A 57,671-nucleotide genomic window follows, 5' to 3' on the forward strand; every position below is an offset into this window, starting at 1 on the left:
TCCTGCCGCGGGAACAGCTTCCCGCCGCCAACGCCCTGTCCTCCCTGACGACCAACCTCGGTCTCATGGGCGGCCCCATGCTCGGCGGCGCCGTCGTCGGCCTCTGGGGCTTCCAGGCCGCCTACCTGATCGACGTGGCCGCCTTCTCCGCCTCGCTGTACGCGATGTGGCGCCTGCCCTCGATGCGCCCCGAGCCCGTGGGCGGGACCGGGCCGGCCTGTGCAGCCGGCGCGTCCGGGGACCGGCGGCCGCAGCAGCGCGCCTCCGTACGGGGCGGCCTGCGCTTCCTCGTCACCCGCCCCAACCTGCGCGTCACCTTCCTCGCCGACCTGGCCGCCATGGTGCTGGCCCAGCCCCGGGCGCTCTTCCCGGCCATAGCGGGACTCTGGTACGGCGGCGACACGAAGACGGTCGGCCTGCTCGTCGCCGCACCCGCCGTGGGGGCGGTGCTGGGCGGGCTGTTCTCCGGCTGGCTCGGGCGCATACACCGGCACGGGCTCGCCGTGCTGCTCTCCGTCGCCGGCTGGGGAACGGCCGTCACCGTCTTCGGCCTGACCCGCAACCTCTGGCTCGGCCTGCTCTTCCTCGCCCTGGCCGGATGCGCCGACAGCATATCGGCGGTCTTCCGGACCACCATGCTCCAGGCGGCCACCCCGGACGACATGCGCGGCCGCCTCCAGGGCGTCTTCATCGTCGTGGTCGCGGGCGGTCCCCGGCTGGGCGACTTCCTCGCCGGGTCCGCCGCGGACCTCGCCTCACCCTCCTGGGCCGTCGTCGGCGGCGGCCTCGGCTGCGTCGTGGCGATCGCGCTCATCGCCGTGCAGTGGCGCAACTTCGCACGCTACGACGCGCGTTCCCCTCAGCCGTAGGGCCGGCATCAGCTGTACGAACCGATGTCAGCCGTAGGACCCCAACCGTCCGGCTGACCCCCACCGTACGGCCCGCCTCAGCCCGACGACCGGCCGGCCAGCAGGCTCCCGAGCGCCGTGCGCCGGTGCAGGACCGCCCGCCCGGAGCGGACCGTCGTGATCAGACCCGCGCCGCGCAGCGCGGCGGCGTGGGCGGAGGCGGTGGCGTTGCTGACGCCCAGGCGCCGGGCGAGGTCGCTGGTGGTGTGCTCCTGCGCGAGCACGAGCAGGGCGTCGGTGCGGGTCCGCCCGAGCACCCCGGCCAAGGCGTCGGCCGCGCTTCCCGTACCGCCCGCTCCCGCCGCTCCGTCCGGCGTGAGAGGCAGGCCGGGGCCCGCCGGATAGGTCAGGCCCAGGGGCCCGTCGGGCAGGTCGGCGAGGAGCGGACGGCCGTTCCAGTGGAACGTGGGCAGGAGCAGCACGCCGCGGCCGTGCAGCCGGACCTCCCACTCACCGGGAGCGTCGATCTCCCACACGTCGCCGCGCAGCCGGGTCCCGGGGACGAGGCCGGTGAGCGCAGCGGCGATGCCGTGCTCGGCCACGGCCAGGGCATGCCGGGTGAACTCCGCCCGGTGCAGGTCCTGCACCAAGGGCCAGACGGGGCGCAGGACCGACTCGAACGCCGTGTGCTGGGCGCGGCGGATCAGCTGCCGGGCACCGGCGTCACCCCGGTGCAGCTCGCGGACCCACGGCGGAGCGGGGGCGGCGTGCCCGGCGTACACGCGCTCGATCTCGGAGCGGACCAGCTCCGGGCGTACGGCGAGCACACTGTCCAGCGCGTCGTCGAGCGTGTCACCGAACACGTCGAGGAAGGCCGGGGCGGCCCCCGCGGGGACCAGGTCCCCCAGCGGCTCGACGGCGGACGGCAGGTGACGGAGCAGCCGCTGTCTCCAGCGGCCGAAGAGCAGCTGGTCGTCGCGGCGGAAGGCCATCATGAACGCCGCGTTGAGCTCCTGCAGGGGAGCAGGCCGGGGCGCGAACCGGACCCGCGCGAAGTCGGCGGCCGTGAAGTGGATCCGGATCACTGCTCTCCCCGGCGGCGCAGCGCCATCGTTTCGGGCAGGGCCTGAACGATCGACCGCGATCCCCGCCGGGCGCCAGCATGCAGGCGTCCCCCCGCCATTCACGCAGGGGGCCGCCGGACGGCACAAGGACCGGCGTCACAGAGGGCACAAGGGGAGAGCCGTGCAGCGTCGAGGAGTTCGAGAACGAGCCGGAGTGAGCCGGCGGACCGTCACCAGGTCGGCCGTACTGGCCACCGCCGCCCTGCTGCTCCCGGGCGGCCCCGGCGGGATCGGCGGGGCCGGGGCGCAGGCGCGGGCCGCCGCCGGCGTCACCCTGCGGCTGCCGGCGCCGACCGGCCCCCACCGCACCGGGGTCACCACGCTGTACCTCGTGGACCGCTCGCGGCCCGACCCGTGGGAGCCGGCGATTCCCGTCCGGGAGGTGATGGCCACTGTCTTCTACCCGGCGCGCACCGTCCGTGGCTTCCCGGTGGCCCGGCAGATGAGCGCAGGCGCCGCCGAGTCCTTCGGGCAGTCCGGACCCGCAATCCACCCGGAGCTGCCGGGAGCCGGGGTGGACTGGCGGGCCACCGCGACCCACTCGCACACGGGCGCCCCCGCGCAGGCCGCGCGCCGGTGGCCGGTGCTGCTGTACAGCCCCGGCGGCGGCGACCCGCGCACCATGGGCACCGCGCTCGCCGAGGAACTGGCCAGCCACGGCCACGTGGTGGTGACCGTCGACCATCCCGGCGACGCCGGCGAGGTGGAGTTCCCGTGCGCCATGGCCGGACGGGAGACGGTCCGCCCGACGGTGCTGCGCGACGACCCCAGGAAGCGCCCGGAGCTCTTCCGCGCCCTGATCGGCACCCGTATCGCGGACACCCGCTTCGTCCTGGACCGGCTGGAGGCGCTGGCGGCCGGGCGGAACCCGGACGCTGCGGGGCGCGCCCTCCCGGAGCACCTCGGCCGTGCCCTGGACCTGCGGCGGGTCGGCGTCTACGGACACTCGGCGGGCGGTACCACCGTGGCGGAGGCGATGTACGAGGACCGGCGCATCGCCGCCGCCGTCAACCTGGAGGGCTATCTGGACCGGGCGCCGGAGACACCCGGCCGGGCCGGGGAGCTCTACCCGGTCGCCCGGCACGGGTCGGACCGGCCGCTGCTCCTGCTGGGCACGGACGGCTTCCCCGACCGCAAGGCGCTGGAGCCCTCCTGGCAGGCGGTGCTCGCCCGCTCGGGAGGGCGCGCCGAGCGTCGGCAGCTGGGCGGCGCCGCGCACGGGGTGTTCACCGACTACGCGGCGCTGGCGCCCCAGTTGCAGGCCGCCGGGCTGATGACGGCGGCCGCCCGGGCCTCGCTGGTCGGCCCGGCCGACCCGGCGCGGTCGGTGCCTGCGGTGCGCTGCCACGTGCGCGCGTTCTTCGCCCGGCACCTGCCGGTGCGCTGAGCGGGAGGGCCCGGCTGGTCACGGCATCCCGTGCCGCACGGCCGGCGGCGGCCCGCCGGCGAACGAGGCCAGGGCGTGGACCAGTTCCACCCGGGAGCGGATCCCGAGCGCCGCGAAGACGTTGCGCAGGTGGTGGTCGACGGTCCGGTGGCTCAGCGCGAGGAGGACGGCCACCTCGCGGTTGGTGCGGCCTTCGGCCACGTGCCGCGCCACCCGCAGCTGCTGCGGGGTGAGGCAGGCCGGGTGGCGGGGCCGCGGCCGGCCGCCCGGCTCCGCCTGGCCGGCCGCCCGCATCTCCTCGCGGGCCCGCTCCGCCCACACGTCCGCTCCGCACGCCTCGAACAGCAGCATGGCGCCGCGCAGGTGCCCGCGGGCGTCGGCCGGCCGGCGCAGGCGCCGCAGCGCCATGCCGAACACCAGCTTCGTACGGGCCTGGGAGAACGCGGAGCCGACTCTCTCCACCAGCGCCAGCGCCCGGTCGAAGCACGGGTCCGCGGTGGCGGGGTCCGCCGTGGCCGACAGCACGGCCCGGCAGTGCAGGGCCGCGGCCCGGGCCCGCTGGTCGCCGTTGGCCGCCGCCCACTCCTCCAGGGTCCGCAGGATCAGCCGGGCCTGGCGGCAGGCCCGCTTCCGGGCCGGGGCCGGGAGTTCGGCGACGGCCAGGGCGACGGCCTCCACGAAGGAGGGGATCACCCGCAGGCGCCAGGCGAAGTGGTGCACCCCCGAATCGCCCAGGACGAGCGGGCGCAGCCGCTCGACGGCCTCGCGCGGCTGCTGGTGCGCGAGGTCCAGCCAGCCCAGGCTCCACGTCGCGATCAGGGCGGGGACCATCAGGCCGTGGGCCTGGGCCGTGCCGAGCGCCCACCGCGCGTGGTCGCGGCAGGCGGCGGCGTCCCCGCGGATCGCCGCGGTCATGGCGAGCGTGCTGCGCAGCTGCGCCGCGGCGTTGGGCCGCCCGGCGGCGAGGGCGGCTTCCAGACCCCGCCCGGCGTGGGATGCGGCACGCGGGTAGTTGTCGGCGACGAGTTCCACCAGCGCGAGGAGGCCGAGGAGTTCCGGCCTCGCCCGCTGCGGTGCGGCGGCGCGGGCCAGGGCACGGGTGGCGAGGTCCCGGGCGTGCGAGACCTCGCCCAGCATCAGGGCGGCGCGGCAGGCGTGGACGAGCGTGTCCGTACGGCCCTCCGCCGCGGGCACGACACCGGCGGACGCCGCGCGGAGCAGCGGGACGGACAGCGCGTGATCGCCGCGCAGGGCCGTGGCGATGCCGCGGTAGTAGGCGCGCACCGCCGGGGGAGCTGCGGTGTGGCCGCCGATGTGCTCGGCGGCCCGCGCGTACCCGGTGCGGTCGCCCGCCGTCCAGCTCGCCTCCGCGGAGTGCAGGAGGGCGGCGAGCTCCTCGTCCGTACGGTTGGCGTGCCGGAAGAGGGCGGCGGCGAGACGCAGGGCCTCGCGCGCGTTGATCACTTCGCCGGTGCGCAAGGACTGCAGGCCGCGGGCGAGTTCCTGCTGTCCGCGGGTGGCGGAGACGGCCTTCTGGCGGACGGAGAGCGTGTGCAGGGCCGTGGCGCGCCGGGAGAGCCCGGCCAGCCGGGCGTGGTCCGCGGCCGAAGCGAGGCGCCGGTCCCGCGCGCCGTCCTCCTCCGTGCGCCCGGCGGCCCGCAGGAGGGCGGACGAGCACCGCAGGTGCAGGCGCCGGGTGGTGCCCGCCCTGCCGGCGCGCGGGCGAGGGCGGGAGCGAGGAGGACGTACGGCCTGGGAGTCGCGCACGGTTGCTCCTCCTCGTTACGGGGCGATGACGGGCAAGTGCGGTGCGTTGCCAGCAAGTTACCCACAAGTAAAACCGCTGGGCAGGTGATTTCGCCGATGCGCGGTCCCCGGATGCGGACGCATGCTCTCCGCAGCCGCTCGGCAGCCCGTTCCCCCGCCGGGCAGGCCCCTTCCCCTGGAGGACCGTATGCGAAAGATCAGCCGTGCCCTGGCCCTGACGGCGGCCGTGGCCGCCCTCCTGACGACCGGACCGGTCGGCACCGGCACCGCCCAGGCCGCCCCCGCGCGCACCCCTGTCGTGTTCGTCCACGGCTATCTCAGCGACGCCGTGATCTGGGACTCGGCGCGCACCGCCTTCCGCAGCGCCGGATACCAGGACAGCGAACTCTTCTCGTACACCTACGACTTCCTCGCCTCGAACGAGGACAGTGCCCGCGGGCTCGCCTCCTTCGTCGCGAAGGTGAAGAACGACACCGGAGCGCAGAAGGTCGACATCGTGAACCACTCCATGGGCGGCCTGGTCTCCCTCTGGTACGCCAAGGAGCTGGGCGGCACCGCGGACATCAAGCACATGGCGTCACTGGCGGGGAGCAATCACGGCACGTACACGGCCGGGCTCTGCAGCCTGGCCTCCGCCTCCTGCCGCGAGATGACGCCCGGCTCGGACTTCCTCCGCAGACTCGCCTCCGGCGACGAGACACCCGGAGACGTCGGCTACCGCACCTGGTACTCGCCGTGCGACGGCGTGATCAACCCGTTCACGAGCACCGTGCTCGACGGCGCGGTCAACACCCTGCTCCCGTGCGTGACGCACGTGGGGTTCCTGACCGACAACGGGCTGCTGTCCCAGGTGGCCTCCTACCTCAAGGCGTGATCCCGTCGGGCTCGAAGTTGGTCAGGGTGCAGCCGTCCGCCACCGCCTTCTCGGAGCGGTAGCCCTCCGGGGTGGTGAAGCCCGGCCGGCACTCGAGGCGGAAGAACTGCTGCTGGTACAGCCCGAACCGGGCGGCGGCATTGTTGGTCTCGATCGCCACGTTCCCGCCGAGGAGCAGCACGCTCTTCGTCGCCTTCGGCCGGCCGCCGTTCTCCTGGATCTCCTTGAGCTGGACGGCCCTGGCGCGCGTCTGCAGGGCGGCCATGTCGTCGACCTTGTCGAGCCAGATCAGCCCGTGGGCGCGCTGTGCGCCCCCGGGCTGACCGCACAGGCCGCGCTCGCCGACTCCCCACCCGGCCGGATCGCCCTCGATGAAGGGCTGGTAGTCGATGGACCGGACGGCGACGGTCTCCGGATCCGTGGAGAAGCGCTTGCAGTCGACGCTGGACGCGATCAGCTTCCTCAGTTCGGAGACGCTGCCGGCGCTCGGCAGGCCGGGGTTCGCCGGCTGTGCCGGCTGCCCGCCCTGCGAGCTGCCGGGCTCCGGGCTCCCGGCGTCCGCGCCGTCCTTCGTGTGGACGAAGTCGCTCAGCACGCAGGAGTCGGCGAGGGCCTTCTCCTTCTTGTGGCCCTCCGGCACGCCGAACGCCGGGTTGCAGGTCAGGACGCGCATGCCGGACTTCGCAAGAGCCCGGGCCGTCGTCGCCGAGGTCGGCTCGGCCACGAAGTCCTTGCCGACGAAGACGCGGCTGTACAGACCGTACGCCGGCTCGCCGGCCGCGATCTTGTCCATGACCTGCCGGTGGTACGCCTCCTGGAACTCCTTCATGTCCGGCGTGAGGAAGATGCCGATCGCACCGTTCTCGCGCAGGTCGCTGCACACTCCGACCTCGCGCACGGGACCGCCCACGGTCTTGACGCTGCTCGACCGCAGGCGCACGTCCTCCCGGCCGCCTGTCGCCAGGTTCTCGCAGGAGGCGTACCGGCGGAGGTACTTCTGCGCGTCGGCCGTCGACCCGGCCGACGGCGGGCCCGGCTGCGGGGCCGGGGCGCCCGGCTGGGCGGGGGTGGCGGCGCCGTCCCGGCCGGGCTTGCGTCCGGTGTCCTCGCACGCCGTGACCGAGGCGAGGGAGAGGAGGGCCGCGGCCGCGGCGAGTGCCGGCTTGATGCGCATGCTTACGCCGCGCCCTGCGCCGCCGGCGCACCGGCCGTCGCCTGAGGCGCGGCCTGCGCGGCCCGTGCCGCCTCCGCCGCCGCCGAGCGGGCGCGGCCCTTCTTGGCGACGGTCATGGTCCACGTGACCAGCGCCACCACCACGGCGATCGGAAGCGCGTTGTTCACCAGCACCATGGCCTTGGTCGGCAGCGCGTAGGTGAGCGCGACGCGGACCGCCGCCTCCAGCAGGAAGCCCGCTCCCCACACCGACGTCAGCAGGTACTGCGCGCGGCGGAAGCCCGGGAACTCCCACAGGCCGTTCCAGCGGGCCAGGCCCTCGGGCGTGCCGTCCGTGCCGAACTTGCGGCCCAGGTAGAACATCGCGGGCCGGCGCATGGCCAGGCTGCCCAGGAACACCAGGCCCAGCAGGCCGGTGATGGCCGAGTCCTTGATGAAGACCAGCTCGGTGGTGTTGTACGCCAGCGCGCTCAGGGCGCCCAGGAGCGTCATCGCCAGCATCATCACGCCGAACTCGTCCACCCGGCGCCGCAGGGCCAGGTGCAGCAGCGTCTCCGCGGCGGGCCACAGCGAGATCAGCAGCAGCGCCTTCACCTGGCTCACCCCGTGGTCGGTGAGCATCCCGTACGTGACGAACGGCAGGATGACGCCGCACAGGATCGCCGGCCCCCAGTTCATCAGTGCGTTGCCTCTGCCGCCGCGCTCGTTCGTCATTACCGCTCGTCCCCCGGACTCTCTGGCCGATTTATGTGTGTACTGCACATCGTGTATCGCGTAAGCTCACGATCGTGAGCGAGAGAGTAACAGATGAAGATCGACAAGGCGGGGCGAGCGTGTCCCGCGGGGCGAACGTCGCCCTGGTGCCGTTCCTCTACGGCGTCGCGGGCCGCGAGGAGCTCCCGGGCGTCGCACTGGTGAAGCTCCTCACCGACGTGGGCCTGACCCCTGCCGGCGCACGCTCCCTCATCGCCCGGATGCGCAAGGACGGCCTCATCGCGGCCACCCCCCGGGGCCGCGGCGCCGACTACCGCCTCGTCGGCGCCTTCCTGGAGTCCTTCCGGCAGGTCCGCCACGGCCGCCCCGAACCCCCGCCCTGGGACGGCTTCTTCCACGCCGTCTTCTACACCGTGCCGGAGGCCCGGCGGGCCTACCGCGACCGCCTGCGCCGCGCCGCCGCGCTCGCCCGCTACGGCCTCATGCAGCCCGGCGTCCTCATCTCGCCGGCCGACCGCCGCGACCACCTGACGGCCGAACTCGGCGGTCCCCCCGAGGAGGGGACGGTGTACTTCGGGCGCATCGCGCTCTCCACCGCCGACGCCGCACAGGTCGCCTACCGCGCCTGGGAACTGGAGGAACTCGGCCGCCGCTACCGCGAGCACGCAGAGCGCCTGCGCGCCGCCGTCCGGGAGCACCCGGTGCCGCCCGGGCCGAGCGGCCCCTCCCTCGCGGCCTACGTGAAGCTCTTCGGCGGCAGCCTCGTCGACACCCTGCGCACCCCGCCCGCCCTGCCCCCCGAACTGCTCCCCGCCGACTGGTCCCTGCCCGCCCTCCTGGCCGAGGTCGGGCGCACGTACGCACACTTCGGCCCGCCCGTGACCGCGTACGTGGAGCAGGTCATCGCCGGGGACGGCCTCTGAGCCCGGGACGGTCTCTGAGCCCGGGACGGCCCCTGAACAGCGGCCCGGCAGACCCGGCGTGCCCCTGCGCGCGCAGTGGCCGGAAGTCCACCCGCGCGGCCGCCCTGGCCGGATCGCCCCCTGCCGTCGTTCCCGCCCGCGCTGCCAAGGTGTTGCCCTTTCGCCGTCGAGCCGAGAGGAACGACCGTCATGAGCAAGCGCCCCGTACCCGGGCAAGGACCGCAACCGCAACGGCAACCGAAACCGGGCCCGCGCGACACCCCGTTCCCCCGGGAGGTGCCGGACGAACTGCACGTCTGCATGGGCCTCAACTCCTGTGCCGGTCTCGACGCCTCGGGTACCGCCCCCATGGCCGGCACCGGGACCTGCGCCACCGTCTACCACGTGTGTCACGGCGAGGGGTCCTGCCGCGGCCAGGGCGGCTGCGGCTACGCGGGCACGGACTACGAGCAGTTCCACCCGGGCGAGCAGGACTGCCGCTACAACGGCAGCTGCGCCAGCCCGATCAACGAGAGCAGGGTCTTCTCCGCCGGCCCCCTCAAGGGCAAGAGCGTGTGGAAGCAGGCCCGCAGGCTCTTCGAGGCCCGGATGTACGCGGCGGGCAAGGCCTTCGGCCCGTCCCCGGGCGAGGGTGTCAAGGACGACCTGATGCCCCACTACGACTACATGAACCCGCCGCCGGAGACGGTGAAGCGGACGTCGAACCGGCAGGTGATCCAGGGCCGGGGTCAGGGCCGGGGCGAGGGCGGGCGGCCGGAGGGGCGGGGCGCCCGTGGGTGAGGCCCGGCTCGGCACACCCCGCCTGGGCTACGGGGTCGGGCTGCGGACGCCGCACCTCGCCCACATCCGCGAACACCGTCCCCCCGTCGGCTTCTTCGAGATCATCTCGGAGAACTTCCTCGACTGCCGGGGCGGCCGCCGCCGGGCCCTGGAGGAGATCGCCGCGCACTACCCGGTGGTCCTGCACGGCGTGTCGCTGTCCATCGGCAGCACCGACCCGCTCGACTTCGGCTACCTGCGCCGGCTGAAGCGGCTCGCCGACGAGGTGGACGCACCGTGGGTGTCGGACCACGTGTGCTGGACGGGCGTGCTGGGCGTCCACACGCACGACCTGCTGCCCCTGCCGTTCACCGAGGAGACCCTGGCCCATGTCGCGGCCCGGGCCCGGGTCGTCCAGGACGTGCTGGAGAGGCCGCTGGCCCTGGAGAACCCCAGCAGCTACGTCGAGTTCCGGGCGTCCACCCTCACCGAGTGGGAGTTCCTGGCCCGGCTGGCGGAGGAGGCGGACTGCGGTCTGCTGCTCGACGTGAACAACGTCCACGTCTCCGCGTTCAACCACGACTTCGACCCCGAGCGGTACCTGCGGGAGCTGCCGCACGAGCGGGTGGTCCAGATGCACCTGGCCGGCCACACCGACTACGGCACGCACATCATCGACACCCACGACGCACCCGTGGCCGAGCCGGTGTGGGAGCTGTACCGCCTCGCCGTGGAGCTCACCGGTGGCGGCGCGGCGACGCTGCTGGAACGGGACGACAAGCTGCCGCCCTTCCCCGAGCTGCTGGCCGAGCTGGACCGGGCGCGGGCGGCGGCGGGGGCGGTGACGGCCGTGTCTTCCGTGCCTTCTGGGTCTTCTGGGCCTTCCGTGTCGTCCGTGGCGGCGGGGAGCGGCTCCCATGGCTGACGACGCCCCCGGCCCGGCCGGACTGGCCGCCGTCCAGCGCTGGATGCAGGCGGTGATCCTCGATCCGGCCGAGGCGGGTCCCGGCGCCGCCGACCAAGTGGTGACCGCCTCGCGCCGGCTGCCGGCGCGCGAGCGGTTGCGGATCTACCAGCAGGGCTACCGGATGCGGCTGGCGGAGTGCATGCGCAGCCTGCACCCGGGGTCGGTGCACCTTCTCGGCCACGAGATCTTCGATCAGTTCGCGCTGGAGTACGTGGACGCCCACCCCTCCCGCTCGCCCACGCTCGCGGGGCTGAGCGACGGATTCGCCGCGCATCTCGGCCGTACGCGGCCCGACACCGCCCCCGGCGCGCAGCGCGAGGCGTGGATCGACCTGCTCATCGACCTGGTCCGCTTCGAGCGGGTCTTCGCCGAGGTGCTGGACGGGCCCGGGCCGGAGGACGGCAGCGGGGACGCGCCGTCGTCCCTGCGGCTGTTCCGGGCCTGTGCGCCCGTGCACACCTATCTGGCAGCGGTCCACCGGGGTCTCGACCCGGACCCGCCCGGGCAGAGACCGGTCCGCCTCGCCGCCTTCCGCCGCGACTACACGGTCGTGACCCGGGAGCTGAGCCCTGCGGCGTACGGCCGCCTGCTCGCATCCCGCGCGACGGACGACTTGCCGACGTAGCGCCCTCAGACATAGCGCCCTCAGACGTGGCGCCCTCAGACGTAGCCCGTCTCTTTCCGGAGGACTTCTCATGTCCCAGAACGCTCCGCTCTCCGACGAACCCGTTCCCGACATCGCCACCCTGGACGACCTCACCGAGCACCTGAAGGCCGCAGCACAGGTCGAGCTGTCCACGATCCCGCTGTACCTCTACGCCACCTACTCGATCAAGACGCGCGGCTATTCGCAGTGGGCCGCCGGGGAACCGGCGCAACGCACCATGATCGGTATCGCGATCGAGGAGATGCTGCACCTGACGCTGGTGCGCAATCTGCTGGTCGCGATCGGGAGCGGGGACAAGGTCCGGTTCTACTCGGAATCCTTCATCCCGAAATACCCCGCACCCATGCTGATGCGCACTCCCGAGCTGATGCTCGCCCTGCGCCGTATGTCCTCGGAACAGGTGGACACGTTCATCGGGATCGAGAAGCCCGAGCAGGCGGAGCTCATGGCGGAGAGCATCCGGCCGTACCACTCCCTCGGCGAGTTCTACGAGCGCATCGAGAAGGGCATCAAGCTCCTCAGCTCCGAAGACGTCAAGCCGGAGAACCGGATCGACTGGAACGCGGCCAGGGAACGGCTGTGGAAGTTCCAGTACCACCGCGGTTACTGGAACCAGAACGGCGGATCCGACCAACCGCTCCTCATCATGGACGAGGATTCCGCGCTGCAGGCCATGGAGATCATCGTCGACCAGGGCGAGGGCGCCCGGGGTGACCACGGCCTCCTGCCCGACCCGATCGTCCGTACGGATGACTTCCCGCCGCAGGAACTGGGCAAGTGGCAGGCCTCCCACTACACGAAGTTCAGTGACATCAAAAAGGGCCTGAACGGGATCGGCGTCGTCCAGGACGACAACGGAAAGCAGAAGTTCACCATCGACAGCCCGGACGTCATCTGGCCGGTGATGCCGGATCCGGACATCGACAAGCTCGTCGAGGGACGGCCCGTCCGGGATCTGATGGTGCTGTCCAACGCCGCCTACTGTTACGTCCTCGCCCTGCTCGACGCGATTTACCGCGAGCCGATGGAGGCGATCGACCCGAAGGACACCGAGCCGTTCCGCACGAGCCGCCGGTACGGGCTGGAACGGTCCTTCGTCGCGGTGATGCAGGGGGTGCTGTACCCGATCGCCGATCTGCTGGTCCGGACCCCGCTCACGGCCGAGGACCTCAAGGCGGCGCCCACGAAGCCGGTACACGCCGGCCCGCCGTTCCAGTACTACGCATTCACGAAGCAGCCTCAGGCCGAACTGCTGGAGATGTGCAACGCGCTCATCCCGTACTACCCGGCGCTGGGCGGCGACGACGGGGTCCAGCGGCAGATCGCGCTCCTGCCCGAAGTGGACCTTCCGGAGAGCTGAAACACCGGGCAGCACGGAACGGCGCCCTCCCCGGCGGGAGGGCGCCGCTCCTTTGGACCTGTACCCGTGCTTGACCTGTACCCGTACCGCCGGAGCTCAGCCGGTCTTCGGCCTGGCCGTGGCGATCTGCCCGTTCACGAAGACGGGCGCGCCGTTGTCGGCGTTGTCGATGGTGTTGTTCGGCACCGTGAACTCCACCTTGCCCGGCTCGAAGACCATGCACATGCTCGATCCGCCGTAGCTGAAGTAGCCGATCTCGTCGCCCCGGGTGACCCGCTTGCCCTCCTCGGCGGTGATCGTGACCGACGAGATCTCGGTGATGCCGACGGGGATGACGCACACCAGGCCGATGTCGGGCACGGTGCTCTCGATGACGACCAGTCCGCGGGTGTTGACCGACGCCTGATACCCCTGGGAGAGCGTGCCGGCGGACGTGTCCACGTCCTTCATCTGCAGCTCGCTGAACATCAGCCCGGGGATCGTCTCGACGTGCCGGACGATGCCGTCGACCGGCGCGTGCCAGCGGTGGTAGTCCGCGCCGGAAAGGAACGTCTGGAAGACGTCCCCGCCGACGAACCTGTCCGTTTCCGCCCAGCCGTTGAGCATCTGCCGCAGCGAGTAGGGCTGCCCCTTGAGCGTGATGTCGGCGTCCTCCTGGACGCCGGACAGATACCGCACCACCGATCCGTCGTTGGGCGAGAGGACGGCCTGCGGATTGTGATGGGCACCGTTGGGGCGGAACTCCGGCTTGATGTGCCGGTTGAAGAAGTCGTTGAAACAGCCGAACCCCCCGTAGAGGGCCTCGGGGTCGGGGATGACGAACTCGTAGAGCTTGAACTTCTCGGCGGCGGCCTGGCACAGCCAGCCGTTCGGGCCGTCGTTGAGGACGTAACGGCTGTCCGGGTGGACCAGGAAGTCGCACCACGCCTTGAGGATCACCCTGAGGGCGTCGTTGAACTTCTTGTCGCGGAAGGCTTCCCAGCCGGCGGGCATCGCCATCATGTAACAGAACAGGGCCGACATCGGAAAGGCGACGTGACTGGAGGGATCCAGGTCGAACGTCGGCGCGGTGACCGTGATTTCGTCGAGACAGTTCAGCATCTCGTCGATGTCCTTGACGTACTTGTGGTCCGCCGGAACCTGGTCGATGGCCTGGGCGACGAGGTCTTTGAGCTTCTTGTCGCCGTCGAGCAGTTCCTTCAGCGCCTGGACGGAGGGGACGTGCCCCTCCGTCCGTGCTGCGGCCCTGCGGACGAGATCCGCCTGCCAGGCGTCGATGGCCTTCCGGTTACGGGGCAGATAACCGGCGGCCCGCCCGAATGAATTCCGGTACCGCGCCTCGAGAACCGCCGTCGTGATGGCCTTGCCCATGGCTTGCCCTTCGTCGATTTCGTCGATCGGATCGTCGTGCGGAAACGCCTCGTTCACGCGTCGTCGGCGCAACGGGATCCGACCGTACCGGCCTGCCGAGGGGCGTCACAGGAGTGCAATCCGGCCGCCGTTCCGGGCCACTTGGCGTCTCTGCAGCCCTAGGACATCTCGGGCACGGCCTCCCGGGCCGCAGGCTGCGGTCGCTGCTGCTGCGCCGCCGGCTTCGCGGGGCGCCGCACGAGCGCGAGGGCCACCAGACCGCCCAGGATCCCCAGCGCTCCGGAGACGAGGAACGTCTGCCGCAGGCCGGCCGCGAAGGCCTCGTGCACCAGCTGTCCGAGCAGATCCCGCTCGGCGGGGCCCGCGTGGGCGACGACCGCTCCGGCCTGGCCGCCCGCCAGCGCATCGGCGGTCGCCGAGGGGTCGGCCACCGAGCCGGCCCCGTGGTCCCTGACCGCGCTCGTGAGGCCGGACTGGAACACGACGCCCAGGACGGCGATGCCCAGCGCGTTCCCCAGCTGCCGCGCGGTGTTGACGGCGCCGCTGGCCATACCGCCGCGCTCCGGGCCGACGGACGCCATCGCCGCCGAGGCCAGCATGGGCGTGGCGAGCCCGACGCCGATGCCGGTGACCGCGAGGCCCGGGACCAGGACGGTCCAGTCCGACCCCGCGTCCACGGTCGCCTGGAGGAGCGCACCCGCACCGATCAGCAGCATGCCCACGCCGATGGTCCAGCGCGGCGAGACGTCGTGCAGGAAGCGCCCCGACAGCGAGGCGACGAGGAACGCGGCCACGCTCATCGGCAGACAGGTCAGCCCTGCCGCCACCGGCCCCATGCCCCGGACGGACTGCAGCCACAGGGAGGTGTACGCCAGGTAGGAGAACGCGGCGACGGACAGCAGTACCGCGGCGGCCATCAGACCGGAGAAGGACGCCCGGCGAAAGAGGGAGAGGTCCAGCAGCGGCTGCTCGCGACGCGTCTCGATCAGCAGGAACGCGAGCAGCGCCAGCGCGGCCACGCCGAACAGGCCCAGGGTGGCGCCCGACGTCCAGCCGTAGTCGTTGCCCTTGATCAGCGCATAGGTGGCGCTTCCCGCCGCGACGGTGAAGGCCGCCAGGCCCGGCAGGTCCACGCCCCGGCCGCGGCGGGGCGGCGTCGGGGCGACGCAGCGCAGCGTCATCGCGATGGCCAGCACGCTGATGGGCAGGTTCACGAAGAAGATCCAGCGCCAGTCCAGGTGCTCGGTCAGCAGGCCTCCCATGATCGGGCCGGCCGCGGAGGCGGCGCCGCTGACCGCTCCCCAGGCGCCGAACGCCACGCCGCGGTCCCGGCCGTGGTAGATGCTGCTGATCAGGGCCGTGGTCGTCGCGAGCATCGCCGCTCCGCCGACGCCCTGCACGCACCGGAAGGCGATCAGGGCCTCCGGGCCGGTCGCCAGTCCGCAGGCCAGGGAGGCGAGGGCGAACAGCGTCAGCCCCGCCACGTAGACCTGCCGGTGGCCGGCCCGGTCGGCGAGGGAACCGACACCCAGCAGCAGCGCGGCGAGCGCCAGCGCGTAGACGTCCATCACCCACTGCAGGTCCGCGAACGAGGTGCGCAGGCTCTCGGCCATGTCAGGGAGCGCCACGACGACGATGGTCACGTCCACGAGCAGCATGAACGTCCCCAGGCACACCGCCACGAGCGGCAGCCACTTACGCATTTTCCACAACCTCCGAGGGTGTTGTCCGACGAGGACCGAAGGTCGCATCCGTTGGCTGTTTCTCAGAACTCAGGGGAGGTTTCATGACGGATTCCGATGCACAGTGGCCATGGAATGATGGAAAGCATGACCAATGACGGGCAGAAGTTCGACCTCCTCGACCGGCAGCTGGTGCAGGCGCTGATGATCGACGGCCGGGCCGCCTTCAGCCGCATCGCCGCCGTCCTCGGCGTCACGGACCAGACGGTGATCCGCCGCTACCGCAGACTGCGCGGCGCCGGCCTGCTCCGGGTGCTCGGCCTGCCCGAGGGCGAGCGCGTCGGCCTCTACGAATCGCGGCTGCGCATCCAGTGCGTCCCGGGAGCGGCCGTCGACATCGCCGAGGCGCTGGCACGCCGTCCGGACACGGGCTGGGTCAAGATCTTCTCGGGCGGCACCGAGGTGGGCTGCCTCGTCAGCTCGCGCACGCGCGAGGACCACGAGGCACTCCTGCTCCGCAAGCTGCCGCGCACCCGGCAGGTCACCGGCGTCTCGGCGCAGACCATGCTGCACGAGTACACCGGCGGCGCGAACCGCTGCTTCGGGCGGGACGAGCTGACCGGGGAGCAGATCGCGGCGCTGGAGCCCGCACCGGCCGGCGGGGAGGGCGCGGGCGAGGACGTCGTCCGGCTCGACGACGCCGACTACGCGATGCTGGCCGTGCTCGCCCGGGACGGCAGGGCGGGCTACCCGGAGCTCGCCGCGGCGGCCGGCCGGTCGGAGTCCACGGTCCGAAGGCGCATCGAGTACCTGCGGGGGAGCGGCGCGCTCTCCTTCGACGTCGAGGTCCACTCCGTCCACCTCGGCTACGCGATCGAGGCCGGGATCTCCGCCACGGTCGTGCCGAGCGAGCTCGCGGCGGTCGGACGGGCGCTCGCCCGCCACCCTCAGGTGCCGTTCGCCGCGGCGGTGACCGGTGCGGCCAACCTCGCGGCGTCGGTGCTCTGCCGCGATCAGCGCGACCTGTACCGGTACATGACCGAGGGCATCGGGGCCTTGAAGGCCGTGCAGCGGCTGGAGGTTCTCCCGGTGCTCCGGCAGGTGAAGAGGGCGGGCCTGCTGAGCGACGGCAGCAGGCTCTTCGACGCCCCGTGAGACGGGGGTGGGGTGAGGTGGTGCTGCCGACGGCCCCGGTCCAGGGGTAGACCGGGGCCGCCGGGGGTGTCCGAGGGGAGCGGACCACCCAAACGGAACGCGCAGGGCCGATGAGGAGGGTCTCGTCCCTGGTGTTCGCCCACCTTGGCGTCCCGGATGCTCACCGTCGTGAGCGCTGCAGGTCCGGGTGCCACAGGCAGTAAATATATTTACTGCCCAGTAAGCAAGGGTATGAAAATTTTCATTCGCAGTGACGCCCGGGTACGGCGTGAAAGTCCCGATATCGGGTGGGGGCGTGGGCGGGGTGTGGCTGTGGGTGCGCGGGTGTCAGTCGTCGAGGAAGAAGTCGTGCTGCTCCGCCGCCTGCTCGTACTTCTCCAGCCGGGTCTGCGTGCGCTCGGGATCGGCGTCGGCCATGGCCTGGAGGATCGCCGCGGACAGCACCCCCGGCGCCGCGTACGAGTCGAAGACGAGGCGCGAGCCGGTGCCGGCGGTGAACGCCACGTCGGCCTCCTCCGCCAGGGGCCCGAGGCTCGCCTCCGTGATCAGCGCGACGCGCAGGCCCGTGCTGCGGGCGGCCCGCATCGCCGCCAGCATCTCGTTGGAGTGCCGCGGCATCGCGAACGCCAGCACCCACGTGCCGCCCGCCTCGCGCGACTGGAGCAGGGCGTCGTAGGCGACGCTGCCGCCGCGGGAGACCAGGCGGACGTCCGGGTGGATCCGCTTCGCCGCGTACGCGAAGTACTCTGCCAGCGAGACCGAGATCCGCAGGCCGAGGATCGTCAGCGGGACCGACCTGGCGAGCTCGCGGCCGATCTCGACCACCCGGTCGGTGTCGGTGAACGCGCGGCGCAGGCTCTCCAGGTTCTCGATCTCGGCGTCGACCGCCGCCTGCAGCTCGTTGCGGCGGTCCTCCTCCCGCGCGCCGGGGGAAGCGGCGACCGCGCTCAGCGCGATCGGCTGCAGCGCCTCCCGGAGCGCGGGATACCCGCTGAAGCCCACGGAGACCGCGAAGCGGGTCACCGACGGCTGGCTCACGCCGACGCGGTCGGCGAGGTCCGTGATCGACAGGAACGCGGCCTCGGTGAGGTGGTCGGTGATGTACTGCGCGATGCGCCGCTGCCCGGGAGACAGCCGGTGACCGCCGAGGAGCGTCCGGACCCTGTCCGCGGGAAGCGGCTCCGGGCCGGGGGGCCGCTTCCCGGGCCCGCCCGGCTTGCCCGGTGTGATCGCAGACGCCTGAGCGCGTGCCTGCTGCCCTGACGGCGCCGGTGTGCCTCGTTCTCGTCCCACGGCGCTCAACATAGCCCAAGCGCCGTGGGGCCGCGGCCGGCCGTCAGTGCGAGCCGAACCTCACGCTGGCGAAGCGGAGGTTGCGGGGGGAGTTCCCGCCGGGGGAGACGCCGAGCGCCTTCTTCTTGCAGGTCTTGTCGGTGTACAGGGCCACCGGAACCGGCGTGCCGTTGTGTGCACCGCGGGCCTCGTCGCTCATCGTCAGACACCGGCCGTCCGGCGGGTTCTCGATGTAGAACGGGGCGCCCTTGGGCCCCGTCCAGGAGAACCAGCCCTTGGTGGCGACCGCCGCCCCCGCGGGCAGGGCCAGGGCGAGGGCGCATCCGGCGAGGGCGACGAGCGCGGGACGGATGAGGCGCATCACGATCCTTCCAGTCGATTGCTGAGGAATGCACAGGAAATGCATGAAACGTCTTCACGCAGTGAAACGACGTGAAGCAGCAATCGACACGCACGGCGGCAACGCGGCCCGGCCCACGGGGCGGCGGGGTTCCGCGCTGCCGTTGCTCAGCCCGCGCCCCGGACCGCTCCCCGGAGCCGCCCTGGTTCACGTCCAGGAGTCGTCCTGCCGGACGACGCACAGCCCCCAGATGACGAAGGCGCACAGCGCGATGGCCACGATCGACCACAGCGGGTAGTACGGGATGGACAGGAAATTGGCGAGCATGAGCAGAGCCGCGACGGCCACGCCGAGGATCCTGGCCCACAGGCTCACCCGGAACAGGCCGACGCCCACCATGAGCGCCGCAAGTCCGAGCAGCAGGTGGATCCAGCCCCAGCTCGTCAGGTTGAACTTGAAGATGTAGTCCGGCGTGGTGACGAAGACGTGGTCGTGAACGATGGCCATGATCCCGCGGAAGAGATTCACGAGGCCCAGGACCAGCATCATCACGGCGGCGAACACCGTCAGACCACCGGCGGCGGCCTGGGATGTCTCCGAATGCGGATGGAGGGTGGATGACATGGGACTACCTCCCTTGCCTGTACGACAGCCCGTATGACAGTCGGACCCTCACCTCCATCGTTTCCCCTTCCGCCACCGATGTCCACGCGAGGAGGTGTCCCCGGCACCGGATTCCAGCTGGTCAGCACCCCCGCGAAAGTCATGTAATATTCATGTCGCGCGCCGCTAGCTCAGTTGGTTAGAGCAGCTGACTCTTAATCAGCGGGTCCGGGGTTCGAGTCCCTGGCGGCGCACCGCGGGAAAGCCCCGCCGGTTCACCGGCGGGGCTTTTCTTGCCCCTCCATTCGTTACGGAATGCAATTCAGGACACGCTTTCCGTGACATCTCCGCGATTCGACACCCGCCGGACGCCCACCCACGATGGAAGGGTGCCGTCACGAGATGAAGGCGCCACCCTCCGTATCGCCCTGCTCGGCGGATTCCGCCTGGCCGCGGGCGACGGCCCCGTACGGATTCCCGCGGGGTCCGAGCGTCTGCTGGCCTACATAGCACTTCGCCCCGGCAAGGTGGCCCGGAGCGCTGCCGCAGAAGACCTGTGGCCCGGCGCGTCCGAGGCTCACGCACACGCGTCCTTGCGCTCCGCCCTTGTCCGGCTGCGCGGAACGGGCTGCTGCCACGCACTCGACATCAGCCCCGGCGAGCTCGCGCTCGCCGACGTCGTGGCGGTCGACCTCCATGAAGTCCGCGCACTAGCGCACCGCATTCTGGACGCGACGGAGTCCCCGGGCCTGGGGACCGAGGAGATCGAGGGCCTCTCCCAGGAGCTGCTGCCCGGCTGGTGCGACGAGTGGGCGCTGGGCGAGGCGGAGGAGTGGCGGCAGCTGCGGCTGCACGCCCTCGAAGCGCTGGCGAGCCACTTCGCCGGGGCGCGGCGCTACGCCCACGCGGTGTCGGCCGCCGGTGCGGCCGTGCGCGCCGAACCGCTGCGGGAGAGCGCTCACGCGGCCCTGATCAAGGCCCACCTCGCCGAAGGCAACCAGTCCGAGGCGCTCCGCGCCTTCCGGAACTACCGGGTGCTCCTCCGGAGCGAGCTCGGCCTGAGCCCGACGCCCCGCCTGCTCGGCCTCGTGGCCGGCCTCGGCCCGGCCGTATCCCGCGTCGACGGGCATCACGCGGCGGTCACGTCGCGGTGACGGTGCGGCGGCCATGATGGCGGAGAGAGAACGCGCTCACGAGCACGGGTGACGTTCATGGGTTACGTGATCAAGCATCCTGAAGGCAAGCTCGCGCCCCCGAAGGCTCCGCTCCTGGTCCGGCCGCGGCGGTTCGTATCCCACGCGGTCGATGCCGTGGGGCGGCGCGTCCGTTCGGTGCGGGTCCGGCTGGCTGCCCGGAGCAAGGTCGCGCCGGCTCAGCAGTGGTGGACGAGAGGTTCGATCAAGCGGTACGTCCCCTATCTCGGCACGCTGATCCTCCTGGTCTGGGTCGGCTCCGGCGTCTACGCGCTCCTTGCACACGGGGCCTCTCCTGTGGAGACGTGGTGCCAGGGAACCGGCGGGTGCACCGTGGTCTACGGATTCCTCACCCCGTTCCTGAGCCTCAGCCTCGCCACGGTCGCCTTCTTCTACGCGACCTACGGCTCGGTGCGCAGGACCCTCATCCGGGCGGCCAGGAAGGATCCGCGCGGCATGGTGCCGACGGCCGGGCCGGCCATCGCGGACGTCGTCGGGCGCAAGGAGATGTGCCTGGTCATCGCCCGGGCGCTGCGGGACAAGCGCACCAGGCGTCCGTACCTGCTCGTGGGCGGCGTGGGTGCCGGGAAGACGTCGGTCCTCGTACAGCTCACCCGGATGCTCGCCGAGAAGGGCGCCGTACCCGTCCCCATAAGACTGCGGGACGTCGACATGGACGCGGCGCGGCTCGACTTCCGTGAAGTGGCCTTGAAGCGCTTCAGCGAGATGGCGGACCGCAATGTGCTCTCCGACCGGCACAGCGAGAGAGTGTGGCGCCAGCTGTGCATGGACGACAGGGTCGTCGTCCTCGCCGACGGTCTGGAGGAGACCTTCGCCGACGGCAGGAAGCAGAAGCAAAGGGACGTACTCATCCGCCGGGCGATCGAGCGGGCGGAAGAGCAGAAGCTTCCCTTGGTCATCGCCTCCCGCCCCCACGCACCGCTGGAGCACACCCGGGCTGCGGTCGTCGACCTGGAGCCGCTGAGTGAGGAGGCGGCACTGGAGTACCTCCAGAAGGGCTACGGGGACCAGGACTGCCGCGCCATGGACCGTGTCGTCGGGGCGGCGGGTGCGGCCGAGTCCCCGCTGTACTTGCAGATAGCGCGTGAGCTGCGGAAGCACCCTCCGCGAGAGCATTCGGACTGTACCGAGCGCTGGATGGATCCGGACGTGCGCGACGGCGACCGGACGGCATCGCAGCGGCGGCTGCTCGACGCATGGCGGGAGGCGTTGGTCACCGGGCGCATCCATGGCGAAGTGGCGCTGGCCGCGGGCGACCGGGCCAAGGTCGTCGAACTCATCTCCGCACTGGCCGGGATCGGGCTCCTGCACGATCAGCTGGAGGTCCGGCTCGGCGATCTGAGAAGGCAGCCGGACATACTGGACCGCCTCTTGCAGCGTCTCGACGAGGGATGCAGCAGCGAGAAGATCGACAAGCAGAGGCAGCGCGAGCTCCTGGCACTGTGTGCGACGCAGGGAGAGCAGCTGGGCCTGATCGAGACCCGAGGGGAGAAGGTCCGTTTCCAGCACAGCATTCTCCAGGCGTACCTCGGCTCCGGCTACCTGGACGTCAAGGAGTGCGCGCTCCTGGCCGATGCCCTGGCCAGGGAGGCGGGCCCCGGTCGCGAACTCCTCATAGGGCTGGGGCTGAACTCCCGGTCGGGGCACCCCGGCCCGCAGGAGCCGGTCGTCGAGCACCTCCTCGAAGCGGCCGGCGCCCGCAAGGACGCCAAGGCCCTCGACATGTACGCAGTCGTACTCGACATCGACAGAGCTGCGGGAGCCGCCCGCCACCGGCACATCGCCGAGACGCTTCGCGAGCGGTGGACGGACATCACGGCCGGCGACCGCAGGACGATCGAAGGGGCGAAGGAACGCCTGGTGCACCGGTTCGGGGAAGTCCTGCGGGCGGTCGCCTGCCCGGCCTACGAGCAGTTCTTCACCATCGCCACCCTCGAGCCCTCGTACCAGATCAGGCTGGCCGTCGCACAGGAGATGGGTGCCGGTGGGGACAACGCGTTCGACGCCCTGCGCTCCATGTTCCCCCTGCCCAGGAAGGACGAGCGCGGTCAGGACGACCCCTGGGTGCAGTACCAGAAGGAACTCCGCGAGCAGTCGGAAGCGGAGCACTGGACCCGCGAGAACCTCGTCAGACGGGCCGACGTACTGGGGGACGCTTACGAGAGGCTGGCCAAGGAGGCCGCCGAGAAGGGGAAGGAGCAGCGACTCCGGATCTGGCGGAAGTTCGTCATGCGGGCCTGGCTCGTGCCGATGGTGGTCGGATCGGTGAGCAAGAAGCACAGGGAGCAGGCGAAGGAGAGGCTCCAGTTCTGGCTCCGCCACCTGGAGCCGCAGCACGCCCGCCCGCACGGGGCGGATCTCCACCTCTCACTGGAGATCGCCCTGGCCCAGGGGTTCAAGAGCGCGGCCAACCGGCGCCGGCGACACCCGCAGACGAATCAGGAAGCGCGGGAGTTCCTGGTCGAACAGGCCGAGAGCATGCTGGTCCACGCCCGCTACTGGTATTCGCAGATGACGCTCATTCAGGCCCTGTGCCTGTGGGAGCTCCCGGAGAGCACGGAAAGTCCTCCACGCGGCGGTTCCGAAACCGGCCGGCCCGTGCGGAAGACCGATCCGACGAAGGCGGTGAAGGGCTGGCTGGCCCGGGCGGGCAGCAAGCAGGACCCGCGTGCCCTGCAGCCGGGGGACCGGACCCGTAAGGGCGATCGCGTGCACCCCTTCGTCACCGAGGCCGCCAGCCTCGCCGTCTTCGCCCTGGAGAGCGGCCACCCCGAGCGATTCGTCTGGATCGACGAGATCGGCGCGATGAACTCGATCGGATCCTCCCCCGTCGATCCCGGCGTCCACCGCGAGCACCGCCTCTGGATTCCGCCGTCGGTGGGCTGGAGCATCCTGCACCCGCGCGCCCAGCAACTGCTGGCCGACGTCTTCCTGCTGCGCAGCCTCACCGAACGGGACACGCAGCAGCCGGCCGAGCTGGAGGCGTGCCTGGTGCGTGCCGACCGCACCGGTCTGCCCCCGTGTCTCGTCAAGTACCGGCGCACGCTCCGGCCCGGGCGCACCGTGGGCATGACCGGGGATGCATCGCCGGGAAAGGCCTGCCGTGAGGAAAGCACCTGCCGTGACTGCTCCTTCGAACTCTGCCCCTACCCCGCCATGGGCACGCAGCCGCGGGCCGAAGTGCGTGAGGTGTTCTGCCGGCAGCAGCAGGCGCTTCTGCGCCGCTATCGCTGGAGGAGCTACGCCAACCCGCTGTCCTGGACGCGCAAGAAAGCGCCGTGGCAGGACATGACGGCACGTGAACTCCGTAAGTTCTGGGAGGATATGGCCAACCGGTCACGGACCCCCTCCTGCTGACCCCGTCCGTGCTTCAACTCCGCTCCGGCGCCCGCAGCACCAGCAGCGCCAGATCGTCATGCCCATCACTGGGCCGGGCCTCGGCGACGGCCCGGCCGAGGACGTCGAGCGGCGTCCCCGCATGGGCCGCGGCGACCTCGGCGATCGTGCGCAGGCCCTCGTCCAGCCCGTGTCCGGGGTGCTCCACCAGGCCGTCGGTGAACATCAGCACCGTGGCCCCCGCGGGCAGCACGTACCGGTGGTCGTGGCGGGCGAAGCCGGCGTCCACCCCGATCGGCACGTCCGGCTCCGCGTCCAGGAAGCGCGTGCTGCCGTCCGCGGTCACCACCAGGGGCGGGGGGTGCCCGGCGCTGCTCCACACCAGGGACCAGCCGCCTTCGTGGGGCGCGAGGCGCACCAGGCACACCGTCGCCATCGTGGGTTCGGCGACCGCCTCGAGCGTACGGTCCAGGCGGCTGAGCAGATCGCTGGGCAGCGCGTCCGAATCGAAGGCCAGAGCACGCAGCATGTTGCGGATCTGGGCCATGGTGGCGGCGGCGCGCACGTCGTGGCCGAGCACATCGCCGACGATCATCACCCGGGTGTCGTCGGGCAGCACCAGCGCGTCGTACCAGTCGCCGCCGAGCAGGGCGGGGTCCGCGGCCGGCTGGTACGTCGCCCAGGCGTCGAACGGGGAGAGGTCCGGCAGGCTCGGCAGGAGCAGCCGCTGGAACTGCTCCGCGCCGGCCCGGACGCGGCCGTAGAGCCGGGCGTTCTCGATGGCGACGCCGGCGGCGCCCGCCAGCGCGACCACCACGGACTCGTCGTCGGCGTCGAAGGAGCGGCCGCCCTGGCGGTCGGCGAGGTAGAGGTTGCCGTAGACCCTGCCGCGCACGGTGATGGCGACGCCGAGCAGCGAGCGCATCGGAGGGTGCCCCGGCGGGAACTGGGCGGCCTGGGGGTGGTCGGCGATGGCGTCCACGCGCAGGGGGCGGGGGTCGGTGATGAGCAGCCCGAGGAGCCCCTCGCCGTGGGGGAGGGCGACGCCCGTCAGGCGTTCCTCCTCCTCGCTGTGCAGGCCCACGGGGATGAACTCGGCGAGTCTGGTGCCCTCCTCGTCGAGGACGCCGAGGGCCCCGTAGCGCGCCCCGACCAGCTCCATCGCGGTCGCCACGATGCGGCGCAGCACCACGGGGAGCTCCAGCTCCCCGCTGATCGTGAGTATCGCCTCGAGTAAGCCCCGCATCCGCTCCTGGGCGCGGGCGAACTCGGCCAGTTGGTCGCCGAGCCGGTCGAGGTCCGCGTCGAGGCTCAGCCTCCGGCGCGGGAGGCTGTGCGGGGGACGGTCGTCATGATCTGTCTCGCTGGCTGCCACCGGCCACAGGCTAGTGACTCGGCGTCCCCTGCGTGGCTAATACCCGCATGTCAGCCCCGGGCCCGGCGGGTGTGCTCCCGGCGGGCCGGAGGAGGAGCGTCGAACGGGCATTCCGGGGGCGTCCACAGGCGTCCGGGCGCGTCACAGGACCGCGGTGGTCTCCTGGCGGGCGTAGCTGAAGCCGTCCTCGTCGAAGTAGAAGACCGTGACCTTCACGCGCTCGCCCCTGCCGAAGTACGAGCCGGTGGCGGGGCGCAGCGTCACACGGGCGGCGTGGTCGGCGTAGTCACAGACGAGCTTGCCGGCCTTGAGGGTGCCCGCGGCGATGGACTCGTCGTGCCCGGTCCCGCCGATCTTGGCCGCGTTGGCGACGAGCTGGTGGTTCAGGCCGGGGTCGCAGGAGTACGTGACGTTCACCTGGATCCCGGGCTCCTGGAGCGCGACCTTGCCGATCGTCAGGACGTTGGCCTTGGCCGCCGCGGACGGGGCGGTGGCGAGGGCTCCCGCGCCGATCAGGAGCGCGGCGGCCGCGGTGCCGGCGAGGCGGCGCCCGCAACGGGACGACTTCATGAGGCTTCCTTCCCCCGGAACCGTCCCGTGCGCCCCGGCTGCGCCGATCGCTGGGACAGCTGTTCGTGTGAGTGCACGGATCCTACGTGATCATCCTCGCCCACAGGGGTGGAATTCAGGCCAAGTCGTCCGTGGGCAGGGCGGGGTTGGGGGTGAGGATGCGGCGCAGGACGGCCTCGACCTCGGTGCGGGTGGGGGGCCGGGTGCCGGCGAGGCCGCGCAGGGTGATCCCGTTCATGGCCACGGTCGCGGCGTGAGCGGTCACCGGGTCGGTGTAGGGGAGCAGGGCGTCGATGCTCAGCTGCATGTACTGATCGGCCACCTCCCGCAGGGCCGGGCGCCGCAGCGCGGCCATGTACAGCTCGAACTCCATCACCTGGGTGTCGCGCGCCGGGCCGAAGCAGCCCATGAGGGCGTCGGTGAGCAGGACGGTGAGCTGCTCGGGGGTGAGCTCGGGGCGCTGGGCCACCCAGTCCTCGAGGTAGGCGCCGAAGCGGGCGACGGAGCGCTGCAGGGCGGCGGCGATGAGGTCGTCCTTGGTCGCGAAGTGGTACGTCGTCGCCCCGAGGGGGACGCCGGCCTCCTCGGCGACGGCGCGGTGGGTCAGGCCCTCGATGCCGCGCTCGGCGATGACCCGCTCGGTGGCGGCCGCGATCTCGGCGATCCGCCGCTGCGGGTCGCGCCGCCGCCTGGGGGCGTTCTGCTCGGCCATGGCCGCGGTACCTCCTGGACGCTCGGATGTTGAGGGTGAAACCATCTCGGTACAAACGTACCACCACTCCTTGGCGTGCGGAATTCCGCCTCTTCCAGAGTCCTTACCTGCCCATTTATGCACCATTTGTCGACCGTGCTGGATATCGGTACAGTACTTGTGTACTAATGGATCCCCAGGGGTTGACCACAGGCAAGGAGAGACCATGAAGATCGCAGTTCTCGGTACCGGCGGCGGTGGCCGCGCCCACGCCGCCAGGCTCGCCGAGCTCGGCCACGACGTCGTCGTCGGCACGCGCGACCCCGAGGCCACCCTGGCCCGCACCGAGCCCGACATGATGGGCAACCCGCCCTACAAGCAGTGGCTCGCCGACCACCCCGGCATCACCCTGATGACCTTCGGCGATGCCGCCGATGCCGCCGAGCTCGTCATCAACGGCATCGACGGCCACAACGCGGTCGGCGCCCTGTCCGCCATCGCCGGCAAGCTGGAGGGCAAGGTCCTGGTGGACTACGCCGTCCCGTTCGTCTACAACCCCGACGTCGAGCACCCCTGGCCCACGCCCTGGGGCGTCATGCCGAAGCTCGACCCCTGCGACACCGACAGCCTCGGCGAGCAGATCCAGCGCGCCCTGCCGGGCACCAAGGTCGTCAAGAGCTTCGTCACGCAGGAGCAGGAGATCGTCGTGAACCCGAAGGCCGTCGGAGGCGGCGACCACACCATGTTCGTGGCCGGCGACGACGCCGAGGCCAAGAAGGCCGTCACCGGCCTGCTGAAGTCCTACGGCTGGACCGACGTCCTCGACGTCGGCGGGATCGTCGCCTCCCGCGGCATGGAGATGTACGCCCACATGCACAGCGTCATCGGCTTCGCCCTCGGCTTCGGCAACCCCTTCGGCGTCAAGGTCGTCCGCTGAGGGACCTCACGCCCGTACGACGCACCGCGCCCCCGGACCACCGATGCCGTTCGCATCGGCGCCGGGGGCGCGGCACGTCACCGGGGTGCAGTGCGCCTCCGGTCAGCCGCAGTTGCCCGCCGGCCGGGTGCGGGTGACCACGTCGCTGTAGCCGGTCGTGGCATCGATCCACACGACCTGCCTGCCGCCCGTGGCAGCGGCGGAGAGCTGCTCACCGCGGTTGCAGGAGACCCGGCCCTTCTGCTTGCCGTCCGCCGAGAGCTGCCACAGCTTCGTCAGCATCTCGTTGCCGTACGCGCCGGGCCCGGTCACGGGCGCCTGCACGGTGACGGTCACCGCGTCCTCGGAGGCCGACAGCTCGACGGCGTCGAGCGCGTCGGGGCCCTTGGCCGGGCTGAGGTCCGCGACGCCCGTGCCGTCGAGGTTCGCGCGGCGCACCGCCGGGCGCCCGGCCTCCGCGGTGTCCTGGACCAGCCAGTAGACGCTGTTGCCGCTGATGCCGGTCTGGCCGGTGACGCCCGGCGTGCCGATCTGCGGCATCGTCGTCCGCTTGCCGGTGGCGAGGTCGAGCACCTCCGTGTCGTAGGTGCGCACCCCCGGCTTACGGGTGATCTTGGTGTAGGCGATCCGGCCGTGGCTGATCGACGGGAAGCCCGTGGTCACACCGGGCTCGTCCACCACCCGGACCGGGTTCCGGTCGCTCAGCCGCAGGTACCGCACCTGGCGGGCGGTCGGGCGCTGCGCAGTCTCCATGACGACGACGTCACCCTCGACGCTCGCCACGTTCAGCCCGCGCCGCCCGGCCCACAGGCTCTTGACCGGCCCTCCGGCGAGCGGCCGCGCCAGCAGCTCCACCGACCGGCGGCCGTACGCCTGCCACACCACGGTCTTGCCGTCGGTGGCGGGATTGACGTGGTAGCGGCCGTCGTTGGGGCTGATCAGTTTCGGCGAACCGGAGCCGTCGAGACGGCCCGCCCAGACCGAGTACGGCTCGGAGCCGGTCTCGTTCGACTTGGACGCCGCCCACCAGCCGCCGCCCGCTCCCGCCTTCGAGTCCTGCGTGCCGACCCGGGCGAGCAGCTGGTCGGAGTCCACGCCCAGGGCGAGCTCCCAGCCGGGCACGATGCCGTGGGCGTTGAAGGACCGCTCGACGGCCTTGAGCTCCTTGTCCGCGACCTTGAGGTCCCTGGCCGCGGCGAGGACGGCGGCGCGGCCCTCGGTGAAGCCGTCCAGCGGCGTCATGTACTCGGTCAGGGCCTTGTAGACGATGCGGTCGGCCAGGGTCCGGCCGACGTCCTCGCGCATGTCCCACAGCGCGCCGGAGAAGATCGTGGAGTTGAGGTGGACGCCGCCGCCGTCGGTGCCGAGGCCCACGCCCAGGAAGGACTTGGAGGCGGTCCTGCCGTCGTTCAGGTCGCGGACCGCGCACTCGCGCGGGGCCTTCGTCCGGCACAGGGCGTCGCCCAGCAGGCCCGCGTCGGGGCTGTCCATGGCGATGCCGTAGATGTCGGTCTTGACGGCGTTGCCGAAGTAGTCGGCGAGTGCCTCGTTCAGGGCGCCGGACTGGCCCGCGTAGACGAGCTCGGTGCTGTTCTCCACGACCCCGTGCGTCATCTCGTGGCCGACGACGTCCAGGGCCGAGGAGAAGGGACGGTACTCGGCGTCGCCGTTCCCGTACACCATCTTGGTGCCGTCCCAGAAGGCGTTGGCCAGTGTCCCGCCGAACCCGTAGACGCCGACCAGGGAGTTGACGGTCATGCCGCGGCCGTCGAGGCTGTCGCGGCCGTGCACGTTCTTGTAGTAGTCGTAGACCTTGGCCGTGGCCCAGTGCGCGTCGACGGCGCCCGACTCGGTGGCCTCCTTGCCGAAGGAGGGGGTCGGCGAGGCGAACTCCTTGATGCCGTCAGGCCACTGGCCGGTCGCGTCCCAGACGGTCCTGTCGCGCGCGTCCCAGGTGGCGAGCACGTTCTTGGTGGTCTCACGCATACGGGACTGGTCGCGCAGCACGTACGCGCCGCGCGCCTCGTCGCGGGTGATGTCCAGCTCGGTCGTCTTCCCGTCGAGCCTGACGCCGGAACCCTTCTCCGCGGGCTCGCCGGCCGCCCCCTGCGCGCCACGGGCTCCGGGGACGGGCGCGGCGGACGCCCCGCCCGCACCGGCCTTCTGCCCGGGGGCCCCGAACGTCTTGATTCCGCTGTACTGCAGGACCGGATATCCGGCCTTCGCGTCGACGTACACCTCGTGCAGCACCGGGGCGCCCGTGACCGGGTCCGTGCCCCGTACCGTGACATGCCGAGTGAGGACGCCGGTGCCCTTGGGCAGGACGACCAGGCCGCGGGCCGTGCCGGTCAGCGGCTGCGCCGCCGCCGCGCCCTTGCGTTCCCCGCCGTCCCCGCCCTCCTCCGGGCCCTCGTCCTTGCCGAAGCCGAACCGCCGGGAGGTGAGCTGCGCCGTTGTCGCGTCGACCGCCCGCTCGACGGCCAGGGCCTCGTCGACCTCCGGCGTGGTGTCCGCCGTCAGGCCGGTGAAGTACTTGCCGGAGGTTCCGGTGACGACGCGCTTGCCGCCCTTGTTCTCCATCCGTACGACGTACTGGCCGCCCAGCACGTCGACGCCGCGGTGCTTCTGCTGCAGCCGCACGGTCTCCGAGGCGCCCGCGCCGGTGGTGCGCAGGGGCTTCAGATCGCGGCCGGGGTCGGCGATCTTGTAGCGGCTGCGCTTGTCGGCCAGGTGCCCGCGCGCCGCGTCCGCCGCGCTCCCCGTGGCCTTCGCCTGCTCCCGGATCCCCTCCACCAGCGCGGGGGTCTCCGTCCGCTGCCCGGGGACGACCTCACCCGGACTGGGCGGTGGCGCTGCCGCCGCATGGGCGGGCGCCGCCGAAACGACGAGTGCGGCGGCGCTGATCAGCGCCGCCGCACCCGTTATCCCGCTCTGCGCTCTCGATGCTGCGGGTCTTCTCGAACGTTTTCCGGGCTTGCGTGAACCGGGCAAGGTGTCCCCCCTCGCGGCCTTCCCGACACGGATGTGTCAGGGCAGTGCAAGGGAAGCGGTGATGCGGCAGCGCATCAATGGGCCGCGGGAAGCCGTGGACGACTTTCGGCCCCGGCAGACGATCGTCCGGTACCGTCGGCCGCCCGGGTCGCCGCCCGGGCCGGATTACGGGATTCCGTATCGTCTCCCGGCCGGGCCGTGACGTCCGCCGGGCTCCGTCGTTCTTCACGGCGGGTGCACGTAATACCGTCGGGCCGCCAGGGCATCGTCCTGGCGGCCCGACGGTTTTCCGGGTGTCACAGGGCCAGCATCGCCGCGATCGCCGAGCGCCAGTCCTCGCCCGGGCGCTCCACCAGCTCCTCGGCCAGGGCCTCGGCGCGGTAGCGGTGGCGGTGCAGGAGGCCGGGGGCCCGGTCCGGGGACGCGACGATCTCGCTCGGGCTCTCCAGCAGCCGGACGAGCTCGCCCGCGAACTCCCCCCAGCCGACGTGCCCGCCGACGGCGTTCACCGTGCCGTGCGGGGGCCGCTCGGCGCACGTGACCAGCGTCCGGGCCAGGGCCGCGGCGTGGATCCAGGGGACGCCGGACCACGGGTCGCCGGAGGGGGGAACGGCGCCCGCCGCGGGCAGGACCACCGGCTGCCCGGCGCGGGCCGCCTGGAAGAGCGCGCCGGTCGCCCCCCACCGCAGCTGGTCGCGCAGCCTCGGGTGCGGCCCCCAGACGATCGGGGCGCGGACCACTCCGGCCCCGCCCCGCCCGGCCGTGCCCGCGGCCTCCCACAGCATCCGCTCGCAGTCGAGCTTGGCCCGCCCGTACGCGGTGAGCGGCTCCTCCGGCGGCGTGTCCTCGGCGACGTCCGTCACGGACGGGCGCCCGTACGCGTCCACGCTGCTGACGAAGACGAACGAACCGTGCCGCCAGCCGTCCAGCAGGATGCGCATCGCCGCGACGTCCACCTCCGGCGAGGTGAAGGTGCAGGCCGCGTGGATGACCGCGTCCACGCCGCCGGAGACGGCCGCGCGCAGGCTGTCCGCGTCGGCGAGGTCGCCCTCGGCCACCTCCACCCCGTCGGCCGCCACCAGGTGCGCCGACTCGGGCCGGACGAGCGCCCGGACCGGTCGCCCCCGGGCGGCCAGCTCCCGCAGGACGAACGCCCCGACCCCGCCCGTGCCGCCCGTGACCAGGACCGTGCCCGCCCGCGCGGACGGGGTACGGGCTGCCGGGGTACGGGCCGCAGGACGGCGGCGCGCGCGGGCCCGCTCGTCCAGCAGCGCCCCCAGCGCGCGCGGGGTGCGCTGCTCCAGGACGTCGAGCCCCGTCAGCGGCACCTGCAGCTGCTCGCGCAGGCGCTCCGCGACCCGGACCGCGAGCAGGGAGTGCCCGCCCAGGAGGAAGAAGTCCCCGTCGGGCCCCGGCCGTTCGCCCAGCAGCTCGCCGAAGACCGTCATCACGGCGGGCGCCGAAGCGCCGAGGTCCGCATCCGCGGGCCCCTCCGGCAGCCCGGCGCCCGCCGCGTCCAGGAGGGAACCGGCCGTCAGCGGACGCCTCCGGCCCGCCGCCAGCGAGTCCAGCACCTCCGCGAAGCCCTCCAGCAGCCTCCGCGCCGCTCCCTCGTCGAGCCGGCCGCGGTCGAAGCGCACCAGGCAGCGGGGCCCGGCGGCGTCCGTGGGCTCCTCCACGTACAGGCCGAGGCCGAACTTGGCCCCGCCCAGCTCGATGTCGACCGGCTCGCACCGCGCCCCGGCCAGCTGCAGCACCGGGGGCGGGCCCAGGACGTCCGCGGTGACACCCACCAGCGGGTTGCCGCCGCCGTCGCGGGCCGCCGCACCCAGCCGCTCCACCATGAGGTCGAACGGCACGTGGCGGTGGCGCTGCGCTTCCAGCAGCGCGTCCCTCACCCGCGGCAGCAGCGCCCCGGCGTCCGCGGCCCCGGACAGGCCGGGCCGGATCGGGAGCGTGTTGACGCACAGGCCCACCAGATCGCGTGCCCCCGCCGTGTCACGGTGGCTGCTGGCGCACCCGATGACGAGGTCCTCCTCGCCGGTCGCCTCCAGCAGCGCCGCGAACGCCGCCGCGAGCACGACCGTGAACAGCGTCGCGCGGTGCGCGCGGCCCGCCGCCCGCAGGTCGTCGACGGTGCCGGGCGCCAGCGGTACGGACAGGGTCCGCGCCTCGCCCCGGCCGCCGGCCTGGGCCGTGCCCCGGGGGAGCGGCACCGGGCGGGCGCCCGCGAGCTGCTCCGTCCAGTAGGCCAGGCCCGCGTCGAGCGCGTCCGACCCTGCACGTTCCCGCCGGGCGAAGTCCGCGTACCGCGGCGCGGGCTGCTCCGGTTCCCCGTCGCGCCCTGCCAGCTCCGCGCCGTAGCGTTCGCCGAGCTCGCGGGCGAGCACCTCCAGGGAGCCCCCGTCGACGGCTATGTGATGGAACGTCAGTAGCAGGGTGTGGTCGTCCGGAGCGTGCCGCACGTGCAGGGCCCGCAGCACCGGGCCGGCCGCCAGGTCGAACCGGCGGGCCGCCTCCGCGTCGAGGAGCCTCTGCGCGGCGTCCCCGGCGGCGTCCACGGTCCGTACCGGAACCTGCCGCGCCGCCGTCACCTCCTGGTACGGCTCTCCGCCGTCCTGGCCGTAGCGGGTGCGCAGCACCTCGTGCCGGCGCACCAGCCCCGTCAGGGCCCGGCCGAACGCGTCCGCGTCGAACGGGCCGCGCACCCGGGTCGCGAACGGCACGTTGTAGACCGCGCCGCCCCGGCCCAGGCGCTCCATGAGCCACATCCGGTGCTGCGCGTGGGACAGCGGTGCGTGGCCGTGCCCGGCGTCGTCCGACGGTGCGGGCGCAGGGCGCTCCTGCCGCGCACGGGCGTCGGCGCTGCGGCGCCGGGCCAGCCGCAGCAGCGCCTCCTGCCGGGAGGTCTCCGAAGCGGTGCCGCTCACCGGGACGCCCCGCTCTCCTCGGTCTCCGGCTGCGTGCCGTACCTCTCCACCAGTTCCTCCTCGATGAGTTCCGCCTGCCCGGCCACGGTGGGCGCCGAGAAGAACGCGGCGAGCGTCAGTTCCACGCCCAGGTCCTCGCGCAGGTCGTCGACGACGCCGAGCGCGAGCAGCGAATGCCCGCCCAGGGCGAGGAAGTCGGCGTCCGGGGCGGCGACCTCGCACTCCAGCGCGCGGCCCCAGGCGTCGGCCACCGCCTGCTGGAGGGGCGTCAGTTCCTGTCGTACGGGCGCGGGCCCCTGCTCCCCGCCGGGCAGCGGTCGCTCGGCCAGGGCCCGGCGGTCCACCTTGCCGTTGCTCGTCAGCGGCAGGGCGCCGACCACGGACCACGCGTTGGGCAGCAGGTGCGCGGGCAGCCGACCGGCCAGGTGGTCGCGCAGGACTGTGACGGCGGGCTGCCCCTCGCCGTCGGGCACGACGAACGCCACGAGCCTGGCGTCGTCGGCGCCGGGGCGCACGACCGTGACCGCCGCGTCCGCCACGCGCGGGTGGTCGCGCAGGACGTGCTCGATCTCGCCGGGCTCGATCCGGAAGCCCCGGATCTTGACCTGGTCGTCGACGCGGCCGTGGAAGTCCAGCGTCCCGTCGGGCCGGGCCGACACGACGTCGCCCGTGCGGTAGATCCGCCCCGCCGAAGGGTGGTCCACGAAGCGCTCCGCGGTCAGGGCGGGCTGCCCGAGGTAGCCCGCGGCCAGGCGCGGCCCGCCGACCCACAGCTCGCCGCGGGTGCCCGCGGGCACCGCGTCGCCGCGCTCGTCCAGGACGTGCACCGTCGCTCCGGCCAGCGGGCGCCCGATCGGCGGCGGGGCGTCGCAGTCGGCGTCCCGTACGCGGTGGGCGGTGGCGAAGCTGGTCGTCTCGGTCGGCCCGTAGCCGTTGACCAGCTCCAGCCAGGGGTGCGCCCGCAGGACCGCGCGCGCGTGCCGTGCCGACAGGGCCTCGCCGCCCACGATCACCGAGCGCAGCACGGCGAAGACCGGCGAGCGGCGGGCGGCCAGGTGGTGGAAGAGCGCCGTGGTCAGGAACGCCACGGTGGCGCCCAGCCGCTCCACGTCCCGCACCAGGCTCTCCAGCGACTGCCGGCCCCCGGTGGAGACGGCCACGGCGGCGCCGTTGGCCAGGGCCACCCACATCTCGAACGGCGAGCCGTCGAAGGTCAGCGCCGAGTGGAAGAGGACCCGGTCCCGCCGGCCCACCGTCAGGTAGTCCGGCTCGGCCGTCAGTCCCGCCACGCCCCGGTGGGTGATCGCGACGCCCTTCGGACGGCCCGTCGAGCCCGAGGTGTACATCACGTACGCGGTCGCGCCGGGGTCGTACGCCGCAGGATCGGGCAGGTCGTCCTCGGCGTGGTCCGCGGCGCAGGTCCCGGCGAGCCCGCCCGCGGTCAGGACCAGCGCCCGGACGGCCGGTATGCCGGCCGCTTCGAGCAGGTCCTTCTCACCGACGATCAGCGGGACACCGGCGTCGGCGAGCATCGCCTCGGTGCGGGCGCGCGGGTAGGCCGCGTCCAGCGGTACGTAGTGGCCGCCCGCCCACCAGACCGCGAGCTTCGCCACGACGACGCCCACCGAGTGCGGCAGCAGCAGGCCCACCGGCGTGCCCCGCCCGACGCCGCGGGCCTGCAGGGCTCCGGCGAGCCGGCGGGCGGCCGCGGTGAGCTCCCCGTAGGTGAGGGTGAGTTCGCCGTCCGTCACGGCGAGCGCCGCCGGGTCCGCGGCGGCGTGTGCGAGCACGCGGCCCAGGACGCCGCCGGGGGCGGCGGGAGCGGGGCTGTCCGGTGCGGGAACGGTACCGGCCTTCGCCGGGGTCGCCGGTACAGGCGGTACAGGCGGTACAGGCGGTACAGGCGCCCCCTCCCGGCGGGAGTCCACCAGGGCCGCCAGCGCGCGCAGGTCGGGCTGGCGCAGCAGCTGCGGTGCCCGCAGACGGACACCGAACCGTTCCTCCAGGGCGGTCAGCAGCCGGGCCGCCGTCAGTGAGTCGCCTCCGGACTCCAGGAAGTTGTCGCCGGGGCCGGTCTCCGGACGGCCTAGGAGACCGCGGCACAGCTCGACGACGATCCGCTCCGTGTCCGTACCGGCGACCGCGTCGGCGACCGTATCGGTGGTCGCGTCGGTGGTCGCGTCGGTGGTCGCGGCCAGGAGCGCCGCCCGGTCCACTTTGCCGTTGGCGTCGAGCGGGAACGTCTCCACGTAGCGCAGCGCCGACGGCACCGCCTGCTCCGGCAGGCGGCCGCGGACCGTCTCCAGCAGCTCCGCCGCCGGCAGGGCCCCGGCGCCGGGCGCGAGCCGGACGAACGCGATCAGGCGGACGTCGCCCGCGGCGGAGGACTCGGCCGCGACGACGGCCCGCAGGACGCGCGGGTCGTCCTCGAACGCGGCCTCCGTCTCGGCCGGTTCGATCCGCGCACCGCGCACCTTGACCTGGTCGTCCAGGCGGCCGAGGAACTCCAGCACGCCGTCGGGCCGCATCCGCACCCGGTCGCCGGTGCGGTAGACGCGGTCGGTGCCGGTCACCTCCGGCGGCGGGGCGACGAAACGGCGCGCGGTCAGGGCCTCGTCCAGGTAACCGGTCGCGAGGCCCGCGCCGCCGATCCGCAGTTCGCCCGCCTCGCCGCGCGGCACGACGTGCCCGGCGGGGTCCGTGACGCACACGACGGCGCCGTCGAGGGGCGTGCCGATCGGCGGGGGCGTGCCGGGGGCGTCCCCGTCCGGCTCCAGGCCGTACGCGGTCGCCACGACCGTGGCCTCGGCCGGACCGTAGGCGTTGTCCACGCGCGCGGTGACGTCCGGGCCGGGCCTGCGGCGCAGCCGGTCGCCGCCGATGCTGAGGTGGCGCAGCGCCGGAACGGCCGGCCAGGGACGTTCGAGGACGATCTCCGCCAGGGGAGTGGGCAGGATGGCCACGGTCACGCCCGCCCGCCGCCACCAGGCGGTGAGGACGTCCGGGTCCCAGCGGACGGCGTCCGGGGGGACGGTGAGCGCCGCGCCGGAGGTCAGGGCGGCCCACAGCTCCAGGACGTGCGGGTCGAAGGAGACGCCGATCATCAGGCTGTGGCGGTCGTCCGGGCGGGCGCCGGTGCGCGCGGCGTACCAGCGCAGACGCGCGGCGAGTGCGGCGGAGGCCACGGCCACCGCCTTGGGCGTGCCGGTCGATCCCGAGGTGAGCACCGCGTAGAAGGTGCCACCGGGCACGGCGGGGCGGCCGGCGGCGTCCGGGGCGGCGGCGGGGAACGCCGCGAGGGGCTCCCCGTGCGCGTTGGCGCCCGCCGCGGGCAGCGGCAGGGCCCGCCGCTCGGCGTCGTCGTATGCCGCGGGCAGCGCATCGGGCGCGCCGATCAGGCAGGTGACGCGCAACCCGTCCGCCACGGCGGCCAGCCGCCGTTCGCCGGGGCGCGGCCCCAGCGGGAGGTAGACGGCCCCGAGCCGGGCGAGGGCCACGGCCGTCGCGACCAGGGCGACGGAGCGGTCGAGGCAGACGCCGACGAGGTCGCCGGGGCGCACGCGGTCGCGCAGGGCGTCGGCCGTCCGGTCGGCGAGCGCGTCGAGTTCGGCGTAGGTCCAGGCCAGTTCGCCGTCCTCGACGGCGGGCGCGTCCGGGACCCGGGAGACCTGGTGCGCGTACCGGGCCAGGACGTCGTCCCAGCCGTGCGCGGTGGCGGTGCCTCCGTGGGCGACGGACAGGGTGGTGTCAGGTGAAGAATTCATGATTCCTCCGTGGATGACGTCGGAAGCGAGAAGCCGGAAGGGAAAGCCGGAAGGGAGAACCGGGAGGGAAAAGGGGGCGGAGGCGGGTCAGCCCAGCCCCATGGCCCGGGCGACGATCACCTTCTGGATCTCCGAGGTCCCCTCGATGATCGTCATCATCCGGACGTACCGGTACAGGAATTCCAGCGGGTGACCCCGCACCCAGCCCGTCGCCCCGTGCACCTGCAGCGACCGGTCCACGACCCGGACCGCGGTCTCGGAGGACGTCAGCTTGGCGAGCGCCGCGTTCTCCGGGGCCTCCACGCCCTCGTCCACCAGCCGTGCGCACGCCAGCGTCAGCAGCTTGGCCGCCTCCACCTCCGCCCGGCTGCTCACGAGGTGCTCCTGGACGTGCTGGTACGCGCCGATGCGCTCCCCGAAGGCCTGCCGCTCGCGGGCGTAGGCGACCCCCAGCTCCAGCGCGTGCTCGGCGATGCCGTTGCACATCGCCGCCACCACGAGCCGGCCCCGGGAGAGGCTGTCGATGCCGTTGCCGAGCGCCGCGCCCACGCCCGCCTCGCCGCCGATGACGGCTTCGGCGGGCAGCCGCACCTCGTCCAGCACCAGCTCGTACAACTCCTCGCCGGACATGCCCTGGTAGCGCTGGCCGATGCGCAGGCGCGGCTGGTCCATGCCCATGACGAACGCCGTCGGCCCGCCGTCCTTGCCGTCGCCGTCGACGGCCCGGGCCACGACGATGACGAAGTCCGCGTGACCGGCGTTGCTGACGAACGTCTTGCGCCCCGACAGCACCCAGCCGCCGCCGTCCGCGTCCCGCCGGGCGGTCGTGGTGAGGTGGAAGGCGTCGGACCCGGCGTTGGGCTCGGTCAGCGCGAGGCAGCGCGTCGCCTCGCCGCGCACCAGCGGCTTCAGGTACTGCTCGATCTGCTGCTCGGTGCCCTGGCGCAGCAGCGGGCTCGGCCCGTCCGACCCGGCGAGCGCGTACGGGGCCAGCGGGCAGCCGCTGCGTCCGGCCGCGTGGTGCAGCTGCACCACGGCGCTGAACGGCATGCCGGAGCCGCCCAGTTCCTCGGGGTGGTCGCCCGCGTAGAAGCCCAGCTTCGCCGAGCGGCGGCGGACGTACGCGCGGAGGTCGGCCGGCGGCATGTCGCCGTCCTCGGGGAGCTCGGCCGCCAGCGGCACCAGCTCGCGGCGGACGAACGCCGTGAAGGCGTCGGCGATCTCGCGGTGCTCCGTCTCCAGGACGGAGGAGGGGGTGGTGGCGCTCATCGGTCGGTCTCCGTCAGGGCTCGGGCCTGGTCGGCGAGGACGGGGTGCTGGAAGAGGACGCGCAGCGGCGGGCGCGTGCCGAGCCGGGTCTCCAGCCAGGCGGCGAGGTGGGCGGCCAGCAGGGAGTGCCCGCCGACCTGGAAGAAGTGGGAGGACGGCGAGAACCGGTCGTGCCCCAGGACCTCCCGCCAGCCCTCGGCCACCAGCGCGACGGCCGGGTCGGTGCTCTCCTCCTGCTCCGGAGCCGCCGGGCCGGAGGCCGTTCCCGCCTCGGCGGCGAGGCGGGCCAGCGCGGCGCGGTCCGGCTTGCCGCCGGGCAGCGTCGGCATGGGGGCCGCGGGCCGGAGCCAGCGGGCCGGGACGAGCGCGGCGGGCAGCCGCTGGGACAGCGCCTTGTGCAGCAGGGCCTGGTCCGGCTCCTCGCCGCCGTCGACGAAGCCGGTCAGGCAGGGGCCGCCGGCCGCTTCCCGGTCGAGGACGACGGCGCACGAGCGCCCGCCGAGCACCTCGGAGGCCACCGCCTCGATCTCCTCCAGCTCGATGCGGTAGCCGCGCAGCTTGACCTGGTTGTCGCGGCGGCCGAGGAACCACAGCAGGCCGTCGCGGTCCCGGTAGCCGAGGTCGCCGGTCAGGTAGGCGCGTGCCCCGCCGAGCGCGGGCACGGTGACGAACCTGGCCGCGGTGGCGGTCTCGGCCTCGCCGCCGCCGAGGTAGCCCTCGGCGAGTCCGGCGCCGGAGACGGCGAGTTCGCCGACCGCCCCCGCGGGGAGCGGCTGCAGGCCCGCGTCCAGGACGTGGACCCCGATGCCCGGCAGCGCCGTGCCCAGCGGCACCTCGCCGCCCTCGCCGGCGCCCTCGGTCTCCTCGCGGCTCACCTCGTGGACCGTGGAGGTGATGGCCGCCTCGGTCACCCCGTAGGCGTTGAGGACCGTCGCGTCCGTCGCGGCGAGGACGTCCCGCAGCGCGGCGGCCGGCAGCCGCTCGCCGCCGGCGACCAGCAGCCGCGGCTCCCACATCCCGTCGCGGAGCGCCTCGCACAGCTCCTCCCGTACGGCCAGGAGGTAACTCGTCGGCAGGTTGGCGACGCTGACCCGGCGGGCGGCCAGGACGGCGATCAGCTCGGCCGCCGTGGGGACCTCCCGCTGCGGCACGACCAGGGACGCACCGGCCAGCAGGGACGGCAGCACCTCCTCCAGCGCCACGTCGAACGAGGGCTGGGCGAAGAGCAGCACCTTGTCGTCGGAGCGCAGTCCGAAGCGCGCGGCCACGGTCGCCACGTGGTGGGCGAGCGCGGCCCGGCCGACGGCCACGGCCTTGGGCAGGCCCGTGGAACCGGAGGTGTGGATGACATACGCGGCGCCGTCGACGCACGCGGCCGGCGCGGCGGCGGGGAAGGCCCCGTCGGCGTCGAGCAGCGCGACCGGCACGGGCAGGCCCTCCGCGGGCAGCGCGAGAGCACTCTCGCGGTCCGTCAGGACCAGGGCCGGGGACAGGCGCCGCAGCAGCGTCTCCAGGCGGCTCGCCGGGTCGTTGGGGGACAGCGGGCTGTAGACCGCGCCCGTGCGCAGGCAGGCGAACAGCGTCACGACGGTGTCCACGCCGCGCGGCAGCACGGCCGCCACCGGCTGCCCCGGCGTGACGCCCGCCGCCCGCAGCCGCGCGGCCAGCCCCTCGACGAGCCGGTCGAGTTCACCGTAGGTGATCTTCCGGGCGCCGCTGACGAGGGCGGGCAGACCGGGGTCGTGACGGGCGACGGGGTCGAGGACGGCGTCGGGGTCCACGGGCTCCCCGGTCTGTGCCGGAAGGTGTTCCGGCTGTGCGCCGAGCGCTGCGAGAGACGCCTCCGGAGCCTCCAGGTAGGCCCGTACGAGATCGAGGAAACGGTTCGCCAGGAGCCGGGCGGCGTCCTCGTCGAACAGGTCCCGGTCGTAGTCCCAGACCAGCGTCATGCCGGCCGGTCCCTGCCGCGGCCCGACCGTGCGCCGGTCGTCGGGCAGCAGCACCAGGTCGAGGTCGAAGCGCGTGGTGCCGGTGTTGAAGCCCTCGAACAGCGACACCTCCAGGCCCGGCACCTCGACCTCCGGCAGCGCCGCGTCGTGCGCGCTGAACATGACGCTGAAGAGCGGGTTGTCCGCGCCGGACGTGTGCAGGCCGAGCTCGCGGGTGAGCACCTGCACCGGGACGTCCTGGTACGGCAGCGACCGGATGAGGCTGTCGGTGACCTCGTCCACCGCCTCGTCCGCCCCGGCCGCCGGGTCCAGGCGCAGGCGCAGCGGGATCGTGTTCACGAACATGCCGGTGGCCGACTCGAAGCCCTCGGGGCGGTTGCCGACCGCGGTGCCGACGACGAGGTCGGCGCGGCCGCTGTGGCGGCGCAGCAGTTCGGCGAAGAGCGCGAGAAGCGTGGAGAAGGGGGTGTGGCCCTGGGTGCGGCTGTGGGCGCGCAGGCGCTCGGCGAGCTCCGCGTCCACGGGCTGGCGCAGCTGGCCGCCCGCGTGCCGGCGCCGGGCCCCGGGCCGGGCCAGGCCGGGCAGCGGCAGGTCGAACGACGCGTCGCCCAGCTCGCGCCGCCAGTACGCCAGGCCCGCCTCGCGCCGGGCCGCCCGCTCGGGGCTGTCCGCGGCCCCGACGTGGTCGGTGTAGGAGGCGGCGGGCGGCAGGACCGCCTGCTCGCCCCGCACGCGCGCCCGGTACACGGTGAACACGTCGTGCAGCAGGATCGCGAAGGAGTGCCCGTCGTGGACGAGGTGGTGCTCGACGTGGACGAGGCGGTGGTGATCCGCACCGAGCCGGACGAGAGACCAGCGCAGCAGCGGCGCCTCGTGGACGTCCAGGGGCGTCTCGGCCTCGGTGCGCAGCAGCGTCGCGAACGACGCCTCGGGGTCGGTCTCGTCGCTCATGTCGACCGTCCGCAGCCGGGGCGCGCAGCCCTCGCGCACGCGCTGGCCGGGCAGGCCGCCCGGGGAGTCGACGAGTTCGAGACGCAGACCGGGGTGCCGGTCGAGCGCCGCCGCCAGGCCCTCCCGGAGCGCGGCCTCGTCGAGGGTGCCGCGCAGGTCGATGGTGGCGGTGAAGTTGTAGGCGCGACTGCCGGGCAGCATCTGCTCGTGCAGCCAGACGATCTCCTGGGATGTGGAGAGTCCGAACATGGTCAACCTTTCCGGTTCGGTAGGTGTACGGGCCGGAGGGCCGGGTGGGCCCGTGCGGCCGGTGGAGGGTGCCCCGGGTGGCGCGTGCCGGTTGGGCGGTGCGGCGTGGGGCAGGGCGGCTTGCGGTGGGCTCAGCCCGCAGGAGCGGGATGCGCGTTGCGCGTGGCGAGCGCAGCGAGCGCGTCGGTCAGGCGGTCGAAGGCCTCTTCCGCACGGTGGTCCGGAACGGCCGACCGGTCCCAGGCCATGCGGACGAGGAGGTCGGAGCCGTAGGAGACGGAGACGGCGAAGGGAGCCTGTACGGGGCGGCCGTCGATGTGGGTCTCCCGCCCCGTGGCACCGCCGAGCCGCAGCGGTGGCCGGCGGCCGAGATCCTCGAAGGTGAGGAGGCCGTCCAGCCGGCCGGACCACGGTGTCCCGGCCCGGCGGGCCGCGTGCACCACCTCGTCGAAGGGGGTGTCGGCGCGGTCGAGGTCGTCCCACCAGGCCGAGGCGCGCTCCGCGACGTCGGTGTCGTCCGCCGGGTGCGCGACGGTGTTGAGGAAGCACCCGAGGACCGGCGCGGCACCGGGGGGCCTGCCGCCCCAGGGGTACCCCAGGACCGGTACGGAGTCCGCGCCGTGGAGCGTACGGGCCGCCCCGGCGCAGGCGTCGAGGAGGACGGGGAAGGCCGTGGACCGCGCGCCGTCCCCGGTGACGGGGATCCGGCGCAGGGCGGTGCCGGTGCGGGGGCCGGTGCCCGTGCCGCTGCCGACCGGTGCGGCGGCGCCGCGGAGGCCTGCGAGGCGCTTCGCCCAGTAGGCGAGGGACTGGGGCTGCGACGCCTTCTCCTCGGCGGCGAGTTGACGGTGCACGGCGTCCGCGTAGGCGGCCATGCCGTCGGCCGCCACGTCCACGGGCACGTCCTGCGGTCCGAGCCCCTCGCGGTACGCGTCGGAGAGGCCCGCCGTGATCAGGCCCAGGGACTGCTCGTCGCAGGCCGTGTGGTCCAGGACCACGGCGAGGATCTCCTGCGCGCCGCCGTCCGCCGAGGCGTCGTCCGCCAGGAGGAACCGCAACGGCGGGCCGTCCGCGGGCCATTCGGCCAGGGCGTGCCGCAGGGCGTCGCGGGCGGACTCGCCGGGCCGCGGCCGGACGCGGTCCACCTGCCCGGCCGGGGCGCCGGGCACCTGGAGCGGCACCCCGCGCCGCACCAGCGGGCGCGTGCGCAGCGCCGGGTGCAGGGCGGCCAGGTGCCCGGCGGCCGCGCGCAGCCGCTCGGTGTCGACGGCCCCCGCGGGGAAGGCGAAGAACAACGGGACCAGGACCGGCCGCCCGGCGGGGTCGAGCCGGCGGGCGAGGAGGAAGCGCCGCTGCGCTCCGGTGACCGGCAGCGGTGCCGGCGCGCCGCCGGGCTCGGCGGCGCCTTCGGTGAGGTTCCGGTAGCGGGCGAGGTAGGACGAGGTGATGTTGCCGGGTTGCACGATGACCTCCCGTGCGCCGAGGGGCGCGACGGCTCGTGGGACGAGAGGAGCGATGACATGCGCCGAGCTGCTGCGAGCTGCGAGCTGCGAGCTGCGGGTTGCGGTTGCGAACTGCGGTCGTGGCGAGGGCGGCCGGGGTGGCGCGGCCGGTCCGGACGGATCGGTGGCCGGGCTGGCAGGACGGCCGGGGTGGCTCTGCCGGTCGAGGCGGTGTGGAAGTCGGCTGGGGTCGGATGTCGGGACGGGCTGGTGACCGGGATGGCTCGGCCCTGGTCGGGGCGGTTCGTACGCTCGGGCCGGGCCCGTGATCGGGCGGCGCGGCCGGGCGGGGTCGTTCAGCCGGTCGGGGCGGTGTGGAGGTCGGCTCCACCTGGTGATCGGTGCGGCTCGGCCGGGCGGGATGTGCGGCGTGTGCGGGCGGTGCGGCGTGTGCGGGCGGGGCGGCTTGGCAGGCGCGCATTCGGGTCATCCGGGCCGGCACCGGCACTCGGGTCGGCGTCCGGGCTGCTCCATCGGCCGGGACGGCGGTGCGGCTCGTCCGGTCGGAGGACGGGTCCGGAGCCGGGTCCGGACCCGGCGGTCGTCCGGCCGCCGGCAGGCGGGGTGCGTACCCCGTCAGCCGGTGACCGCGGCCGCCGCAGGCAGGTCCCGCAGGCGTCGCAGCGGCGAGGCCAGGAGTGGCACCGGCACCAGCAGGATCCCGGCGGCGCACACCCATACCGCGGCGCGCGGCCCGGCCGCCTCGGCGATGCCCCCGCCGATCAGCGCGCCGAGGGGCATGGTGCCCCACACCATGAAGCGCAGCGTGGCGTTCATCCGGCCGAGCAGCTCGTCGGGGCACAGCAGTTGCCGGAAGCTGACCTGCGCGACGTTGTAGACGACGGCGCCGAAGAAGACGGCCGCGGAGGCGACGGCGAACCACACGGCGGAGGCGCCCCGGCCGGCCAGCGGCCACAGCAGGGCGAACGGGCCCGTGACGACCGTCGACAGCCAGATGACTCTGGCCTGGCCGACCGCGCGGGCGAGTGCTCCGGCGCACAGGGCACCGGCCAGACCGCCGACGGCCGAGGCCGACATCATCAGCCCCATGGCGCCGGGCGGCAGGTCCAGCACCCGCACCAGGAACACCGTCTGGACCGCCATGAGCATCGCGGTGAAGAAGTTGGCGAGCGCCGTGGCGCAGGCGATCATGCGTAGGACCGGATGCCGGAAGACGAATGCGAGACCTTCCGCGATCTGGGCGCGCAGCGCGACGCCCGGTGCGGGCGCCGGCTGCGGTTCGGCGGCCCGGATGCCGCGCAGGAAGAGGGCGGACAGCACATAGCCGATCGCGTCGGCCAGCAGGGCGAAGGGTGCCCCGAGGATCTGCACCAGGGCGCCGCCCAGCCCGGGGCCCGCGACCTGGGCGGACGAACGGGCCGTTTCCAGGGCGCCGTTGCCTCCGACCAGCCGGTCACGGGGCAGGAGGGACGGAAGGTAGCTCTGGTGCGCGATGTCGAAGAAGACCGTGGCCATGCCGGTGACGAGGGCGACCACGTAGAGGTGCGCCATCGTCAGGGCCCCGGCCCAGGCGGCGAGCGGCAGGCTCGCCATCGCCGCCGCGCGGACGACGTCGGCGCGGATGAGGACCGGCAGCCGGCGCATCCGGTCCACCCACGCTCCGGCCGGCAGGCCGACCAGCAGGAACGCCGCGGTCTCGGCGGCGGTCAGCAGGCCGGCCTCCATGGGGGAGGCGTCGAGTACGACCACGGCGACCAGGGGCAGCGCCACCACGGTCACCTGGGCGCCGATCTGGCTCACCGCGGCACCGGAAAGCAGCAAACGGAAATCCCTATTCCGTAAGAGGCCACCGCTGTGAGGCTTCATTGACAACATTTGGCAGACATTTGGGCATGACGATGCGCTCAGTCAAAAATGACGGATATTTTCGGTCATTAACGTTCTCAATATGGATAACTCCTCTTGACCGACCAGTGAACCGCAGGTGCCCGCCATCTGAACGGCACCAGGTGTGACCTGCGGAGGTCCGCTGCGACTGGGAGCAGAGGACCACTGGCCGGGGTGCGACAGGGGAATGTCCGGTAATCGGTGTCCGTGTACCGCAGAGCGCCCGCCCGGTCCGGCGGCCGGGCGGGGCGGGGGCGTGCCGCCGGACGCGCACGGCAGGCCCGCGATCCCTGGCATGATCGAGGGATGTCTGAACAGATCATCGCCGCCTGTGACGGGGCATCGAAGGGCAACCCCGGGCCCGCGGGCTGGGCCTGGGTCGTCGCCGACGCGACGGGCACCCCGGAGCGCTGGGAGGCCGGCCCCCTCGGCAAGGCGACCAACAACATCGCGGAGCTGACCGCCCTCGAACAGCTCCTGGAGGCCACGGACCCGGCCGTGCCGATGCAGGTGCGGATGGACTCGCAGTACGCGATGAACGCCGTCACGAAGTGGCTCCCCGGCTGGAAGCGCAACGGCTGGAAGACCTCCTCCGGTTCGCCGGTGGCCAACCGCGACCTCGTCGTGCGCATCGACGCCCTCCTCGCGGGCCGCGCCGTCGAATTCCGGTACGTGCCGGCCCACCAGGAGAACGGCGACCCCCTGAACGCCATCGCCGACCAGGCGGCGAGCGACGCGGCGTCCCTCCAGCAGGCGTCCGGCACCTCGCGGGGAGCCGGGGGCATGCCCGTGCCCGCGCCGCGCGAGGCCTCCACGGCCCGGCGCAGCGGCCCGCCGAAGAGCCGCAAGCCGCGCTCCTCCGGGACGGCGACGATCAAGGCGAAGTTCGCGGGCCGGTGCCCGTGCGGCTCGTCGTACGCGGTCGGCGAGAAGATCTCCAAGGGCGAGCGCGGGTGGGGCCACCCGTCGTGCGCGGCCGCCACGTAGCCGCTGCGCAAGCGCTGCTGCGTACCCGCTGCGTGACTGCCGCCCCGGTGCCCGCCGCCTCCAGGACGCCCCGTCCGGTGCAGGTGGGGTCACCGGGGCCCAGGAGGTGACCGACCGGTCCTCAGGGTCGGCTCAACCTGGCCTATGCACGACCCCTCCCCGGTGGTGGCATGGGCCGCGCGCACAGCGAGTCCGCACGGGGGAAAGAAAGGGGAATCCCATGTTCAGACCGGTGATGACCGCCGGAGCGGCCGTGGCGCTGGTGGCCGCCGCATCGTTCGCCCCCTCCTCGGCCGCCGCGGACGGGGTGCCTCCGCCGGACAGGGTCGTCATCGACGTCGTGGCGGTCAACGGCTCGGGGTGCCCGGCCGGGACGGCAGCCGTGGCGGTCGCGTCGGACAACACGGCCTTCACGGTGACGTACAGCAAGTACCTCGCCCAGGTGGGCGTCGGCGCCAAGCCGACCGACTTCCGCAAGAACTGCCAGCTCGGCCTGAACATCCACGTCCCGCAGGGCTTCACGTACGCGATCGCCAAGGCGGACTACCGGGGCTTCGCGCACCTGGAGAACGGCGCCGCCGGCCTGGAGCGGGCCAGCTACTACTTCCAGGGGATGTCCCACACCACCTCCGTCTCCCACCGCTTCGCGGGCCCGCTCAGCGACAACTGGCAGACGACGGACGTGACGGACGCGTCCGAGCTCGTCTACGCCCCCTGCGGCGCACAGCGGCTGCTCAACGTGAACACCGAACTCCGGGTGAGCGCAGGCAGCTCGGACCCGGCGAACAGCACCAGTTTCATGGAGATGGACTCCACCGACGGCAGCGTGAGCACCCTCTACCACTTCTCGTGGAAGGAGTGCCCCTGACCGGCCGCCTTCGGGCACAGGTGTACGTCCGTGAATCCTGGACCAGGGGGAGGTATCTCCATGTTGAGACCGGTGGTGATCGGCAGCGCGGCCGTCGCCCTGCTCGCCGCTTCGATCGTGCCGTCGTCGGCCACTGCAGACGGGGAGCCTCCGCCTGACAAGATCGTGATCGATGTCGTGGGTGTCAACGGATCGGGCTGTCCCGCCGGCACGGCCAGCGTGACCGTCAGTCCAGACAACACGGCGTTTACCGTGACATACAGCAACTATCAGGCGCAGGTGGGGGTCGGCGCGAAGCCGACCGACTTCCGGAAGAACTGCCAGCTCAGCCTGAACGTCCACGTCCCGCAGGGCTTCACGTACGCGGTCGCCAAGGCGGACTACCGCGGCTTCGCCCATCTGGAGAAGGGCGCGGCGGGCCTGGAGCGGGCCAACTACTACTTCCAGGGCATGTCGCAGACCACCTTCGTGAACCACCACTTCACGGGCCCGCTCCACGACAACTGGCAGACGTCCGACACCACGGACATCGACTCGGTGGTCTATGCGCCCTGCGGGGCCGTCCGTTACCTGAACATCAACACCGAACTGCGCGTGGACGCCGGCACGTCGGACACCACGCGGACCACGAGCTTCCTGGCGATGGACTCGACGGACGGCAGCATCAGCACGCTCTACCACTTCGCCTGGAAACAGTGCCCCCGCTGACCCTGACCTGACCCGTCGGCAAGCGAGGCCGGCTAGTCCTCCCGCGCCCACGGTCGCAGCTTGTGCGGGTTGCGGACCACCCAGATCCGGGTGATGCGCCCGTCGGCGACGTCGAACGAGGCCACGGTCAGGACGACGCCGGCGCGCCGGGCCACCAGGCCCGGCGCACCGTTGACCGAGCGTTCCAGAAGTTCGAGGCCCGGTGCCTTGTCGGCGATGGCGACCATGTACCGGGCGATGCGCGCGCCCCCCTCGACCGGGCGCAGGGCGGTGCCGACGATGCCGCCGCCGTCGGCGGTCATCACGGCAGCCGGGTTGAGGAGGCCGACGAGGGCTGCGATGTCCTTGGTCTCCCACGCCTCTTTGACCTGTCTGACCACATCCGCCTGGCCGGTCGCCGCCGGCACCGGGGCGCGCGCGGCGCTCACCCGCCGCCGGGCGGAGGCCGCCAGTTGCTTGCAGGCTGCAGGGGTGCGCCGGAGAACGCCGGCGATCTCGGCGAAGGGATACCGGAAGACGTCGTGCAGGACGAACGCGACCCGCTCGGCGGGCGTCATCGTCTCCAGGACGACGAGGAAGGCCATGGTCACCGACTCGTCCAGAACGATCTGATCGGCGGGGTCCGCACGGCCGGCGGGCTCGGCGCCGCCCGCACGGTCCCACTCGGTGCGGTCGGGCAGCGGCTCGGGCAGCCACGCGCCGGCATAGCGTTCACGGCGGGCCCGCGCCGAGCCGAGCACATCCAGGCAGATGCGGCCGGTCACCGTCGTCAGCCAGGCGCCGGGGGAGAGGATCTCCTCCTGCCGGCTTCGCGGCAGTCCGTACCAGCGCGCGTAGGCGTCCTGTACGGCGTCCTCGGCCTCGGTCACCGAACCGAGCAGCCGGTAGGCGACATTGATCAGCCGGCGTCGCTCGCCGGCTATCCCCTCCGCACCGGTCCCGGCACTCCCCATGCTTCCGGTCGCCCCCTCGCCTTACCTTTCGCAGGCCCGCGTCGTCGGACTGGTGAGACCTTATCGACCCCTGCCCGAGGGCGGAAAAGAGGACTGTGACATGGCCACCGAGGTGACGACCGAGGCGACGGCGACGGAGAACGCACGGCGCGGCTCCGCGTTCCTGCAGACCGCGATCGTCCTGCAGACCCTGACCATCTTCCTTCAGGCGGTCTCCGCCGGACTGCTGCTGACCTCGTCCTATGGGGAGACGCTGCACAGTGTCGGAGCCCGGGTGATGTACGGGGCGTCGATGCTGTACGCGCTCGCTGCGGTCCTGGCGTGGAAGCCGGGCGGCGGCTCGCCCCGGCCCGTCCGGCACGCGTCGGGATTCCTCGTACTCGCCTCGGTCCAGGTCGTGCTCGGCATCGCGCACGTCCCGTCGGTCCATCTCCCCCTGGGCGTCCTGATGTTCGGCCTGAGCGTGCTGGCCCTGGCCCGGCGCTAAGGTCCGGTGCGGTGGCGCGGAGTGCAGGTGAGGACGAGGGCGACGGCCAGGACGCAGGCGGACGTCACCAGGAGTACGGCGGGAGGGCGTACGGCCTCGTGGAGCATCCAGGCGCCCAGCAGCCCGCCGGCGAACATCGCCCCGACCGACGCCGTACGGCGGATCTCGGCCGCGGTGCCGGAAGGGATCCTGGAGTCGAGACCGAAGCGGGAGGTGCCGATGAGGGCGGTCATGGTCCGGGTGATGACGGTGGTCGGCATGTCCGGCACGCTCGCCCGCAAGGTCGTGACGTTGCGCATGCCCATGGCCAGGGCGACCAGGGCCGTCACCAGGTATTGACGGAACGTCAGGGGATGGCCGTACCGCTCGATGCTCCATCCGGCCAGTCCGGCGACGGCCAGCAGTACGGACTCGGCGACCAGCGCCTCCACGAACCAGCGGCGCCCGCGGACGTCCGCGCCGGAGCTCAGCCGCGCCCCCAGGGCCGCGCCGACGGCGAACCCCAGGAGCGACGCCGCCGACGCCGCGGCGGAGAACTCGCCGGAGCCGACGACCGCGAAGCCGAGGAAGAGCGTGTTGCCCGTCTGGACGGCGGTGAAGACGGGGCCGAGTGCGAGGAAGCTGACCGCCTCGACCATCCCCGTCGTCACGGTCAGCGCCACCATGGCCGCCGGGAGGGTGGCACCGGGCTGCAGCTTCACGGGTACCACTGTCGGCGGGCCCGCCGGGCTCCGGCGGCGATTGCGCTGTCCGTGGGCCGTTCAGGCTCCGCGCCCCGGCCTCACCTCCGGCCTCACCCCCGGGCCCCCGGCCCCTCGATCAGCGTGGTCAGGCCGTCCAGCATCGAGGTGAGCCCGAGCTCGAAGACCTCGTCGAGGCGCAGGTCGTAGCCGCCGCTTTCGCCGCCGCCTTCGCCTTCGCCGCTGTCGGCGAACGCCCCGATGACCTTGGCGAAGACGGGGTACCGGCCGGAGGCGGTGAGGGCGTCGAAGGCCTCGGCCTGGGAGTCCATCCACTCCTCCCCGGACAGCCCGGAGTCGCTCGCGGCCTGGGCCTCCCGCTCCAGGTGGACGGCGGTGCCCTGGACGTAGCTGTACAGCAGCACGTTCACGTCGAGCATCGTCGTCGCGGACAGGCCGTGCCCGTCGAGCGCGCCGAGCATCCACTCGGAGTAGCCGATGAGGCGGGGCACGGCGAGCGGGCGGGTGAGGGGGCCGATGTGCGCGAGCCAGGGGTGCCGGCGGTGCACCGCCCACAGCGCGCGGGCCCCGAGCTCCAGGCGCTGCCGCCAGCCGGCGGGGGCGTCCTCGGGGTAGGAGAGCTCCGCGAGCACGGCGTCGGCCATGAGGAGCACCAGGTCGTCCTTGCTGTTCACGTAGCGGTAGGGCGACATGGCGGCGACCCCCAGACGGCCGGCGACGCCGCGCATGGAGAGCGAGGCCAGGCCTTCGGCGTCGGCGATGCCGACGGCCGCCCGGACGATGCGCTCGCGGGTCAGCTCGTGCTCGCCGCCGGGCGGGGCTGCGGCGGCGTTCTTCGGGGCGGCGTTCTTCGGTGCGGGCGCGGCGGCGGCCGCCTGCGGAGCCCGCTCCGGCCGGGGTGTCCGGGGCGGCCGCTCCGCACCCGGCCGCTCCGGGCCTGCGACCACGGTGCCCACGCGCGGCCGGGCCCGTACGAGCCCCTCCTGGCGCAGGGTGGTCAGCACCTTCGTGGCGGTGGCGAGGGCGACGTCCCAGTCCTGGGCGATCCGCCGGGTGGACGGGACGCGGTCGCCGGGGGCGAGCTCGCCGTCCGCGATGCGCCGCCGCAGTTCGGCGGCGATGCGCAGGTAGGGGGGAACCGATGTGCCGGCCAAGGACGGCCTCCTTCTCGCTGTACTAGTACAGAGACTAGCAGGGGAGTGGGGTGCGAACAGCCTCTGTACTAGTGCAGGGCTCAAAACAACGCTTGTCGGAGCTGCGTGTACGGCGTACATTCAGATGCGTACAGCGTATGCAGCGTATGCAGCGCAGGAACGCAGAGAAGCAGAGAAAGGTGCTCGCCATGAAGACCGTCCTCGTCTCCGGAGCCAGCGTCGCCGGGCTCACCCTCGCCTACTGGCTCCGCCGCAACGGCCTCGCCGCGACCGTCGTCGAGCGGGCCCCCGCCGTGCGCCCCGGCGGCCAGGCCATCGACGTCCGCGGCGTCGCCCTCGACGTCCTCGACCGGACCGGGATCCTGGACGAGGCGCGCGGCGTCCGCACCCGGCTGCGCGGCATGGCCGTGCTCGACGGCCGGGGCGAGGAGGTGTGGCGCTCGGAGGAGATGACCCTCAGCGGCGGCCGGCTGGACAGCGAGGACATCGAGCTGCTGCGCGAGGACCTCACTGCGCTGCTGCACCGGCAGGCCCTCGGCGCAGGCGTGGAATTCCTCTTCGGGGACTCCGTCACCGCCCTCCACGACGGGCCGGACGGTGTGCGGGTCGTCTTCGAGCAGGGCCCGGAGCGGACCTTCGACTTCGTCGTGGGCGCCGACGGCCTGCACTCGAAGGTGCGGCAGCTGGCCTTCGGCCCGGAGGAGCGGTTCCTCCGCCGCCTCGGCGCGTACATCACGGTCTTCAGCGCCCCCAACTTCCTCGGCCTCGACAACTGGGAGATATGGCTCAACGAGGAGTCGGCGGAGGGCGGCGCGACCTACTGCGTCTACCCGGTGCGGGACAACACCGAGATCAGGGCCACGCTCGGCTTCAAGTCGGGCCCCGTCGCGTACGACTACCGCGACACCGGGCAGCAGAAGGCGCTCATGTCCGAGCGGCTGGCGCACGTGGGCTGGGAGACGCCGCGGCTCCTGCAGGCCATGCGCGAGGCCCCGGACTTCTACTTCGACGAGATGGCCCAGATCCACATGGACCGCTGGACCACCGGCCGGGTGGCCCTGGCCGGCGACGCCGGCTACTGCGCGTCGCCGCTCTCCGGCCAGGGCACGAGCCTGGCGCTCGTGGGCGCCTACGTCCTGGCCGCCGAACTCGGCCGGCAGGCGGACGGAGACCACGCCGCCGCCTTCGCCCGCTACGAGTCCCGCATGCGGCCGTTCGTCGGCCTCAACCAGGCGCTCGCGCAGGAGAACGCGAGCGGGAACATGTCGGAGGAGTCGATGGAGAAGGCGAAGAACGGCATCGCGCTCGACGGTTGAGCCGTCACGGCGGCCGAACTGTCCCGCAAGAGGCAGACGCCCTCGCCGGACCCCGGAACGGGGCCCGGCGCCCCGCGCGGCATGATGGGCCCATGGGAACCCGACCTGTGCTCGTCTACGACGGCGACTGCGGCTTCTGCACCACCTCGGTCCGGTGCGCCGAGACGTACGTACGGCCGCGCTGCGACGTCGTCGCATGGCAGTTCGCGGACCTGGACGCGCTGGGCGTCACGCAGGAGAGGGCCGAGCACGAGCTGCTGTGGATCGCTCCCGGCGGCACGGTCTACGGTGGCGCCCAGGCCGTCGCCAAGCTCCTGCTGAGCGCGCGGGGCGGATGGGCCGTCGCCGGGGCGGTGCTCACGCTGCCGCCCGTGCGCTGGGCCGCGCACGGTCTGTACCGGCTGATCGCGGACAACCGGCACCGGCTGCCCGGCGGCACGGCGGCCTGCGCGCTGCCCGCCGGCCGCCGCCCCGGAGCGGGGAAGGCGGCGGGGCCGGGTCACTCGAACGCAGGCCACTCGAACACGGGCCGCTGATCTGCGAGTTCACACTCCTTCGCGCTCCTTGCGGCGTCGAGGGCGTCCGGTAGCGTAGGGCGATGACCCGCCCCCGCGTGATCGCCACGGACCTCGACGGAACCCTCCTGCGCAACGACAGGACCCTCTCGCCGCGCACCCTCCGCGCCCTGCGGACGGCGACCGCGTCCGGGGCCGAAGTCGTCTTCGTCACCGCCCGGCCGCCCCGCTTCGTGGACCGGCTCTCCGCCGCGACGGGCCTCGCCGGCACGGCCGTGTGCAGCAACGGCGCGCTCGTGTACGACCTTGCGGCGCGCACCGTCACCGCTTCCCGTGCCCTGCCCGTCGACGTCGCCCGCAGGGTCGTCGCCGCACTGTCGGCGGTCGTGCCGGACGTGGGATTCGCGGTCGAGACCGGCCACAGCGTGCTGTACGAACCGGCGTACGGGCTGCGCCTGCCCGAGGACGCCGGAGCGGAGTCGCCCGTGGCGTCCGTCGCGGACCTGTGGACGGCGGACGTCCCCATCGCCAAGCTGCTCGCCTGGTCGGCGCGGCTCGACGCGGATCTGCTGCTCGCCGCCGCGGAGCAAGCGGCGGGCGCCGAGGCGCAGTTCACGCACTCGGGCGGGCGCGGGCTGCTGGAGATCAGCGCGCCGGGCGTCACCAAGGCCGGCACGCTGGCGGAGCTGTGCGCCGGGCGGGGTGTCCCCGCCGCGGAGGTCGTCGCCTTCGGGGACATGCCCAACGACCTCACCATCCTGACCTGGGCGGGCACCGGCTACGCCATGGGCAACGCCCACCCGGCGGTGCTCGCCTCGGTGCGGCGGCGCACGGGGACCAACGAGGAGGACGGGGTCGCCGCCGTCCTGGAGCGGCTCTTCGGGCCGGCCTAGTCCCCGGCCTGGTCTCCGGCCTGGTCTCCGGCCTGGTCTCCGGCCCGGGCGAACGCGTCCAGGGCGCCGAGCACGTGACGGCGCGTCGCATCGGTGCCCAGGTGCCCCGCGCCGTCGACGACGATCAGCCGTGATCCGGGCCATGCCCGGGCGAGTTCCCACGCGGTGCCCAGCGGGCCCGCCATGTCCAGGCGGCCGTGGACGAGCACGCCCGGGATGCCGGCCAGGCGCCCCGCGTCGCGCAGCAGCGCGCCCTCCTCCAGCCAGGCCCCGTGGGAGAAGTAGTGCGCGCAGATGCGCACCAGGGCCAGCCGGGCGGCGGCCGGCCTGCCGGTGTAGGGAGCGGTGGGCGCGGAGCCGTCCGTCTCGCCCGAGAGGACCGCGTCCTCCCAGGCGCACCAGTCGGCCGTGGCCTGCTCCCGCACGGCGGCTTCGGGGTGCTCGGTCAGGCGCGCGTAGGCCGCCACGACGTCGCCGTCGCGCGGTGTGCCGGGGGCTCCGGCGAGGAAGCGCTCCCACTGCTCGGGGAAGAACCGGCCCGCACCGCGGTAGAGCCAGTCGATCTCCGAACGGCGGGTGGTCGTGACCCCGGAGACGACGATCTCCGAGACCCGCTCCGGGTGCGTCTGCGCGTAGGCCAGGAGCAGCGTCGACCCCCACGAGCCGCCGTACAGCAGCCAGCGGTCGATGCCGAGGTGCGTACGCAGCCGCTCCATGTCGGCGATCAGGTGCGCGGTGGTGTTGTGCCGCATGTCCGTCGCGGGGTCGCTCGCGTGCGGGGTGCTGCGGCCGCAGCCGCGCTGGTCGAAGAGGACGACCCGGTAGCGGTCGGGGTCGAAGTACCGGCGCACGCCGGTGCCGCAGCCCGACCCCGGCCCGCCGTGGACCACGAGCGCGGGCTTGCCCTCGGGGTTGCCGCAGGCCTCCCAGTACACGAGGTTGCCGTCGCCGGCGTCGAGCAGGCCCGTCTCGTACGGCTCGATCGGCGGGTACAGCCCGCCCGCGTCCGCGTCCATGCGCCCGGTCTCCCGTCCTTCCAGCGAATACAACAGCGCTGCCGCATATGCAACAGCGCTGTTACATTACGCCCTATGACGTCTTCCCCGGACACCCCGGACACCCTGGGCACCCCGGGCCCCGAACTGCTCGGCACCCGGCTGCGCCATCTCCTGGAGCTGCTCGACGGCGGTGTCGGCGCCGTGTACGCGGACCTCGGGGCGCCCGGATTCCGTCCGCGCTTCACTCCCGTCGTGCGCGCGCTGGCCGCCTCGGGGCCGGCCTCGATCCGCGACCTCGCGCGGGCGACCGGCGTGACCCACTCGGCCGCGAGCCAGACCGTGGCGCGGATGGCCGGGGACGGGCTCGTCGTCCTCGCGCCGGGGGAGGAGGACGCCCGGCAGCGCGTCGTGCACCTGACCGCCCGCGCCGAGTCGTTGCTGCCGGTGCTGGAGGCCGAATGGGCCGCCACGGCCGCCGCGGCGGCGGAGTTCGAGGCGGAGCTGTCCTATCCGCTCGGCCTGCTCGTCACCGAGGCGCTCGACGCCCTGCGCCGGCGCCCGATGCGGCAGCGGATCACCGAGGCGCTGCCGCCGGACGCAGGCCCGGAGCCGGCCCAGGTGACCCCGTAGGCCCCACGGGTACTCCTGCTCCACATGGGGGAGCGCGAACCACCCATGTGCGCCACCCGGCCAGGTTTGCGCCGTCTCTGTGCGGCAACGCGACCTTATGAGTCCCTCCTCCCGGCAGGAGCCTCCCGTGGTCGTCTTCGCCCTCGCCCTCCCCCCTCTGCTGCTGTGCGGAATCCTCGCCCTGGGCCGCTACGAGGAACGCATACTGACCGGCCCCGTCCCGCCGCGCCGAGCTCCGGGCAGGCACCGTGGCACGCGCCGGCGCCGGCGCATCGTCTGAGGCCGCCACGGGCCCGCCGGGTCGGCAAGCGCCGACGCTCCTCACCCATCACTGTGGAAGCAGAGTGGAAGCAGAAGACGGCAGCCCCGGCGCGTCCGAGGGAAGGAGGACGGCGTGACGGACGAACCGATGACGCTCTTCCACGAGAGTCCCGAGGACCCCTTCTCGGTCGGCAACTCGGCGTCGGCCGTACTGGACCACCGGGGGACCGTCGTGGGCTGGGGACACCGCGCCGAGGCCCTGCTGGGCCACCCGGCGGACGACGTGATCGGGCGGCCCGCCCTGGAGGCGCTGGTGGACCCGGGCGACCGCGACGAGGTCGTGGCGGCGGCCGCCGCCTGCCTGCGGGACTCCGGCTGGTTCGGCATCGTCCCCGTAGTCCACCGCGACGGCCGCCGCATCCCCGTGGGCGTCCGGTCCCGCCGCATCGTCCGCGACGGCCCCGCCACCGAATGGTTCCTGGTCGGCGCCCCTGCGGGGGACGTGATCCAGTGGGAGACCGACCGCTCCGTCCTGGACGGGCTCTTCCGGACCGCCCCCGTGGGACTGGCCGTCCACGCCCCCGACCTGAGCATCCTGCGGATCAACCGGGCCGTCGCCCGGATCGGCGGCATCACCGTCGAGCAGGCGCGGGGCCGCTGCACGGGCGACTTCCTGGTGGCGGCGGACACGGAGACGGTGGAGCGCCGCCTGCGCGAGGTGCTGGAGACCGGACGGCCGATGATCTTCACCGAGCAGCCGTGCCGGCTGCGCTCGGACCCTTCCCACGTCCGGTACGTCTCCGTCTCCGCGTTCCGCATGGAGGATTCGGCCGGAGACATCCTCGGCGTCACCCAGTTGGTCGAAGACGTCACCGAACGGCACCGGGCCAGACTCCGGCTGGCCCTGCTCAACGACGCAGGCGCCCGCATCGGCACCACGCTGGACGTGGTCACCACCGCCTGGGAGCTCGCCGACGTCGTCGTCCCCGAACTCGCCGACTGCGCCACCGTCGACCTCCTCGAACCCGTCAGCCGCGGCGAGGAGCCCTCGCAGGACGGCTTCGGGCCCGTCCTCCGGACGGCCGTCAGGTCCGAGAACCCGAGCGCCGAAGAGGGCCTCAACCCCCTGGGCGGCATCATCCGCTTCGCCCCGGAGACCCCGCAGGGCAGGTGCCTGGCCGAGCAGGTCCCGATCCTCGTGCCCGAGCTGCGCACCCCCGCCGACCACGCCGCCGTGGCGCAGGAGCGCGCCGACCACGCCCGGGCGATGGGCGTCCACTCGGTCATGATGCTGCCGCTGGCCGCCCGCGGCCTCGTCCTCGGCCTCGTCACCCTCTGGCGCTCCCGCACCCCCGATCCGTTCGAGGAGGACGACCTCACCCTCGCGGGCGAGTTCGCCGCCCGCGCCGCCGTCTGCATCGACAACGCCCGCCGCTACACCCGCCAGCACCAGGCCGCCCTGACCCTGCAGCGCCGCCTGCTCCCCGGCGAGCTGCCCGAGCTTCCGGCCGCCGAGGTCGCCCACCAGTACATCCCCGCGGGCGCCGCCGAAGGCGTCGGCGGGGACTGGTTCGACGTCATCCCCCTGTCCGGCGCGCGCGTCGCCCTCGTCGTCGGCGACGTGATCGGCCACGGCATCGACGCCGCGGCCACCATGGGCCGCCTGCGCACCGCTGTCCACACCCTGGCCGAACTCGACCTCGACCCCGACGAGGTCCTCTCCCACCTCGACGACCTCGTGCACCGGCTCGCCGCCGAACAGGAGAGCAACAACCAGGACTTCCCCCTGGACCAGGTGACCGGCGCGAGCTGCCTCTACGCCGTCTACGACCCGGTCTCCCGCATCTGCTCCCTGGCGCGCGCCGGCCACCCGCCGCCCGTCGTGGTCACCCCGGACGGCACGGCGGCCTTCGCCGACCTCCCGGCCGGGCCGCCGCTCGGCCTCGGCGGCCTGCCCTTCGAGGCGGCCGAGATCGAGCTGCCCGAGGGCAGTCTCCTGGCCCTCTACACCAACGGCCTCGTCCAGAGCCCCGAGTACGACATCGACGCCGGCCTCGCCCGGCTGGCGGAGGAACTCGCGCGCCGGGACTGCCCGGTGGAGGAGACGGCGAAGGCCGTCGTGGACGCGCTCCTGCCGGCCGAGCCGGGCGACGACGTCGCCCTCCTCCTCGCCCGCACCCGCGTGCTGCCGGGGGACAGCGTGGCCACCTGGACCCTGCCCGCGGACGCGCGTGCCGCGGGGCAGGCCCGCGCGCTGATGGCCGAGCAGCTCAGCGCCTGGAAGCTGGACGACCTGGCCTTCACGACCGAGCTCGTCGTCAGCGAACTGGTCACCAACGCCTACCGCTACGCCGGGGGGCCGGTGACCCTGCGCCTCATCCTCGGCCCCTGTCTCATCTGCGAGGTCTCCGACACCAGCAGCACCGCCCCGCACCTGCGCCGGGCCCGGACGACCGACGAAGGAGGCCGCGGCCTGTTCCTGGTCGCCCAGCTCACCGAGCGCTGGGGAACGCGGTACGGGCGCGAGGGGAAGACGGTCTGGACGGAGCAGCAACTGCCGCCGGGGCACTCGCCTGCATGAAGGCGCTGGTCCTGGATGAGGACGCTGGTCCTGCGT

The 57,671-nt window shown here is 73.3% G+C and carries 45 protein-coding genes and 1 tRNA gene (1 of these 46 running past the window's edge); 23 read left to right on the forward strand and 23 right to left on the reverse strand.

Annotated features, from left to right (window positions below; translation table 11 throughout):
- Positions 1-869 carry the 3' portion of an MFS transporter gene (locus tag IE241_RS24640; protein ID WP_229899743.1) on the forward strand. It extends 403 nt beyond the left edge of the window, so 869 of the gene's 1,272 nt are visible here — the last part of the coding sequence; its start codon lies beyond the left edge, outside the window; its stop codon occupies positions 867-869.
- A gap of 77 nt (positions 870-946) precedes the next feature.
- Here the strand turns inward: IE241_RS24640 and IE241_RS24645 are convergent, their stop codons facing one another.
- Positions 947-1,933 carry an ArsR family transcriptional regulator gene (locus IE241_RS24645; protein WP_190024013.1) on the reverse strand — a complete coding sequence of 329 codons (987 nt, stop codon included), beginning with the start codon at positions 1,931-1,933 and terminating at the stop codon, positions 947-949.
- Between the two features lie 193 nt (positions 1,934-2,126).
- Between IE241_RS24645 and IE241_RS24650 the strand changes: the two genes are divergently transcribed.
- Positions 2,127-3,359 (forward strand): alpha/beta hydrolase family protein, encoded by a 1,233-nt coding sequence (locus IE241_RS24650; RefSeq protein ID WP_229899745.1) that lies wholly within the window; start codon positions 2,127-2,129, stop codon positions 3,357-3,359.
- A gap of 18 nt (positions 3,360-3,377) precedes the next feature.
- On the opposite strand, the gene IE241_RS34670 is transcribed toward IE241_RS24650, so the two are convergent.
- Entirely contained in the window at positions 3,378-5,126 is a 1,749-nt protein-coding gene (locus IE241_RS34670; protein ID WP_190024015.1) for a helix-turn-helix domain-containing protein, read from the reverse strand.
- A 187-nt stretch (positions 5,127-5,313) separates the two neighbouring features.
- Between IE241_RS34670 and IE241_RS24660 the strand changes: the two genes are divergently transcribed.
- A complete protein-coding gene (locus tag IE241_RS24660) occupies positions 5,314-6,000 on the forward strand; it encodes an esterase/lipase family protein (RefSeq protein WP_190024016.1) in 687 nt (228 codons plus the stop codon).
- On the opposite strand, the gene IE241_RS24665 is transcribed toward IE241_RS24660, so the two are convergent.
- Both IE241_RS24665 and IE241_RS24670 read right to left on the reverse strand, forming a co-directional pair.
- Positions 5,990-7,174, reverse strand: a complete 1,185-nt coding sequence (locus tag IE241_RS24665) for a hypothetical protein (RefSeq protein ID WP_190024017.1) — start codon at positions 7,172-7,174, stop codon at positions 5,990-5,992. The two genes, IE241_RS24660 and IE241_RS24665, sit on opposite strands and share 11 nt — an antisense overlap.
- A gap of 2 nt (positions 7,175-7,176) precedes the next feature.
- Positions 7,177-7,887 carry a VC0807 family protein gene (locus tag IE241_RS24670; protein ID WP_190024018.1) on the reverse strand — a complete coding sequence of 237 codons (711 nt, stop codon included), beginning with the start codon at positions 7,885-7,887 and terminating at the stop codon, positions 7,177-7,179.
- Positions 7,888-8,006: 119 nt separating this feature from the next.
- On the opposite strand from IE241_RS24670, the gene IE241_RS24675 reads away from it, so the two are divergent.
- The 5 genes from IE241_RS24675 (at position 8,007) to IE241_RS24695 (ending at position 12,563) form a co-directional block, all read left to right on the forward strand.
- Positions 8,007-8,810, forward strand: a complete 804-nt coding sequence (locus IE241_RS24675; protein ID WP_190024019.1) for a hypothetical protein — start codon at positions 8,007-8,009, stop codon at positions 8,808-8,810.
- Positions 8,811-9,086: 276 nt separating this feature from the next.
- Positions 9,087-9,590 (forward strand): hypothetical protein, encoded by a 504-nt coding sequence (locus IE241_RS24680; protein WP_190024020.1) that lies wholly within the window; start codon positions 9,087-9,089, stop codon positions 9,588-9,590.
- Positions 9,583-10,494 carry an MNIO family bufferin maturase gene (bufB, locus tag IE241_RS24685; RefSeq protein ID WP_190024021.1) on the forward strand — a complete coding sequence of 304 codons (912 nt, stop codon included), beginning with the start codon at positions 9,583-9,585 and terminating at the stop codon, positions 10,492-10,494. The genes IE241_RS24680 and bufB overlap by 8 nt, the downstream gene beginning before the upstream one ends.
- Positions 10,487-11,161: an HvfC/BufC N-terminal domain-containing protein gene (locus IE241_RS24690; protein ID WP_190024022.1), complete on the forward strand. Its 675-nt coding sequence runs from the start codon at positions 10,487-10,489 to the stop codon at positions 11,159-11,161. Before bufB ends, IE241_RS24690 begins: the two co-directional genes overlap by 8 nt.
- Positions 11,162-11,231: 70 nt before the next feature.
- Positions 11,232-12,563, forward strand: a complete 1,332-nt coding sequence (locus tag IE241_RS24695; protein ID WP_190024023.1) for a ferritin-like domain-containing protein — start codon at positions 11,232-11,234, stop codon at positions 12,561-12,563.
- Between the two features lie 96 nt (positions 12,564-12,659).
- Here the strand turns inward: IE241_RS24695 and IE241_RS24700 are convergent, their stop codons facing one another.
- Together IE241_RS24700 and IE241_RS24705 are read right to left on the reverse strand one after the other, a co-directional pair.
- Positions 12,660-13,991 (reverse strand): phosphatidylserine decarboxylase family protein, encoded by a 1,332-nt coding sequence (locus IE241_RS24700; protein WP_229899748.1) that lies wholly within the window; start codon positions 13,989-13,991, stop codon positions 12,660-12,662.
- Between the two features lie 101 nt (positions 13,992-14,092).
- The gene (locus IE241_RS24705) at positions 14,093-15,637 is read right to left on the reverse strand and encodes an MFS transporter (RefSeq protein WP_190024024.1); all 1,545 of its coding nucleotides are present in this window, start codon (positions 15,635-15,637) and stop codon (positions 14,093-14,095) included.
- 126 nt (positions 15,638-15,763) lie between these two features.
- Here IE241_RS24705 and IE241_RS24710 point away from each other — a divergent pair, with 126 nt between their 5' ends.
- Positions 15,764-16,771, forward strand: a complete 1,008-nt coding sequence (locus IE241_RS24710; protein ID WP_190024025.1) for an Lrp/AsnC family transcriptional regulator — start codon at positions 15,764-15,766, stop codon at positions 16,769-16,771.
- A gap of 327 nt (positions 16,772-17,098) precedes the next feature.
- On the opposite strand, the gene IE241_RS24715 is transcribed toward IE241_RS24710, so the two are convergent.
- The 3 genes from IE241_RS24715 to IE241_RS24725 form a co-directional block, all read right to left on the reverse strand.
- Positions 17,099-18,064 carry a MurR/RpiR family transcriptional regulator gene (locus IE241_RS24715; protein ID WP_229899749.1) on the reverse strand — a complete coding sequence of 322 codons (966 nt, stop codon included), beginning with the start codon at positions 18,062-18,064 and terminating at the stop codon, positions 17,099-17,101.
- A 43-nt stretch (positions 18,065-18,107) separates the two neighbouring features.
- Entirely contained in the window at positions 18,108-18,425 is a 318-nt protein-coding gene (locus IE241_RS24720) for a hypothetical protein (protein WP_190024027.1), read from the reverse strand.
- Positions 18,426-18,611: 186 nt separating this feature from the next.
- Positions 18,612-19,028 carry a DUF7144 family membrane protein gene (locus IE241_RS24725; protein WP_190024028.1) on the reverse strand — a complete coding sequence of 139 codons (417 nt, stop codon included), beginning with the start codon at positions 19,026-19,028 and terminating at the stop codon, positions 18,612-18,614.
- Positions 19,029-19,187: 159 nt separating this feature from the next.
- Here IE241_RS24725 and IE241_RS24730 point away from each other — a divergent pair.
- The 3 genes from IE241_RS24730 (at position 19,188) to IE241_RS24740 (ending at position 23,578) form a co-directional block, all read left to right on the forward strand.
- A tRNA-Lys gene (locus IE241_RS24730) sits at positions 19,188-19,261 on the forward strand.
- Positions 19,262-19,396: 135 nt separating this feature from the next.
- On the forward strand, positions 19,397-20,161 hold the full coding sequence (locus IE241_RS24735) for an AfsR/SARP family transcriptional regulator (protein ID WP_190024029.1): 765 nt from the start codon (positions 19,397-19,399) through the stop codon (positions 20,159-20,161).
- Between the two features lie 66 nt (positions 20,162-20,227).
- Complete coding sequence (locus IE241_RS24740; protein ID WP_190024030.1) at positions 20,228-23,578, forward strand: NACHT domain-containing protein; 3,351 nt, start codon at positions 20,228-20,230, stop codon at positions 23,576-23,578.
- A gap of 13 nt (positions 23,579-23,591) precedes the next feature.
- Here IE241_RS24740 and IE241_RS24745 read toward each other — a convergent pair whose 3' ends face one another.
- The 3 genes from IE241_RS24745 to IE241_RS24755 form a co-directional block, all read right to left on the reverse strand.
- Positions 23,592-24,932 (reverse strand): PP2C family protein-serine/threonine phosphatase, encoded by a 1,341-nt coding sequence (locus IE241_RS24745; RefSeq protein ID WP_229899750.1) that lies wholly within the window; start codon positions 24,930-24,932, stop codon positions 23,592-23,594.
- A gap of 141 nt (positions 24,933-25,073) precedes the next feature.
- Positions 25,074-25,502 (reverse strand): hypothetical protein, encoded by a 429-nt coding sequence (locus tag IE241_RS24750; RefSeq protein ID WP_190024031.1) that lies wholly within the window; start codon positions 25,500-25,502, stop codon positions 25,074-25,076.
- A 115-nt stretch (positions 25,503-25,617) separates the two neighbouring features.
- On the reverse strand, positions 25,618-26,214 hold the full coding sequence (locus IE241_RS24755) for a TetR/AcrR family transcriptional regulator (RefSeq protein ID WP_190024032.1): 597 nt from the start codon (positions 26,212-26,214) through the stop codon (positions 25,618-25,620).
- A 205-nt stretch (positions 26,215-26,419) separates the two neighbouring features.
- On the opposite strand from IE241_RS24755, the gene IE241_RS24760 reads away from it, so the two are divergent.
- Positions 26,420-27,130: an NADPH-dependent F420 reductase gene (locus tag IE241_RS24760; RefSeq protein ID WP_190024033.1), complete on the forward strand. Its 711-nt coding sequence runs from the start codon at positions 26,420-26,422 to the stop codon at positions 27,128-27,130.
- Positions 27,131-27,232: 102 nt separating this feature from the next.
- On the opposite strand, the gene IE241_RS24765 is transcribed toward IE241_RS24760, so the two are convergent.
- The 7 genes from IE241_RS24765 to IE241_RS24800 all read right to left on the reverse strand — a co-directional run bounded on the left by IE241_RS24765 (position 27,233) and on the right by IE241_RS24800 (position 44,496).
- Complete coding sequence (locus tag IE241_RS24765) at positions 27,233-30,055, reverse strand: M4 family metallopeptidase (RefSeq protein WP_444545155.1); 2,823 nt, start codon at positions 30,053-30,055, stop codon at positions 27,233-27,235.
- Between the two features lie 362 nt (positions 30,056-30,417).
- Positions 30,418-33,051 (reverse strand): condensation domain-containing protein, encoded by a 2,634-nt coding sequence (locus IE241_RS24770; protein WP_190024034.1) that lies wholly within the window; start codon positions 33,049-33,051, stop codon positions 30,418-30,420.
- Positions 33,048-36,815 carry an amino acid adenylation domain-containing protein gene (locus tag IE241_RS34315; RefSeq protein ID WP_229899752.1) on the reverse strand — a complete coding sequence of 1,256 codons (3,768 nt, stop codon included), beginning with the start codon at positions 36,813-36,815 and terminating at the stop codon, positions 33,048-33,050. The genes IE241_RS24770 and IE241_RS34315 overlap by 4 nt, the downstream gene beginning before the upstream one ends.
- Positions 36,816-36,902: 87 nt before the next feature.
- A complete protein-coding gene (locus IE241_RS24785; protein WP_190024035.1) occupies positions 36,903-38,084 on the reverse strand; it encodes an acyl-CoA dehydrogenase family protein in 1,182 nt (393 codons plus the stop codon).
- Positions 38,081-41,233 carry a non-ribosomal peptide synthetase gene (locus IE241_RS24790; RefSeq protein WP_190024036.1) on the reverse strand — a complete coding sequence of 1,051 codons (3,153 nt, stop codon included), beginning with the start codon at positions 41,231-41,233 and terminating at the stop codon, positions 38,081-38,083. The genes IE241_RS24785 and IE241_RS24790 overlap by 4 nt, the downstream gene beginning before the upstream one ends.
- Before the next feature lie 131 nt (positions 41,234-41,364).
- Positions 41,365-42,696: a condensation domain-containing protein gene (locus IE241_RS24795; protein WP_190024037.1), complete on the reverse strand. Its 1,332-nt coding sequence runs from the start codon at positions 42,694-42,696 to the stop codon at positions 41,365-41,367.
- A gap of 615 nt (positions 42,697-43,311) precedes the next feature.
- Positions 43,312-44,496, reverse strand: coding sequence for an MFS transporter (locus tag IE241_RS24800; protein ID WP_373300753.1), 1,185 nt, complete (start codon positions 44,494-44,496; stop codon positions 43,312-43,314).
- A gap of 393 nt (positions 44,497-44,889) precedes the next feature.
- Here IE241_RS24800 and IE241_RS24805 point away from each other — a divergent pair, with 393 nt between their 5' ends.
- The 3 genes from IE241_RS24805 (at position 44,890) to IE241_RS24815 (ending at position 47,146) form a co-directional block, all read left to right on the forward strand.
- Positions 44,890-45,570, forward strand: coding sequence for a ribonuclease H family protein (locus IE241_RS24805; protein WP_190024039.1), 681 nt, complete (start codon positions 44,890-44,892; stop codon positions 45,568-45,570).
- A 220-nt stretch (positions 45,571-45,790) separates the two neighbouring features.
- Positions 45,791-46,438 (forward strand): DUF4360 domain-containing protein, encoded by a 648-nt coding sequence (locus IE241_RS24810; RefSeq protein ID WP_190024040.1) that lies wholly within the window; start codon positions 45,791-45,793, stop codon positions 46,436-46,438.
- A gap of 60 nt (positions 46,439-46,498) precedes the next feature.
- The gene (locus IE241_RS24815) at positions 46,499-47,146 is read left to right on the forward strand and encodes a DUF4360 domain-containing protein (RefSeq protein ID WP_190024041.1); all 648 of its coding nucleotides are present in this window, start codon (positions 46,499-46,501) and stop codon (positions 47,144-47,146) included.
- Between the two features lie 32 nt (positions 47,147-47,178).
- On the opposite strand, the gene sigJ is transcribed toward IE241_RS24815, so the two are convergent.
- Positions 47,179-48,099 (reverse strand): RNA polymerase sigma factor SigJ, encoded by a 921-nt coding sequence (sigJ, locus tag IE241_RS24820; RefSeq protein ID WP_190024042.1) that lies wholly within the window; start codon positions 48,097-48,099, stop codon positions 47,179-47,181.
- Positions 48,100-48,199: 100 nt separating this feature from the next.
- Here sigJ and IE241_RS24825 point away from each other — a divergent pair, with 100 nt between their 5' ends.
- On the forward strand, positions 48,200-48,586 hold the full coding sequence (locus IE241_RS24825; RefSeq protein WP_190024043.1) for a hypothetical protein: 387 nt from the start codon (positions 48,200-48,202) through the stop codon (positions 48,584-48,586).
- Here IE241_RS24825 and IE241_RS24830 read toward each other — a convergent pair.
- Positions 48,583-49,287 carry a YoaK family protein gene (locus tag IE241_RS24830; protein ID WP_229899757.1) on the reverse strand — a complete coding sequence of 235 codons (705 nt, stop codon included), beginning with the start codon at positions 49,285-49,287 and terminating at the stop codon, positions 48,583-48,585. The genes IE241_RS24825 and IE241_RS24830 overlap by 4 nt on opposite strands.
- A gap of 92 nt (positions 49,288-49,379) precedes the next feature.
- Positions 49,380-50,441 (reverse strand): TetR/AcrR family transcriptional regulator C-terminal domain-containing protein, encoded by a 1,062-nt coding sequence (locus IE241_RS24835; protein WP_229899759.1) that lies wholly within the window; start codon positions 50,439-50,441, stop codon positions 49,380-49,382.
- 188 nt (positions 50,442-50,629) lie between these two features.
- Here IE241_RS24835 and IE241_RS24840 point away from each other — a divergent pair, with 188 nt between their 5' ends.
- The 3 genes from IE241_RS24840 to IE241_RS24850 all read left to right on the forward strand — a co-directional run bounded on the left by IE241_RS24840 (position 50,630) and on the right by IE241_RS24850 (position 53,165).
- Positions 50,630-51,757 (forward strand): FAD-dependent monooxygenase, encoded by a 1,128-nt coding sequence (locus IE241_RS24840; RefSeq protein ID WP_190024045.1) that lies wholly within the window; start codon positions 50,630-50,632, stop codon positions 51,755-51,757.
- A 92-nt stretch (positions 51,758-51,849) separates the two neighbouring features.
- Positions 51,850-52,293, forward strand: coding sequence for a thiol-disulfide oxidoreductase DCC family protein (locus IE241_RS24845; protein ID WP_190024046.1), 444 nt, complete (start codon positions 51,850-51,852; stop codon positions 52,291-52,293).
- Positions 52,294-52,355: 62 nt separating this feature from the next.
- On the forward strand, positions 52,356-53,165 hold the full coding sequence (locus IE241_RS24850) for an HAD family hydrolase (RefSeq protein ID WP_190024047.1): 810 nt from the start codon (positions 52,356-52,358) through the stop codon (positions 53,163-53,165).
- Here the strand turns inward: IE241_RS24850 and pip are convergent.
- A complete protein-coding gene (gene pip / locus IE241_RS24855) occupies positions 53,162-54,181 on the reverse strand; it encodes a prolyl aminopeptidase (protein ID WP_190024048.1) in 1,020 nt (339 codons plus the stop codon). The genes IE241_RS24850 and pip overlap by 4 nt on opposite strands.
- Before the next feature lie 75 nt (positions 54,182-54,256).
- Between pip and IE241_RS24860 the strand changes: the two genes are divergently transcribed.
- The 3 genes from IE241_RS24860 (at position 54,257) to IE241_RS24870 (ending at position 57,635) form a co-directional block, all read left to right on the forward strand.
- A complete protein-coding gene (locus tag IE241_RS24860; protein WP_190024049.1) occupies positions 54,257-54,793 on the forward strand; it encodes a MarR family winged helix-turn-helix transcriptional regulator in 537 nt (178 codons plus the stop codon).
- Between the two features lie 127 nt (positions 54,794-54,920).
- Complete coding sequence (locus IE241_RS24865; protein ID WP_229899761.1) at positions 54,921-55,073, forward strand: hypothetical protein; 153 nt, start codon at positions 54,921-54,923, stop codon at positions 55,071-55,073.
- Between the two features lie 129 nt (positions 55,074-55,202).
- Complete coding sequence (locus tag IE241_RS24870) at positions 55,203-57,635, forward strand: SpoIIE family protein phosphatase (protein ID WP_190024110.1); 2,433 nt, start codon at positions 55,203-55,205, stop codon at positions 57,633-57,635.
- The last annotated feature ends 36 nt before the right edge of the window (positions 57,636-57,671 follow it).

The sequence above is a fragment of the Streptomyces hiroshimensis genome (genome assembly GCF_014650335.1).
GTDB classification, from domain to species: domain Bacteria; phylum Actinomycetota; class Actinomycetes; order Streptomycetales; family Streptomycetaceae; genus Streptomyces; species Streptomyces hiroshimensis.

Coding starts and splice junctions, on each gene's coding strand:
- IE241_RS24660 (WP_190024016.1), top strand. CDS start 5,314: ATGCGAAAGATCAGCCGTGCCCTGGCCCTGACGGCGGCCGTGGCCGCC.
- IE241_RS24665 (WP_190024017.1), bottom strand. CDS start 7,174: ATGCGCATCAAGCCGGCACTCGCCGCGGCCGCGGCCCTCCTCTCCCTC.
- IE241_RS24670 (WP_190024018.1), bottom strand. CDS start 7,887: ATGACGAACGAGCGCGGCGGCAGAGGCAACGCACTGATGAACTGGGGG.
- IE241_RS24690 (WP_190024022.1), top strand. CDS start 10,487: ATGGCTGACGACGCCCCCGGCCCGGCCGGACTGGCCGCCGTCCAGCGC.
- IE241_RS24695 (WP_190024023.1), top strand. CDS start 11,232: ATGTCCCAGAACGCTCCGCTCTCCGACGAACCCGTTCCCGACATCGCC.
- IE241_RS24705 (WP_190024024.1), bottom strand. CDS start 15,637: ATGCGTAAGTGGCTGCCGCTCGTGGCGGTGTGCCTGGGGACGTTCATG.
- IE241_RS24710 (WP_190024025.1), top strand. CDS start 15,764: ATGACCAATGACGGGCAGAAGTTCGACCTCCTCGACCGGCAGCTGGTG.
- IE241_RS24720 (WP_190024027.1), bottom strand. CDS start 18,425: ATGCGCCTCATCCGTCCCGCGCTCGTCGCCCTCGCCGGATGCGCCCTC.
- IE241_RS24725 (WP_190024028.1), bottom strand. CDS start 19,028: ATGTCATCCACCCTCCATCCGCATTCGGAGACATCCCAGGCCGCCGCC.
- IE241_RS24750 (WP_190024031.1), bottom strand. CDS start 25,502: ATGAAGTCGTCCCGTTGCGGGCGCCGCCTCGCCGGCACCGCGGCCGCC.
- IE241_RS24755 (WP_190024032.1), bottom strand. CDS start 26,214: ATGGCCGAGCAGAACGCCCCCAGGCGGCGGCGCGACCCGCAGCGGCGG.
- IE241_RS24760 (WP_190024033.1), top strand. CDS start 26,420: ATGAAGATCGCAGTTCTCGGTACCGGCGGCGGTGGCCGCGCCCACGCC.
- IE241_RS34315 (WP_229899752.1), bottom strand. CDS start 36,815: ATGAATTCTTCACCTGACACCACCCTGTCCGTCGCCCACGGAGGCACC.
- IE241_RS24785 (WP_190024035.1), bottom strand. CDS start 38,084: ATGAGCGCCACCACCCCCTCCTCCGTCCTGGAGACGGAGCACCGCGAG.
- IE241_RS24790 (WP_190024036.1), bottom strand. CDS start 41,233: ATGTTCGGACTCTCCACATCCCAGGAGATCGTCTGGCTGCACGAGCAG.
- IE241_RS24805 (WP_190024039.1), top strand. CDS start 44,890: ATGTCTGAACAGATCATCGCCGCCTGTGACGGGGCATCGAAGGGCAAC.
- IE241_RS24810 (WP_190024040.1), top strand. CDS start 45,791: ATGTTCAGACCGGTGATGACCGCCGGAGCGGCCGTGGCGCTGGTGGCC.
- IE241_RS24815 (WP_190024041.1), top strand. CDS start 46,499: ATGTTGAGACCGGTGGTGATCGGCAGCGCGGCCGTCGCCCTGCTCGCC.
- sigJ (WP_190024042.1), bottom strand. CDS start 48,099: ATGGGGAGTGCCGGGACCGGTGCGGAGGGGATAGCCGGCGAGCGACGC.
- IE241_RS24825 (WP_190024043.1), top strand. CDS start 48,200: ATGGCCACCGAGGTGACGACCGAGGCGACGGCGACGGAGAACGCACGG.
- IE241_RS24840 (WP_190024045.1), top strand. CDS start 50,630: ATGAAGACCGTCCTCGTCTCCGGAGCCAGCGTCGCCGGGCTCACCCTC.
- IE241_RS24845 (WP_190024046.1), top strand. CDS start 51,850: ATGGGAACCCGACCTGTGCTCGTCTACGACGGCGACTGCGGCTTCTGC.
- IE241_RS24850 (WP_190024047.1), top strand. CDS start 52,356: ATGACCCGCCCCCGCGTGATCGCCACGGACCTCGACGGAACCCTCCTG.
- pip (WP_190024048.1), bottom strand. CDS start 54,181: ATGGACGCGGACGCGGGCGGGCTGTACCCGCCGATCGAGCCGTACGAG.
- IE241_RS24860 (WP_190024049.1), top strand. CDS start 54,257: ATGACGTCTTCCCCGGACACCCCGGACACCCTGGGCACCCCGGGCCCC.
- IE241_RS24870 (WP_190024110.1), top strand. CDS start 55,203: ATGACGCTCTTCCACGAGAGTCCCGAGGACCCCTTCTCGGTCGGCAAC.